Below are 57,671 nucleotides of genomic sequence, written 5' to 3'. Positions count from 1 at the left end.
GTGGAGAAACATTTAATCAGCCCTTATCTGGCTAACAAATCTGGTCATGGTGCCGCCCTTATTTCGGAGAATGAACAGGTATCCATTATGATTAATGAAGAAGATCATTTACGTGCACAGCTCTATTTTCCAGGTTCCCAATTGGAACAGGCTTTAGAACAGGCCTTTCAGCTGGATGATTGGCTGGAGGAAGAGATTGATTATGCCTTTGATGAACATAGAGGTTACTTAACCAGCTGCCCTACCAATGTAGGAACAGGATTAAGGGCATCTGTCATGATGCATTTACCGGCACTGGCCATCACGCGTAAAATCAATCAAATGGTCCCAGCCATCAATCAACTAGGCTTAGTTGTGCGTGGAATTTATGGGGAAGGCAGCGAGGCTCAAGGTAACATCTTTCAAATCTCTAATCAGGTGACACTGGGCCGCGCAGAAAAGGATATCATGGAAGATCTAAAGGGAGTGGTGGAGCAGCTGATTGAGCATGAACGACATGCTCGAGCCATGTTAGTGGAACGATCTCAATTAGAATTAGAAGATCGCCTATTTCGTTCCCTTGGGGCGCTGCAGTATAGTAGGATTATTGAATCAAAAGAGACGGCGACTTGTCTATCAGATGTCCGTTTAGCCATTGATCTGGGCTTTATTAATCATATATCCAAGTCGATTCTGAATGAACTGGTTGTTTTAACACAACCGGCCTTTCTCCAGCAGTATGCCCAGAGAAGGTTAACCCCGGAAGAACGTGATATATTTCGAGCTTCTCTCATTCGAGAACGATTTAATATGGAACAGAAGGAGGAATTGTAAGATGATGTTTGATCGCTTTACAGAACGTGCACAGAAGGTATTAGCACTATCGCAAGAAGAGGCAGTACGTTTAGGGCATAATAATATAGGTACAGAACATATTCTATTAGGCTTGGTAAGTGAAGGAGAAGGCATTGCTGCTAAGGCTCTCCAGGCTATTGGCTTAGGAGCAGATAAAATTCGCAATGAAGTCGAGTCGCTAATTGGTAAAGGCAACCAAGTATCTCAAACGATACATTATACTCCGCGCGCCAAAAAAGTTATTGAGCTTTCCATGGATGAGGCTCGTAAGCTAGGTCATTCTTATGTGGGTACAGAACATATCCTGTTAGGACTGATTCGTGAAGGAGAAGGTGTAGCGGCTCGAGTTCTGAATAATTTAGGTGTCAGCTTAAACAAAGCTCGGCAGCAGGTGTTGCAGCTGTTAGGTAGTACGGAGACAAACTCGCAAAATAGTCGCAGTACACAAAACAACAATGCTACCACTCCAACTCTCGATTCCCTTGCACGTGACTTAACGGCGATTGCAAAGGAAGGGAATATCGACCCGGTTATTGGGCGAAGCAAAGAGATTGAACGAGTCATTCAAGTGTTAAGCCGGAGAACCAAGAATAATCCCGTTCTTATCGGGGAGCCAGGGGTTGGTAAGACAGCTGTAGCGGAAGGATTAGCACAACAAATCGTTTATAACGAGGTGCCAGAGACGTTACGTGATAAGCGTGTGATGACTTTGGATATGGGAACTGTGGTGGCAGGTACCAAATACCGTGGTGAGTTTGAAGATCGTCTCAAGAAAGTGATGGAGGAAATCCGTCAAGCCAATAACGTGATTTTGTTTATTGATGAATTGCATACGTTAATTGGTGCGGGTGGTGCAGAAGGTGCGATTGACGCCTCGAATATCTTGAAGCCATCATTAGCTCGCGGGGAACTGCAATGTATTGGTGCGACGACGTTGGATGAATACCGAAAATATATTGAGAAAGATGCCGCATTAGAGCGTCGTTTCCAGCCTATTCAAGTTGATGAGCCGACGGTTGAGGAGTCTGTGTTAATCTTGAAGGGACTGCGAGATCGATACGAAGCGCATCACCGTGTTACGATTACCGATGATGCCATTGATGCAGCGGCAAGATTTTCTGATCGTTATATTACCGACCGTTTCCTTCCGGATAAGGCGATTGATTTGATTGATGAGGCAGCCTCGAAGGTTCGACTTCGTTCCTATACGACACCACCAAATCTAAAAGGTTTAGAACAGCAGCTGGAAGAGGTGCGTAAAGAAAAAGATGCCGCTGTACAAAGTCAAGAATTCGAAAAAGCTGCTTCATTAAGGGATAATGAACAGAAACTGAAAAAAGAATTAGAGCAGACAGAAACCAAATGGAAAGAAAAGCAAGGCCGAGAGAACTCAGAAGTGACCATAGAAGATATAGCAAGTGTAGTATCGATTTGGACGGGAGTTCCTGTTTCTGCTCTTACCAAAGATGAGAGTGAGCGGTTGTTAAACATGGAAGAGATTCTCCATGATCGTTTGATCGGGCAAGAGGAAGCAGTCAAAGCGGTGTCCAAGGCTATTCGTCGGGCTCGAGCTGGCTTAAAAGATCCAAAACGTCCAATTGGCTCCTTTATCTTCTTAGGCCCAACTGGTGTGGGTAAAACGGAATTGGCTCGTGCCTTGGCGGAGTCTATGTTTGGTGATGAAGATTCGATGATTCGAATTGACATGTCAGAATACATGGAGAAACATGCCACTTCTCGATTAGTTGGTTCCCCTCCGGGTTATGTTGGTTATGAAGAGGGTGGACAATTAACGGAGAAGGTTCGTAGAAAGCCTTATTCGGTTGTGTTATTGGATGAAGTAGAGAAGGCCCATCCAGAGGTATTCAATATTTTGCTGCAGGTGCTAGAGGATGGACGCTTAACTGACTCCAAGGGACGCACGGTAGACTTTCGCAATACCGTTTTGATTATGACATCTAATGTCGGAGCCAATGAATTGAAACAGAATAAATATGTTGGCTTTAACCTAGGGGAAGCGGAGCAGAGTTACAAAGATATGCGTTCCAAGGTGACAGCGGAATTGAAAAAGGCATTCCGACCTGAGTTTTTGAATCGTATTGATGAAACCATTGTCTTCCATTCTCTAGAGCGTAAACATATGAAGTATATTGTAGAGTTGATGGTGAAAGAACTACAGAAACGCTTAGTGGACCAAGAGATTGATTTTGAGTTAACCGATCAGGCACTTGAAAAAATTGCAAATGAAGGTTTCGACCCAGAATATGGCGCAAGACCATTACGTCGCTCGATTCAGAAGAACGTGGAAGACTTACTGTCTGAGGAGCTGTTAAAGGAAAATATTCAAAAGGGTCAGAAGGTATGGATTGATGTCAATGACGCAGATGAATTCAAGGTAATGAAAACCGCAGATACAGTAACAGAATAGCAGTAAAAAAATCGGAGGGAGACACATCCTTCCGATTTTTTAACCAGCACAGATGGTATCATTCAAGCAGACAACAGACACGCATATCTCTATAATCACAACACCGATAAGATGAATTATGTCAACTAGTCTCGCTGTTATTTTGAGAGTTTATGTGTGCTTAATTGCGCTTCGGCCCCATGGAAAGCGCAGCATATTCCCGCAGCGGCTTGCCTAGCACAAAGAAAACAGTCAAACTAACTGCATAAAAAAATAAGCTACTTAACATAATTCACCTTATCGGTAATGATGAAAAAATGTTTTGATCATATTTCATAGAAACGTTGCTGTCTTCACAAAACATAATGTGTATTTTATATCCTTTTTAAGCAATATTTACAATAAAAAACGGTATCAACATCGGAATTATACACTTTTTACATATACTTTAATCAAATTGATAGAACTCTGTAACTTACAGGCCTTGTTTTTCGTATATAATAGAAAGGGGCGATATCATTGGCCAAACGCAAAACCAAATTTGTATGTCAATCCTGTGGGTATGAGACGCCAAAATGGATGGGGAAATGCCCAGGTTGTCAACAATGGAATACACTAGTAGAAGAGGTAGAAGCAACTAAACACGCAAGAGGAAACTGGACAAGGCATCAAACAACGGCACAAAAGCCGCAGAAACTGGCCAATATTCAATTGCAAGAGGAACCACGTGTCAAGACACAAATGCAAGAACTAAATCGCGTGCTCGGTGGCGGTGTCGTGCCTGGATCATTAGTTCTGATTGGCGGTGATCCCGGGATAGGAAAGTCAACCTTGTTACTCCAAGTCTCACAGCAATTAGCGGCAGAAAAGGTCGATGTCTTATATATTTCTGGAGAAGAATCCATTAAACAGACGAAGCTCAGGGCAGATCGTCTGGGAGTTGTCTCTGATAGCTTGTATGTATTATCTGAAACGAATATGCTGGATATTGCCAACCAAATCGATCAGCTTGATCCTGGTTTTGTGGTAATTGACTCGATTCAGACGGTTTTTAAAGAAGAGGTAACCAGTGCACCAGGCAGTGTTTCACAGGTGCGTGAATGTACAAGTGAACTATTGCGCATTGCCAAACAGAAGCATATCCCAATTTTTATCGTCGGGCATGTGACTAAAGAAGGATCGATTGCTGGGCCTAGGTTATTAGAGCACATGGTGGATGCCGTCTTGTACTTTGAAGGGGAGCGGCACCATACCTTCCGAATTGTACGAGGAGTCAAAAACCGCTTTGGCAGTACAAATGAAATGGGCATATTTGAAATGAAGGAAAAAGGTCTGGTTGAAGTATTAAATCCATCAGAAGTCTTTTTGGAAGAACGATCAAGAGGCGTAGCAGGAGCGACAGTGGTTGCCTCCATGGAGGGAACAAGGCCAGTATTGGTAGAGATACAATCTTTGATATCGCCAACTAGTTTTGGTAATCCCCGGAGAATGGCAACAGGTATTGACCATAACCGTGTACCGCTTCTCATGGCTGTATTAGAGAAAAGGGTCGGACTCATGCTTCAGAATCAAGATGCCTATGTTAAGGTGGCTGGCGGCGTCAAATTGGATGAGCCTGCTATTGATTTAGCAGTTGCCATTAGTATTGCCTCCAGCTTTCGCGATAAGCCGCCGCAAATGGATGACGTATTAGTCGGAGAAGTTGGCTTAACCGGTGAAGTGCGGCGTGTCTCTCGTATTGAACAACGAATACAGGAAGCGGCAAAACTAGGCTTTAAACGAGCGATCATTCCTGCCAAGAATATGGAGGGATGGACACCTCCTAATCAAATAGAACTAATTGGTGTACGATCAGTGCAAGAGGCGATCCAAGCGACACTAGGCAATTAAAGATTTGATTTTTGAAAATGAAAGATTAAAAAAGAAAAAAAAGGGAATAACAAGGACAATAAGTCTCTCTTTTTTTACCGTAATAAGGTGATTAGCGGGGGTGTCTCTCTCCGCTAACGGCACACTTTTTAATCATACACTAGAAAGAATGTTTAAAAATAAGCTAGATGGAGAGAATACTATATAGGAGGTGACGATGGTGCTAAAACGATTTGTACAAATTTTCTTTATTATTGCAGGTGGAACAGCAGGATATCTCTATATACCACGCCTGTTGGAACTACTTGGTTTTGCTGAGGGAACATGGATTATGTCTGGATACGTAGCACCTTATGTTGGATTAGTTGTAGGGGCAATTATCTTATTTATTCTATCTTTATGGTTTGCAGACTACTTTATCCGTTTCTTTGGATGGATTGAAGAGACTTTGATGAAGGCTCCAGTAGCTGATTTGTTATTTGGCAGTCTGGGGATTATTATCGGTTTAATTATTGCTTATTTCGTTATTACACCGATTCAGATGATTGAAATAAGAGTAATTTCACAGGTTTTACCTCTGTTTATCAGCTTATTGTTTGCCTACTTTGGTTTTCAAGTCGGATTCAAGCGGCGGGATGAATTCTTGAATTTGTTTACTCTTCCGAAAAAAGAGAAGAAGAAAACAACCGTGTCAGAGGACATCAAACAGGATACACCAAAGCCTAAAATCCTCGATACAAGTGTGATTATCGATGGTCGGATTGCGGATATTTGTCAAACCAGCTTCCTAGAAGGAACGATCATTATCCCACAATTTGTTCTAGAGGAGTTGCAGCACATTGCCGATTCCTCAGATGCTTTAAAGCGCAATCGCGGTCGTAGAGGATTAGATATTCTTAATCGAATCCAAAAAGATTTACCGATCAAGGTCGAGATTTACGAAGGTGATTTCGAGGAAATTAGTGAAGTGGACAGTAAATTGGTAAAACTGGCCAAGGTGATGGATGGTATCGTCGTAACTAATGACTTTAATCTAAATAAGGTCTGTGAATTCCAGAATGTTCCTGTGCTGAATATCAATGATTTGGCTAATGCCGTTAAGCCAATCGTGTTACCTGGCGAGGAATTGATGGTACAGGTTATTAAAGATGGTAAAGAACAGAATCAAGGCGTGGCCTATCTGGATGATGGCACTATGATTGTCGTAGAGGAAGGAAAAGCCTATATTGGTCAGAATATTGGTGTCATTATCACGAGTGTTTTACAGACTTCTGCCGGCAGAATGATCTTTGCAAAACCAAAATTGCTTGAAAAAGCACTGTAAAAAAGGTATAACTTATACAGGATAGACTAAAAAAAGTGATAACATCTGTTATCACTTTTTAGTCTGAATTAGCATTAGATAGGGGTGGCCGCATGGTTGAATATCATGTGATTGTACTAGCGGCAGGACAAGGAAAACGTATGAAGGCAGGCAGAAACAAGCAGTTTATCGAATTATTAAACAAGCCTTTAATCGCACATACATTAGCGAAATTTATTCAAGATGACTGGTGTCAAAAGGTGTATCTAGTGATTAACCCGACCGAACAGCAGATCATGGAGGAACTTATTGCCGATTATCACTGGCAGGACAAGGTGCAATTGGTACACGGCGGCAAGGAACGGCAAGAAAGTGGGTATGCTGGCTTGCTGGCTATCGATGCATCTGCGCATGACCAAGTGGTCATGATCCATGACGGGGCTCGTCCCTTTGTTGTGATAGAACAATTGCATGAACTGGCAATGGCAGCAAAGGAGAAACAGGCTGCATTATTAGCTGTACCGGTAACCGATACCATTAAACAAAAAAATGGAGAGAAGATAGAGACATTGGATCGATCGGTTTTATGGGCGGCGCAAACCCCACAGGCTTTCGATTACCAATTAATTAGACAAGCACATGAACATGCCCTGGCCCAACAATTTTTGGGAACAGATGATGTGTCGTTGGTGGAGGCCTTAGATAAACCCGTTGACATTGTGCAGGGTTCTTATCAAAACGTGAAATTGACAACCCCGGAAGATATCGTACGGGCAGAAATGATCTTAAATCAACAGGAGGACGGATAATGTTTCGGATTGGACAAGGCTTTGATGTACATCAACTAGTAGAAGGAAGACCGTGTATCGTTGGCGGGATAGAGATTCCCTATGATTATGGTTTATTAGGACACTCGGATGCAGATGTGTTGTTACATACGATTGCGGACGCTTGTTTAGGAGCGATTGGAGAAGGGGATATTGGCAAACACTTTCCGGATGACGATGTAGCCTATAAAGATGCAGACTCCCAGCAGTTACTGCAGGAAGTATGGCAGCTGGTAAAAAGGAAAGGCTATACCTTAGGAAACTTGGACTGCACCGTGATTGCCCAAGCGCCCAAAATGGCTCCTTATATGGAGTCAATACGTGCTAATATTGCCAAGCTATTAGAGGGAGATGTTTCGCAAATCAATGTCAAGGCAACAACAACCGAACAGCTAGGGTTTACCGGGAGAAAAGAGGGAATGGCAGCTCAGGCAGTTGTATTATTACAAGCAGCTAAACATGAATTGGACTAACCCGGTAACCGGATTGCTAGGGATCGTCAGACGTTTCGGATCATGAACCAAACGCACTTCTAAGATAAAAAATGATAACAATTTATCAAAGATAGTGATAAAATAGAAAATAACAGACTGTAAAATGATAGATGGAGGGACAATGGATAATGGGAAATGAAGTACGTGTGCGATATGCACCAAGCCCGACCGGACATTTGCATATTGGAAACGCAAGAACAGCACTATTTAATTATTTATATACGAAACACTTAGGTGGTAAATTTATTATTCGTACGGAAGATACTGATGATAAACGAAACGTAGCAGGTGGCGAAGAAAGCCAGTTGTATTACTTAAAATGGCTCGGTTTGGAATGGGACGAAGGTGCGGATATCGGCGGAGACTATGGCCCTTATCGTCAGACAGAACGTTTGGATCTTTATCAGGAGTATGTAGAGGATTTGCTGGAACGTGGTCTTGCCTATAAGTGCTACATGACTGAAGAAGAACTGGAAGCAGAGCGGGAAGAGCAACGGGCAAATGGACAAGTACCAAAGTATTCCGGGGCGCATCGTGATTTGACACAAGCGCAAATCGATCAGTTCGAGGCAGAAGGGAGACAACCCAGTATTCGATTCCGCGTGCCGGAAGGGAAGACATATACCTTCCGTGATATCGTCCGGGGTAATATCACGTTCGAATCCAGTGATTTTGGTGATTGGGTGATGGTAAAGAAGAATGGTATGCCGACATACAATTTTGCCGTGGCAATTGATGACCACTTGATGAAGATTAGCCACGTATTACGCGGAGAAGAGCATATTTCCAATACTCCGAAACAAATGATGGTGTTTGAGGCGTTCGGTTGGAAATCACCAATCTATGGCCATATGACACTGATTTTGAATGAAAATCGTAAGAAACTGAGTAAACGCGATGAACATATTTTGCAGTTTATTGAACAATACAAGAATCTCGGTTATTTACCAGAGGCGTTGTTTAACTTTATTACCTTGTTAGGTTGGTCTCCGGTTGGGGAGGATGAATTATTTACGCAAGAGGAATTTATCCAAATGTTTGACCCAGAACGCCTGTCTACTTCCCCAGCTGTGTTTGATCCGGCGAAGCTCAAATGGATGAACAACCAGTACATCAAACAACTGTCCTTGGACGAGGTAGTGGCGCTAAGCTTGCCTCACCTGGTCGCAGCAGGTAAACTGCCGGAGGATATGACGGAAGCGCAGCGTGATTGGGCGATCGAACTGATTGGTCTGTATCATGAGCAATTATCTTTTGGTGCCGAAATTGTGGAGTTAACGGAACTTTTCTTTAAAACAGAAATAGACTATAATGAAGAAGCAATGACAGTCTTGAAAGAGGAACAAGTACCAGAAGTGTTGACTGGTTTTCTGGAGCAATTTGACGCGATCGAAGAATTATCTCCAGAGGCGATTAAAGCAAGTATCAAAGCAACTCAAAAACAAACCAAGCAAAAAGGAAAAAAATTATTTATGCCTATCCGTGTGGCAACAACCGGCCAAGTTCATGGTCCTGAGTTACCTAATGCCATTGATTTATTAGGGCCAGATACGGTAAAAGCAAGGTTGAAAAACGCCTTGGCATTCATTCAATAATTTAACGTAGACGAGGAAAAGTAGAAGGTATACCTGCTTATGACAGAGAAAACCATCATCGGCTGAAAATGGTTAAGGCAGCTGCCTTTGAAATGCACCTCCGAGTTTTTCTTCTGAATACAGAGTGTAGGAAGAAACGGCTAACCATCGTTATTAGGTGAAAGTGAAGGATGATTCTGTCCTTAAACAGAGTGGAACCGCGCGAAAGGCGTCTCTGAGTGTAACAGCTTAGAGGCGTCTTTTGTGTTTTTAGCCGCACTTGAGCAGCAAGACTTGGCATGCTATACACAAATAAAGCAAGGCCTGTTGATGGATAACGAGACTTATCAGAGTGTTAGCGTCGAGGAAGGAGGCTGACACTCTGATAAAAAGGAGGGGGAGCAGAGATGGGGTTTTTAAAGTTGTTAAAACAAGATATGGATGTAGTATTTGATCAAGACCCAGCGGCACGCACCTATATCGAGGTTTGTTTGACTTATTCTGGGTTGCATGCCATCTGGGCGCATCGAGTAGCGCACGCCTTTTATCGCAAGAAATTCTTTTTTATCGCACGAGTAATTTCTCAAATCAGTCGTTTTTTTACCGGGATTGAAATCCACCCTGGAGCCATCATTGGCCGTCGTTTTTTTATTGATCATGGTATGGGGGTGGTCATTGGTGAAACATGCGAGATTGGAGATAATGTCACGATATTTCAAGGGGTGACCTTAGGCGGAACTGGTAAGGAGAAAGGAAAGCGGCATCCAACGATCCATGACAATGCACTCGTTGCCACTGGTGCAAAGGTGTTAGGGTCGATTACGATTGGTACCAGTTCCAAAATCGGTGCTGGATCGGTAGTGCTGGAGGATGTGCCTGACCATTCCACTGTCGTAGGTATACCAGGAAAGGTAGTCGTCCAGAATGGGGAGAAAGTGCGTAAAGACTTAGATCATCATAAGCTCCCTGATCCGATTAGTGAAGTCATGAAAGAAATGAGACAGGAAATCAGCCAGCTGCAATCAGAGGTAGCAGCATTGAAAAAAGGAGAGAAAAATAATGACGATTAATTTATATAACACACTGACTCGTCAAAAAGAGGTATTTCAGCCGATAGAGCCAAATCGTGTCAAGATGTATGTCTGCGGACCAACCGTATATAATTATATTCATATCGGCAATGCCCGTCCGGCGATTGTATTCGACACCGTTCGGCGATATTTTGAATATAAGGGATATCATGTCGATTACGTGCTTAATTTTACCGATGTGGATGATAAATTAATCCGTGCGGCCAAAGAGTTAGATGAAGAAGTACCGGTTATTGCGGAACGTTTTATTCAGGCTTACAAGGAAGATGTAGGGGCACTTGGAGTAAAGGAGGCAGCTATTCACCCGCGGGTGACCGAATCAATGGCTGATATTATTGAATTTATTGCTGCTTTGGTTGATAAGGGGCATGCTTACGCATCGGATGGAGATGTTTATTTTAAAACCCGTTCATTCGAGGGGTACGGAAAACTATCCCATCAATCAATTGACGAATTGAAGTCTGGGGCACGTATTCAGGTTGGTGAGAAAAAGGAAGATCCGTTAGACTTTGCCTTGTGGAAGCAGGCAAAAGAAGGGGAGATTGCTTGGGATTCTCCTTGGGGAAAAGGTCGTCCCGGTTGGCATATTGAATGCTCGGCAATGGCCAAGAAATATCTCGGCGATACGATTGATATTCATGCAGGCGGGCAGGACTTAACTTTTCCTCACCATGAGAATGAGATTGCTCAATCCGAGGCATGCAATCACGCTACGTTTGCAAATTATTGGATGCACAACGGTTATATCAATATCGATAATGAAAAAATGTCCAAATCTTTGGGGAATTTCGTATTGGCACATGATCTGATTCAGAAGCATGATCCGAAGGTAATACGCTTTTTTATGTTGAGCGTGCACTATCGTAATCCGATCAATTTTAGTGATACCTTGTTAGCCAGTGCCAAGAACAGCTATGAACGAATTGAAAATGCCTTGGCCAATTTACATCATCGTAAACAGACGAGTATGAATTTAACGGACGACACGCAAGTATGGCAGGATAAAATCCAACGCTTCAAACAGCAATTTGAACAAGAGATGGATGATGATTTTAATACCGCTAATGCCATTTCAGTTATCTTTGACCTCGTTAAGGAAGTCAACGTGTACTTACAGTCTTATCAAACAGATGAAGTGGTGCTAGATGGCTTTTCCGAAACCTTAACCAGCTTTTTGGAGGTGCTTGGTATCCCGCAAAAAACAACAGGAGATGAATTATTGGATGAAGAAGTGGAGGCATTGATTGAACAGCGTGTCGAGGCAAGAAAAAATAAAGACTTCCAGCGAGCTGATCAAATTAGAGATGAATTAACTGATCGTTATATTATACTAGAAGATACACCTCAAGGTACAAGGTGGAAACGAGGATAACATGGAAAAACAAAATCCAAGAGAAATGAAAAGTCTGGCCTTGGCGTATATGGGCGACGCCATTTATGAAAAATATATTCGTGAGTATTTACTGAGGAGCGGCGTGGTAAAACTACAGCAACTGCATCAATATGCAACCAGCTTTGTCCGCGCCACCGCTCAGGCAAGTGTCATCCATTTCTGGATGGAGCAGGGCACACTAACCGAGCAAGAGTTAGCGATTGTCAAAAGGGGACGAAATGCCAAATCAGGCTCTGTCCCTAAGAATACTGGGGTGCAGGACTACCGTTACAGTACGGCATTTGAAGCCTTGCTCGGCTTCTTATATCTGGATCATCAAATAGATCGACTAGAGACGTTAGTACAGGAAGCCATCGAGTGGACAGAGAAAGGAGATGAACACCAATGAATGACGATTGGATCATGGGAAGGAATACAGTGATAGAGGCACTTGAATCCAAGCGGCCCATCCAGAAATTATATATCGCAGAACAACTAAATCCATCCTTTGCAAAAAAAGTGCAAGGTCTGGCCAAAGCAAAGAATGTGCCTATTCAGCATGTGCCAAAGAAAAAACTTGATCAGTTGGTCTCTGGCAATCATCAAGGAGTAGCGGCACAAGTGGCGGCATACACCTATGCTAACATTGATGAGTTATTTGCTGCGGCTGAAAAAAGATCAGAAGCTCCCTTTTTTCTGATATTGGATGAGATAGAAGACCCTCATAATCTCGGCTCGATATTACGAAGTGCAGATGCCACAGGTGTGCATGGTGTTATTATTCCAAAAAGACGAGCTGTCGGCTTAACCACAACGGTTGCCAAAACCTCGGTCGGAGCCATCGAGCATATCCCGGTGGCAAGGGTGACGAATATTGTTCAAGCTATCGAAGAGTTGAAATCTCGTCAGGTATGGGTAGTTGGAACGGAAGCGGACGCTTCTGAAGACTACCGCCAATTAGATGGACAGCTCCCGATCGCATTGGTTATCGGTAATGAAGGCAAAGGAATCAGCAGATTAGTGAAAGAAAATTGTGATTGGACGGTAAGCCTGCCAATGATCGGTGCGGTCTCTTCCCTCAATGCTTCTGTTGCTGCGAGTGTGTTGATGTATGAAGTATTACGAAAACGGGACGGGCAGGGTGACGCCTGATGGATGTACTATTAGTGGATGGATACAACATGATTGGAGCTTGGGAAGAATTAAAGGTGTTAAAAGACAAAGATTTGGAGCAAGCAAGACAATTATTAATCGAGAAAATGGCGGAGTATCAAGCTTATCGTCAGCGCAAGGTCATTATTGTTTTTGATGCCTATGAAGTGCGGGGGCTGGAGAATCATCAGGAACAATATAAGGTGGAGGTAATTTTTACGAAAGAAAACGAAACGGCCGACCAATGTATTGAACGTTTGATCAAGGAATTTAAAAACGTGCGGACAAAGGTGTTTGTCGCCACCTCTGATTATACAGAGCAGCGCACGATCTTTGCACAAGGGGCGTTTCGTATGTCAGCGAGGGAGTTGGATATAGAGCTGAATAATATTCAAGGGGAGATTGACGTCGATATTCGAGAGCATCAAGCACAGCAACTAAAAACAAAGATACCAATTGATCAAGAAATGTTGAAACTATTCGAAAATTGGCGACGTGGTAATAAATAACAAATTACCAGTTGACGCAAGGTAAGCGCTTCCTGTATAATATGGCTAATGTAGTCTTCAATACCTAATTTTTCGGCCATAATGCCAGGAGGAGTCCTAGAAACCAACATGCGAGTAGAAAAAAGAGATCTCAACTATCAACTTTTAGAGGATAATGAACTAGTATGGTTAGTGCAGACCGGAGACAAACAAGCGCTCGATTTTCTTATTAATAAGTACAAAATGTTCGTTCATGCCAAAACGAAAACTTATTTTCTTGTTGGTGCCGACCATGAAGATATCACCCAAGAAGGAATGATTGGTTTATACAAGGCAATACGAGATTTTCAGGCGGATAAGCCAGCATCCTTTCGAGCATTTGCGGAATTATGTATTACAAGACAGATTATTACAGCGATTAAAACGGCCACAAGACAAAAGCATATGCCGCTAAATTCTTACATATCATTGGATAAACCGATCTATGATGAGGGGTCGGAGCGAACATTGGTGGATGTTCTTGAGGCCACGATTGCAATGGATCCAGAAGAATTGCTAGTCAGCAGGGAGCGTTTCGGTGACATGGAGAACCGTTTGGCAGAGGTGTTAAGCAGGCTAGAACGTGAAGTCCTTTTGTTGTATTTGGAAGGAAGAACGTATCAAGAGATCTCCCTTGAACTTAAACGGCATATCAAATCAATCGATAACGCATTGCAACGAGTGAAGAAGAAACTGGAAAAATATTTAGCAGAAAGCGGTATTGATATCTCTTAATGGATTCATCATCTGATTGCGTTGACAGCCATCGTTAACCGTGCTAAAGTATAGTAGGTGTGTAAACCCATATAAAAATGGTGCGGAAAGCTTGTGAAACAGCAGCAAGTTGTGGATTGTGTTATAATAGCACTTGTAATCCATCCCTATTTCTTAGTTGGACAAGCGAAATTATATCACCACCCTTTTTACATGCACGATAATGAAGAGGTGTCATTAATGGGGAATAAAGTAGCACTTGCATGCGAGGTTTGTCAAAGCAGAAATTATAGTACAGATAAGAACCTGTCGGATGCAAGTAGAATGGAAATAAGGAAGTTTTGTAAACATTGCAACCGACATACCACCCATCGTGAAACGAAATGATGTGGCGGTAGTATGAGACAGTTTGGAGGTACTATCTGTGAAACCAATTACTTTTTTGAAAAACGTTAGCCGTGAAATGAAGAAGGTTTCATGGCCAAAAGGGCGTGAACTCACTCGTTATACAATAACCGTAGTAGCTACAGTTGCTTTTGTAACGGTGTTTTTCGCCATCGTGGACTTGGGAATCACCCAACTTCTTAATATGTTATTTGAATAATTGGCCATTATATATGTTATACTAATATTAAATACGTTGAATGATGAACCCGTTAGGCGGGTTTTTTCGTTGTAAGCACAGAAAGTAAATAATCCTTGGTATAATAGGACTTTTTTTCTTTTGATGATATAAGTTGAATGAAATCATTTCTCGTTGATATCTGATAGATGCTACCTTTCAGCAGAGTTGAAAGGCGTGTGATTGGCCATTCACACGAATGGATCAAACGAGGTATTATCAGGAAATCATGCGAGCAAAGACTTGCTTGTCACGCGTTTTTGTTATATTTATACGTTCAACTTATATAGTAATAAAGGGACGGATGGGGTTTGCTTGGTTTTTCTTAATAGGTAAAAATCTATTATAATCATCACTTTGATAGGGTTGTAAAGTGATATTAGTGTCCGATAAACTGACATGCAGATCGAACTTTAACACAATCTATTGACGCTATATATCAAACAATAATAAACCGCGTATAAAATATTATTCAGAAAAGGGAGGGAAGGGCGTACGTCGGCCGAATTGAACATGGAAAAAAGATGGTATGTCGTACATACTTATTCAGGTTATGAGAATAAAGTAAAGACGAACTTAGAGAAACGACTGGAATCAATGGGCATGGAGGATAAGATCTTTCGCGTGCTGGTTCCTGAAGATGAAGAAACCGAAATTAAGAACGGTAAAAAGAAGGTAGCCAAAAAGAAGGTGTTTCCAGGCTATGTGTTAGCTGAAATGGTAATGACAGACGATTCATGGTATGTTGTTCGGAACACACCTGGTGTTACAGGTTTCGTTGGTTCTGCTGGGTCGGGATCAAAGCCGACGCCATTACTGGAAGAAGAAGTAGAAACCATTTTAAAACGAATGGGCTATGACGAACAGCCAGCAGCCGAGGTTGATTTCGAATTAAAGGAAACCATCGAAGTAATCGACGGGCCATTTAATGGTTTCTCCGGAAAAATCGAGAAAATTGATATCGATAAACAGAAGGTTAAGGTGTTTGTGGACATGTTTGGCAGGGAAACTCCGGTGGAATTGGATTTTTCTCAAGTTAAAAAATTATCCTAAACAGAACCTTCAAAAAGTCTTTCAAAAAGGACGCAGCAAATTTCTGCGTTGCAACAGGATGTCTCTGGTTTTAGCTTGCGGCCTTATTATCGAACTTATTGTACAGGCGCTAAAAGTGACATTCTGTAAAAATATAAGAAATCCACTTGCATTTTGGGCTAGATAATGCTAAAATTTTTATGTTCTTTATGCCTCGAGTAAAAGATTGATTGATGCATATGAGTGGGAGGGTAAATATGTTGCCCTATTACCACATCACGGACTTAAGGAGGTGTGTCTCGTGGCTAAAAAAGTAGATTCAGTTGTAAAACTTCAGATCCCGGCAGGTAAAGCGAATCCAGCACCGCCAGTTGGTCCTGCTTTAGGTCAAGCAGGTATTAACATCATGGGATTTTGTAAAGAGTTTAATGCACAAACACAAGATCAAGCTGGTATGATTATTCCAGTAGAAATTACGGTATATGAAGACCGTTCATATACATTCATTACTAAAACACCGCCAGCAGCGGTATTGCTTAAGAAAGCAGCAGGTATTGAATCGGGTTCAGGTGAACCGAATCGTAACAAAGTAGCAACACTTAAACAAGATCAGGTGAAAGAAATTGCCGAATTAAAAATGCCTGACTTAAATGCTGCTGATGTAGAAGCTGCCATGCGTATGGTAGAAGGTACTGCTCGCAGTATGGGGATTGTCATCGAAGACTAATCTCGCTGCGTTGTGCCAAAGCGAAAGGTTGCGGTAGTGATGGGGGAGTATAAGCATCACCTGCAACCTTTCATTTTGAGAGAAATGTTCCGCTCGAATGAAGTGGGAGGTATAACCGTTAAAACCACAAAGGAGGAAATGTAATCATGGCAAAGAAAACCAAAAAGCAACAAGAAGCATTGAAGCTTGTTGATCGTACAAAAGCTTATGGTGTTGAAGAAGCACTTGAGTTAGTGCAAAAGGCTTCAACAGCTAATTTTGATGAAACAGTAGAAGCTGCTTTTCGTTTAGGGGTAGATCCTAAGAAAGCAGATCAACAGATTCGCGGGGCGATGGTATTACCGCACGGAACTGGTAAGTCACAAACCGTACTAGTATTTGCAAAAGGCGATAAAGTAAAAGAAGCAGAAGCAGCCGGAGCTGACTATGTTGGAGACCAAGACTTAATCAACAAAATCAATCAAGGTTGGTTTGAATTTGATGTAGTAGTGGCGACTCCTGACATGATGGCAGAAGTAGGTAAACTTGGGCGTGTGCTAGGACCAAAAGGCCTTATGCCAAACCCTAAAACAGGAACCGTAACGTTCGAAGTAGAAAAGGCTGTTCAAGAAATTAAAGCTGGTAAAGTAGAATACCGTGTAGATAAACAGTCCAATATTCACGTGCCAATCGGTAAGGTATCATTTGATCATACGAAGCTTGTAGAGAATTTCAATGCTTTAGCAGATACAATGATCAAAGTAAAACCTCAGGCTTCTAAAGGTACCTATGTCCGTAACACAGTGGTTTCATCTACTATGGGACCTGGAGTGCGTGTAGACTCTTCCGAATTTGTTAAATAATTATCCTTGACTTTCACTTGAAAGTTAGGTATAATTCACAAGGTCAAGTTGACTGAAATTAATATTGAATTGAATACATTATACCGTAGACAGCAGGTGTCAGATATGGCTTAATTTCCTGCCGAGGTGTGTCTGGATATATAGCAGAGACCCTTTTTCTTTAGAAGGTCGATCTGTTTCAATATCAGCCCTCATGTCTTCCTGGATTTGAGGGCTTTTATTTGGATGGATGGGGTATAATGATCGCTTTTTAGGAGGTGGAATCATGTCAAAGATAATCGAACAAAAGCAACAAGTCGTTTCTGAAATTGCAGACAAATTTCGTGCCAGTCAATCGACTATCCTTGTAGATTATCGTGGTCTTGACGTAGCAGAAGTAACCGAATTACGTGCTCAACTACGTGAAGCAGGTGTAGATTACAAGGTGTACAAAAACACGATGACTCGTCGTGCAGTGGAAGAAGTGGAGCTTACGGAATTAAATGATATTCTAGTTGGTCCAACGGCTATCGCATTTAGTACAGATGATGTTGTAGCTCCTGCAAAAGTGTTAAGTAATTTTGCAAAAGAGCACGAGGCATTGGAAATCAAAGGTGGCGTGGTAGAAGGGTCTATCGCAACGCTTGAGCAGATTAATGAACTTGGTAACCTTCCAAACTACGAAGGTATGCTTTCTATGTTGCTCAGCGTATTACAAGCGCCAGTGCGAAACTTTGCTTATGCAACGAAGGCAATTGCGGAGCAAAAAGAAGAACAAGGTGCATAATTTTTATCTGAAAGTAAGATGTTCGTCATAATTATATAATGAAATTAGGAGGAAATGAACATGTCAAAAGATCAAATCATTGAAGCAATTAAAGAAATGTCCGTTCTTGAATTGAATGACTTAGTTAAAGCAATCGAAGAAGAATTTGGAGTAACTGCAGCAGCTCCTGTAGCAGCAGCTGGTGGAGCAGCAGGCGGCGAAGCAGAGGCAGAACAAACAGAATTTGACGTAGTACTTGAAAGTGCTGGCGCGTCTAAAATCAAAGTAGTTAAAGCAGTTCGTGAAATCACTGGTCTTGGCCTTAAAGATGCGAAAGAGCTTGTAGATAACGCACCAGGCGCTATCAAAGAAGGGGCAGACAAAGAAGAAGCAGAAGAATTGAAAGCTAAGCTCGAAGAAGTTGGAGCTACTGTAGAATTAAAATAGGTACATGAAAGCATAAAGCTCGCTATGATACATGGCGGGCTTTTGTTAACTAAAAACAAGGGCTCTGCTCCTTTTTATAATGAGACAAAGTGGGTGATCAGTGGTGGATCAGTATTTTTCCAATAATCCAGCGGTGAAGAGTGATCCAAAATCATGGGCTTACGATTTGAGAGGACATACGTTTACGTTTATGACAGACAATGGTGTTTTTTCCAAACATGAAGTGGATTTCGGTTCCAAAGTACTGATTGAACAATTTCGTATTCCAGGAATCGAGGGCCCGCTCTTAGATTTGGGATGTGGTTATGGCCCGATTGCAATAGCCTTAGGTTTTGCCTATCCAGAGCATACGGTGATAGGTGTTGATGTGAATCGACGTGCGTTGATGTTGGCTGAACAGAATGCAGAGCATAATCACATCGATAACGTTTCTTTTAAAGAAAGTGATATGTTGGAAGGACTTGCAGGTCAATCGTTTGCCGCCATCATAACCAATCCACCTATTCGAGCAGGTAAGGCCGTTGTGCACCAAATGTTTGAACAAGCGGAAACGGCGCTATTGTCTGGCGGAGAATTATGGGTAGTGATTCAAAAGAAACAAGGGGCGCCCTCGGCACAAAAGAAATTGAGTGATTTGTTCGATACAGTTGAACTGATCAAGAAGACGAAGGGGTATTTTATTATACGAGCCCGAAAATAGTCAACCGCCAATCGTTCCACCTATATTTTTAAAAAATGCCATTCATGTGCAAAAAGATTTGACTCTGATTGGCGTTTGTGATAGTATTGAAAAATGCCAATAGAACGGAAGGCATGTCAAGAGAAAAATCGAAATAATGTATAATTTTTCAGGAAATAGGCAATCCTGCTTATGGTGACGATTTTTAACTTGACAGCTTTATTGTTACTATCACAGGCTATTAGCTAATAGAATTTGTCTACGTAACTTTTTTTGAATCCTTTATTAATTTTTCCACAGTACTATTAGTAATTGCATAACATTTGCATTTGCAAATGTCTATATAAAGGCTTGTGTCCTATAAGTTCACAGGTTTGTTCGGTGTGAGTTAACCGAACGAGTATCGAACACTTACTAAATTTATACGATCTATAGCAAATTGTCAATGTCTTATTCTATAGTGGAGTTAGTATAAAGAGTAAGTGTGCTTTCATTTGTGCTATTTTCATAGCAACTATCTTTAATTTTGATTGAGGGGTGAATCAGTTGACAGGTCAACTAGTTCAATACGGACGACACCGCCAACGCAGAAGCTATGCGCGTATCAGTGAGGTATTAGAGTTACCAAATTTAATTGAGATTCAAACCGCATCCTATCAATGGTTCTTAGATGAAGGGTTAAGAGAAATGTTCCAGGATATTTCTCCGATCGAGGATTTCGCTGGCAATTTGTCATTAGAATTTGTCGATTACAGCCTTGGAGAACCAAAATATCCCGTTGATGAATCAAAAGAAAGGGATGTAACATATAACGCTCCTCTTCGTGTCAAGGTTCGTTTATTAAATAACGAAACAGGTGAAGTGAAAGAACAAGAAGTATTTATGGGTGATTTCCCGTTAATGACCGAGACAGGTACATTTATTATTAACGGGGCAGAGCGCGTCATTGTATCACAGCTTGTTCGTTCACCTAGTGTGTATTTTAATGAGAAGATTGACAAAAATGGAAAGCGCGGCTATGGAGCCACTGTTATTCCTAATCGTGGTGCATGGCTGGAGTTTGAGACGGACGCTAAGGACGTCGTACATGTAAGGATAGATCGTACCAGGAAATTGCCAATCACAGTGTTGTTAAGGGCATTAGGCTTCGGTGATGATCAAGAGATTATCGATTTATTAGGGGAAAATGAATACCTAAGAAATACACTGGAGAAAGACAATACGGAAACAAGTGAAAAGGCATTGTTAGAAATTTATGAGCGCCTCCGCCCCGGAGAGCCGCCAACGGTTGAAAATGCTAAGAGTTTATTGGTGTCAAGATTCTTTGATCCAAAGAGATACGATCTTGCCCATGTAGGCCGTTATAAAATCAATAAAAAATTACATTTAAAAAATCGTCTGTTTAATCAGATCCTGGCAGAACCATTAGTAGACCCCGAGACTGGGGAGGTCATTGCCAACCGTGGTGATCAATTAGATAGACGCTTATTGGATAAAATTTTACCAATTCTTGATTCAGATGAAAATCGTTTTGGTGAAAAAGTTTTAGAACCTCATGAAGGTGTGGTAGACGAACCGATCAATGTGCAGTCGATTAAAATTATGGATCCAACCGATCCGGAAGGTGAGCGCACACTCACGGTTTTAGGAAACTGTAACGTAGATAGCGGGATCAAGAATATTACACAAGCAGATATCCTTTCTGCTATTAGTTATTTCTTTAACATCCTGCACCAAGTGGGCGATACAGATGACATTGACCATTTAGGAAACCGTCGTTTACGTTCCGTTGGGGAATTGCTGCAAAATCAATTCCGTATTGGTTTATCTCGTATGGAACGTGTGGTACGCGAAAGAATGTCTATTCAAGATACTTCTTCCATTACACCACAGCAGTTGATCAATATTCGACCAGTGATTGCTTCCATTAAGGAGTTCTTTGGCAGCTCACAGCTATCACAATTTATGGATCAAACCAACCCGTTAGCAGAGCTGACACATAAGAGACGTTTGTCAGCATTAGGTCCAGGTGGTTTGACAAGAGAACGTGCAGGCTTTGAAGTGCGTGATGTTCACTATTCCCACTATGGCCGTATGTGTCCAATTGAAACACCTGAGGGTCCAAACATTGGTTTAATTAACTCGTTATCTTCTTACGCGAAGGTGAACAAGTTTGGTTTTATTGAAACACCATATCGCCGGGTAGACCCTGAAACAGGAAAGGTTACTGCTCAAATGGATTACCTAACGGCAGACGAGGAAGACAATTACGTAGTAGCACAAGCGAACGCCAAATTAGGTGAGGACAGCACGTTTGTCAATGATGAAGTTATTGCCAGATTCCGTGGGGAAAACACCATTGTGAAGCGTGAGAAAATTGATTATATGGACGTTTCGCCGAAGCAGGTTGTTTCCGCTGCGACCGCGTGTATTCCATTCTTAGAGAATGATGACTCTAACCGTGCCTTGATGGGTGCGAACATGCAGCGTCAAGCAGTGCCGTTAATGCGCCCGAAGTCACCGATAGTTGGTACGGGGATGGAGTATGTATCTGGAAAAGACTCTGGTGCTGCCGTGATCTGCAAACATGAAGGTGTAGTAGAACGGGTAGAGGCCAAAGAGGTCCATGTCCGTCGGATTACAGAAATAGATGGAAGAGAAGTAGAAGGCGACTTAGATCGTTATCGCCTGCAGAAATTCATCCGTTCCAACCAGGGAACATGCTATAACCAACGCCCGATCGTTGCAAAAGGCAATCGAGTAGTGAAAGGTGAAATTCTAGCAGATGGACCATCCATGGAACAAGGTGAATTAGCGCTTGGTCAAAATGTATTAGTCGGTTTTATGACCTGGGAAGGTTATAACTACGAAGATGCGATTATCATGAGTGAGCGTTTAGTAAAAGATGACGTATATACCTCCATTCATATTGAAGAATATGAATCAGAGGCTCGTGACACAAAACTCGGTCCGGAAGAAATCACCAGAGATATTCCAAACGTTGGAGAAGACGCCTTGCGCGACCTTGATGAACGTGGAATCATTCGTGTTGGTGCGGAAGTAACAGACGGAGATCTGCTGGTTGGTAAAGTAACACCTAAAGGGATGACGGAATTATCGGCAGAAGAACGTCTATTACATGCCATCTTTGGTGAAAAAGCACGAGAAGTGCGAGACACCTCGCTTCGAGTACCACATGGGGCAGGCGGGATTGTGTTAGACGTAAAAATATTCAATCGCGCAGATGGCGACGAGTTACCACCAGGTGTAAACCAACTCGTTCGTGCCTATATTGTACAAAAACGTAAGATTCATGAAGGGGATAAGATGGCTGGTCGTCACGGTAACAAAGGGGTTATCTCTAAAATTTTACCAGAAGAAGATATGCCATTCTTGCCAGACGGCACTCCAATTGATATTATGCTTAACCCATTAGGGGTACCATCTCGTATGAACATCGGACAAGTGCTGGAGCTTCATCTTGGTATGGCAGCTAGACAACTTGGTATTCATGTCGCTTCACCAGTATTTGATGGCGCCAGTGAAGAAGACGTCTGGGAGACACTTGAAGAGGCTGGGCTTCCAAGAGACGCCAAAACGATTTTGTATGATGGTCGAACAGGAGAACCATTTGATAACCGTGTGTCGGTCGGTGTGATGTATATGATCAAACTTGCCCACATGGTAGATGATAAATTGCATGCCCGTTCAACCGGTCCATATTCCTTAGTAACGCAACAGCCGCTGGGAGGTAAAGCCCAGTTTGGTGGACAGCGTTTTGGTGAGATGGAAGTGTGGGCACTAGAAGCATATGGTGCTGCTTATACCTTGCAAGAAATCTTAACCGTGAAATCAGATGATACGGTTGGCCGTGTCAAAACCTATGAATCGATCGTAAAAGGTGATAATGTACCAGAGCCAGGTATCCCTGAGTCATTCAAGGTATTGATTAAGGAATTACAAAGTCTCGGTATGGATGTAAAAATGCTGTCTGGTGACGAGGAAGAAATTGAACTTCGTGACGATGAGGACGATGATACACAGTCAGCAGATAATTTCAACTTAGAAATAGAAGAAACGCCAAGTTAATCGTAGCTTTGTAACCAGTGAGCAGATGTCATTCACACCCAGTCTACTTTTCAAAAGGACTGGGTGCGAGTGGCTTATTGCATAAATTATAATGAAACGGCTTGTCAAGCTTCTATGAAAATAAAGTAAATAATATCGGATCATTCGAAACATAACCCAAAGACGAAAAGGGAGGTTTACCCTTTGCTAGATGTAAATAATTTTGAATATATGAAAATCGGATTGGCCTCACCAAATAAAATCCGTTCTTGGTCATTTGGTGAAGTGAAAAAGCCTGAGACAATCAATTATCGTACGCTGAAACCAGAAAAAGATGGTTTATTCTGCGAGCGTATTTTTGGTCCACAAAAGGACTGGGAATGTCATTGTGGTAAATACAAACGAGTGAGATATAAAGGTGTCGTTTGTGACCGTTGCGGGGTAGAAGTTACCAAGGCAAAAGTACGCCGTGAACGCATGGGGCATATTGAATTGGCAGCGCCTGTATCACATATTTGGTATTTCAAGGGGATACCAAGCCGAATGGGTCTTGTGCTGGATATGTCACCACGTGCCTTAGAAGAGGTTATCTACTTTGCCGCTTATATCGTCACTGATCCTGGTGATACGGCGCTGGAGAAAAAACAACTGTTGTCTGAGAAAGAATATCGCGCCTATTATGAAAAGTACGGCAACTCGTTTAAAGCACAAATGGGTGCAGAAGCAATCAAGAAAATCTTACAAGATATTGATCTTGAAAAAGAAGTTGGGTTGTTGCGTGAAGAGTTAAAATCTGCTCAAGGACAACGCAGAACAAGAGCGATCAAACGTTTAGAAGTATTAGAAGCATTTCGTAATTCAGGCAACGAACCTAACTGGATGATTATGGATGTGCTCCCGATTATCCCGCCAGAATTAAGACCAATGGTTCAGCTAGACGGTGGACGCTTTGCAACATCTGACTTGAATGACTTATATCGTCGGGTAATCAACCGTAATAACCGTCTGAAACGATTGCTTGATTTAGGTGCTCCAAGCATTATTGTACAGAATGAAAAACGAATGCTCCAGGAAGCAGTCGATGCTCTGATCGATAATGGTCGTCGCGGTCGTCCGGTAACAGGGCCAGGGAACCGTCCATTAAAATCATTATCTCATATGTTAAAAGGGAAACAAGGTCGTTTCCGTCAAAACCTATTAGGTAAACGTGTGGATTATTCCGGTCGTTCGGTTATCGTTGTTGGACCACATTTGAAGATGTATCAATGCGGTCTGCCAAAAGAAATGGCAGTGGAATTATTCAAGCCGTTCATTATGAAAGAATTAGTAGAACGTGGCTTGGCTCACAATATAAAATCAGCAAAACGTAAGATAGAGAGGCTACGTGAAGAAATCTGGGATGTGCTAGAAGATGTTATTAAAGAACATCCCGTTTTACTAAACCGTGCACCAACCTTACACCGTTTAGGTATTCAAGCCTTTGAACCTACCTTGGTAGAAGGGCGTGCCATTCGTCTGCACCCACTTGTATGTACAGCATATAACGCCGACTTTGATGGTGACCAGATGGCGGTTCACGTACCATTGTCAGCCGAAGCACAGGCAGAGGCTCGTATTTTAATGCTTGCTGCGCAAAACATCCTTAATCCAAAAGATGGTAAACCAGTTGTTACACCTTCGCAGGATATGGTATTAGGTAACTATTATCTAACGATGGAACGGGAAGATGCCATTGGAGAAGGAATGATTTTCAAAGATTTAAACGAGGCGATCACCGCCTACAGAAACGGTTATGTACACCTTCATACTCGTGTAGCGATTCAACCGTCTGCACTAAATAAGGAGTCATTTACCGAAGAACAAAACAGCCGTCTAATGATTACAACGGTTGGGAAATTGATTTTTAATGATATGCTGCCAGAGTCATTCCCTTACATGAATGAACCGACACAGCAAAATTTAGAAGTGGCAACACCAGAGAAGTATTTTGTAGAGCCTGGTGCAAACGTGCCGGAAGAAATCGCAAGCCGAGAGTTATTACCACCATTTAAGAAGGGTATTCTTGGTGATATCATTGCAGAAGTATTTAAGAAGTTTAAAATCAGCGAAACTTCTAAAATGCTAGACCGCATGAAGGACTTAGGCTTTGCGTATTCGACGAAGGCAGGTATCACAGTAGGTGTATCTGACATCGTGGTACTATCTGAAAAAGAAACTATTTTGACGGAGGCACAAGAGAAAGTAGATAAGGTATTACAGCAATTCCGTCGTGGTTTGATTACAGATGAAGAACGTTATGATCGTGTTATTTCGATTTGGTCACAATCGAAAGATACGATTCAGGATAAACTAATGCAATCCTTGAATCCACGTAACCCAATCTTTATGATGAGTGATTCTGGTGCTCGTGGTAATGCGTCTAACTTTACGCAACTAGCAGGTATGCGTGGTTTAATGGCCAACCCGGCAGGTCGAATTATCGAATTACCGATCAAATCCAGCTTCCGTGAAGGTCTAACGGTACTAGAGTACTTTATTTCAACGCACGGTGCTCGTAAGGGTCTTGCCGATACCGCATTGAAAACAGCCGACTCTGGTTATCTAACACGTCGTCTGGTAGATGTGGCACAAGATGTTATTATTCGCGAGGATGACTGTGGTACGGATCGAGGTTTAACTGTATCTGCTATTACAGAAGGTACAGAAATGATTGAACCATTAGTGGATCGTTTAATTGGAAGAACAGCATTCCAAAACGTGACACATCCAGAAACAGGTGACATTATTGTCCATAAAAATGAAGTTATTTCAGAAGATGCAGCCAAAGCCATTGATGACGCTGGTATTCAAGAAGTAACCATTCGCTCTGTGTTTACTTGTAACACGAAACACGGCGCATGTAAGAAGTGCTATGGCCGTAACTTGGCAACTGGTGAAGAAGTTGAAGTTGGTGAGGCAGTTGGTATTATTGCCGCCCAGTCTATTGGTGAGCCAGGTACACAGTTAACCATGCGTACGTTCCACACTGGTGGGGTTGCAGGAAGTGATATCACTCAAGGTTTACCGCGTATCCAGGAGATTTTCGAGGCGCGTAATCCAAAAGGTCAAGCCGTCATAACAGAAATAGAAGGTGTCGTAAAAGACATTACCGAAGTGAAGGACAAACAAGAAGTCATGGTTCAAGGTCCGGTAGAAACAAAAACGTATACGGCGCCATATGGGGCAAGGCTGAAGGTTGCTATTGGTGATGAAGTAGTGGCAGGTGAACCACTAACAGAAGGTTCCATTGATCCAAAAGAGCTGTTAAAGGTTCAGGGTATCGATGGTGTTCAAATTTACTTGTTGAAAGAAGTGCAGAAGGTATACCGTATGCAAGGGGTGGAAATTGGCGACAAGCACGTCGAGGTAATGGTAAGACAAATGCTTCGTAAAGTGCGGATTGCTGATTCTGGAGATACAGAGGTATTACCTGGTTCCTTGCTTGAAATCCATCAGTTCAACGAGGCGAATAAACAGTCGCTTCTAACTGGCGGACAGCCAGCAGTTGGACGTCCGGTATTACTTGGTATTACCAAAGCCTCCCTTGAGACTGATTCGTTCTTGTCGGCTGCTTCCTTCCAAGAAACTACAAGGGTGTTAACCGACGCAGCAATAAAAGGAAAACGTGATGAACTATTGGGTCTTAAGGAAAACGTGATTATTGGTAAGTTGGTTCCGGCTGGTACTGGAATGCAACGCTATCGACGTATTCAAGAAAAATTGGCTGTCGACCCTGCTGCAGCAGAAGAAACAGACGCTGAAGAAGAAATCACCCAGTCTTAATGATTAGGAAGATTGCCTTTACAGGTAATCTTCCTCTACCATGGTTTGTTAGAAATACAAGGCATAAAGAAACACTTTAAATATTCTTTAATTTCACAAATAAAAGTTGACATTCATTTTTTGTGATGGTAGTATATTTAAGGTGCTTCTGTTATCCTTGTTACTTTGGAGGATATGAGAATGTCTTATGAAAAAGTGGCACAAGCAGATAATGGAACGATCATTGGAACCAAACAAGTGCTTAAAGCCATTAAAAATGGTCATGCAAGAGAAGTGATTATTGCTAGTGATGCAGATCTGCATATCACCAGCAAAGTATCACAGGCTGCAGCTGAACATCAAGTTCCGTGTAACTATGTCGATTCGATGACCCAGCTTGGTAAATCATGTGGAATTGATGTAGGAGCAGCGACAGTAGCGATCAAACAATAAAGTTTTGGCAATTTCTTTTGCGAAGACTTTGTTTTTTGCTCTATTATGAACCACCTGGATGTGTGGTATTACATTTTTGCTAGAGAAAGGAGGAAAACACATGCCAACTATTAATCAGTTAGTACGTAAAGGACGAGTATCCAGATCAAAAAAATCTGACTCCCCTGCATTAAACAGAGGATATAACAGTCATCGAAAAATTGCTACGGATCAAAATGCACCGCACAAACGTGGTGTTTGTACTCGTGTAGGTACACTAACTCCAAAGAAACCAAACTCTGCATTACGTAAATATGCACGTGTTCGTTTGTCCAACCAAATCGAGGTAACAGCTTATATTCCTGGAATTGGTCACAACTTACAGGAACACAGTGTTGTATTAATCCGCGGTGGTCGTGTGAAAGACTTACCAGGTGTACGTTATCATATTGTTCGTGGAGCGCTCGATACTTCTGGTGTAGAAGGACGTATGCAAGGCCGCTCTAAATATGGTGCGAAAAAACCTAAAAAATAATTTTTTCTTATAATAATATAACAGGAAGGAGGGGGAGATATGCCACGTAAAGGACCAGTACCAAAGCGTGATGTCTTACCAGATCCGTTACACAATTCAAAACTTGTTACACGTTTAATCAATCAGATTATGGTTGATGGAAAAAGAGGTAAGGCACAAAAAATTCTTTATAGTGCATTTGAACTTGTGCAAGAACGCAGTGGGCAAAATGCAATGGAAGTATTTGAGCAAGCGATGAAAAACGTCATGCCAGTACTAGAAGTTCGTGCTCGCCGTGTAGGTGGTTCTAACTACCAAGTACCAGTTGAGGTGCGCCCGGAACGTCGTCAAGCATTAGGTCTTCGTTACATTGTTAACTATTCTCGTCTACGCGGTGAGAAAACAATGGAAGAACGCCTTGCTAATGAAATATTAGACGCTTCGAATAACACAGGAGCTTCTGTGAAACGTCGCGAAGATATGCACAAAATGGCGGAAGCGAACAAAGCTTTTGCACACTATCGTTGGTAAGAAAACAAACAATATTCGTCATAGGAAGGAGAAAGATTCATGCCTAGAGAGTTCTCCTTGGAGAATACACGTAACATCGGTGTTATGGCTCACATTGACGCCGGTAAAACAACTTGTACAGAACGTATTTTGTTTTACACAGGACGCATCCACAAAATTGGAGAAACACATGAAGGTGCCTCCCAAATGGACTGGATGGAGCAAGAACAAGAACGTGGGATTACCATCACATCTGCTGCAACAACTGCACAATGGAAAGGTCATCGCATTAACATCATTGATACACCAGGACACGTAGACTTCACAGTAGAAGTAGAACGTTCCTTGCGTGTGCTTGATGGGGCAGTCGCTGTTCTTGATGCACAGTCTGGTGTAGAACCTCAAACAGAAACAGTATGGCGTCAGGCTACAACATATGGCGTACCACGTATTGTTTTTGTGAACAAAATGGATAAAGTAGGAGCAGATTTCCTATATTCCGTAGGTACATTAGGTGACCGTTTAGGCGCAAACGCCCATCCGGTACAACTTCCAATTGGTGCGGAAGATGAGTTTGAAGGTATCATTGATCTGATCACCATGGAAGCACATTTCTATCTTGATGATTTAGGTACTCGTTCAGAAGCAAAACCTATTCCGGATGAGTATAAAGAGCAAGCAGAAGAATATCACACAAGCCTAATTGAAGCTATTGCAGAATTCGACGAAGATCTTATGGAACGTTACCTAGAAGGTGAAGAGATTTCTACAGAAGAACTGAAGGCAGCAGTTCGCCAGGCAACTTTAAGTGTAGAATTCTATCCTGTATTCTGTGGTTCAGCCTTCAAAAACAAAGGGGTTCAATTATTAATTGACGGTGTAGTTGATTACCTACCATCACCATTAGATATCCCTCCAATCGAAGGTATCTTGCCAGGATCAGAAGAAAAAGTAACTCGTAAAGCAGATGACAACGGTCCTTTCTCTGCATTAGCATTTAAAGTGGCTACCGATCCATTTGTTGGTAAACTTACTTTCTTCCGTGTGTATTCCGGTACCTTAAAGTCTGGTTCATACGTGAAGAACTCTACGAAAGATAATCGTGAACGGGTAGGACGTATCCTGCAAATGCACGCCAACTCTCGTGAAGAAATCAGTGAAGTTTACGCTGGTGATATTGCTGGTGCGGTTGGCTTGAAAGATACAGGTACTGGTGATACATTATGTGGAGAAAAAGACTTGGTTATCTTAGAGTCAATGGAATTCCCTGAACCAGTTATTTCTGTTGCTATTGAGCCCAAGTCGAAAGCTGATCAAGATAAAATGGCTATTGCACTTGGTAAGCTTGCGGAAGAGGATCCAACATTCCGAACAGAAACAAACCCAGAAACAGGTCAGACGATCATTTCTGGTATGGGTGAATTACACCTTGATATCATTGTTGACCGCTTGAAGCGTGAATTCAAAGTGGAAGCAAATGTAGGTGCACCACAAGTATCCTACCGTGAAACGTTCCGCGCAAGTGCGGAAGTAGAAGGTAAATTCGTTCGCCAATCTGGTGGTCGTGGTCAATATGGTCACGTTTGGGTGAAATTTGAACCTAACGAAGAAGGTGCTGGCTTTGAATTCGTCAATAAGATTGTTGGTGGTGTAGTACCGCGTGAATATATCCCATCTGTTGAGGCCGGTATTAAGGAATCAATGGAAAATGGTATCGTTGCTGGTTATCCATTAATTGATGTTAAAGCTACATTATATGATGGAAGCTATCATGACGTGGATTCCAACGAAATGGCTTTTAAAGTAGCTGCATCCATGGCACTTAAAGCCGCGAAAAATAAGTGTAATCCTGTTCTTCTTGAACCAATGATGAGAGTAGAAGTTATTATTCCAGAAGAATACATGGGTGATATCATGGGGGATGTAACATCTCGCCGTGGACGTGTAGAAGGAATGGAAGCAAGAGGGACTGCTCAAGTAGTGAAGGCATTTGTTCCACTTGCAGAAATGTTTGGTTATGCCACATCTCTACGTTCTAATACACAAGGTCGTGGTGTGTATACTATGCACTTTGATCACTATGAGGAAGTACCGAAGAGCATTTCTGAAGAAATTATTAAGAAAAATGCTGGTGAATAATTGATTTTTTTCACAATCTAACGTATAACTTGTATTATAGGTGTAGGTTATGTAACCAAGCCGATAATACATGAAAATAAATAACTATTTTACTTAATTAAAAGGAGGAAATACACATGGGTAAAGAAAAATTTGACCGTTCCAAAGACCACGTTAATATTGGTACAATTGGACACGTTGACCATGGTAAAACAACTTTAACAGCAGCAATCACTAACGTTCTTTTCAACAAATTTGGTAGCGGGGAAGCTCGCGCATACGATCAAATCGACGGTGCTCCAGAGGAAAAAGAACGTGGAATCACAATCTCAACTGCACACGTTGAGTACGAAACAGATAGCCGTCACTATGCACACGTTGACTGTCCAGGTCACGCTGACTATGTGAAAAACATGATCACTGGTGCTGCACAAATGGACGGAGCTATTCTTGTAGTATCTGCTGCAGATGGCCCAATGCCACAAACTCGTGAGCACATCTTGCTTTCTAGAAACGTAGGTGTACCTGCGATTGTTGTTTTCTTAAACAAATGTGACATGGTAGATGACGAAGAACTTCTTGAACTAGTAGAAATGGAAGTACGTGATCTATTAAGTGAATATGATTTCCCTGGTGATGATGTACCAGTAATCAAAGGTTCTGCTCTTAAAGCACTTGAAGGCGATGAAGAGTATGTAAATGCTATTCTTGAGCTTATGGATGCTGTTGATGAGTACGTACCTCGTCCAGACCGTGACACAGAAAAACCATTCATGATGCCAGTTGAGGACGTATTCTCTATCACTGGTCGTGGTACTGTTGCAACAGGACGTGTAGAGCGTGGTGTTGTAAAAGTAGGTGACGAAGTAGAAGTTGTCGGTCTTGCTGAAGACAAAGCAAAAACAACAGTTACTGGTGTAGAAATGTTCCGTAAGCTTCTTGACTATGCAGAAGCTGGTGACAACATTGGTGCCTTACTTCGTGGGGTTGCTCGTGAAGACATCAACCGTGGTCAAGTATTAGCGAAACCAGGTTCCATTACACCACATACTAACTTCAAAGCAGAAGTATATGTATTGTCTAAAGACGAAGGTGGACGTCACACTCCATTCTTTTCTAACTACCGCCCGCAATTCTATTTCCGTACAACGGACGTAACTGGAGTTATCGAACTTCCAGAAGGTACTGAAATGGTTATGCCTGGTGATAACACAGAAATGACAGTTGAACTTATTTCTCCAATCGCGATTGAAGACGGAACTCGTTTCTCAATCCGTGAAGGTGGACGTACAGTAGGTTCTGGTGTTGTATCTGAAATTATCAAGTAATGATGAAGCAAAATAAAATGGAGTGGCTTTTGCGCCACTCCATTTTTTTGACCACAACTATCATCACAATAGGATAAGGGATGGAGCTTGTTAAGTTTGAAAATAAACACATACGCATCTTCCCAACAAAGCTGCACCAATAGTGTATATATGAGAAGTGAAGGTCAGTATGTTTCTAAGTTTTGATAAATACTTATGACAAGCATCTGTTATGTGCGACAAACCCTGTTTATATCAATCGATGCAGCACATAAAAAAATCAAAAAAAATTTCACATAAATGTTGCATTGGCCTGCAAAGTTCTATATAATAAAGAATGTTGGTCATAAAACAGGCGATGATGCGGAAGGTTGTTGGAACACCCGGCCCCTTTGCCATGGCTAGTGTACCAAGATATTTTCGCGGAGAATGTCTATTATTTAAATGGGCGAAAAGGAGGGAAAATAATGGCAAAAGAAAAAATTAGAATTCGTTTAAAGGCGTATGATCACCGTATTTTAGATCAATCTGCAGATAAAATTGTGGATACTGCAAAAAGATCTGGTGCAGGCGTGTCTGGTCCGATTCCACTTCCAACAGAGAAATCGGTATACACGGTCTTGCGTGCGACACACAAGTACAAAGATGCTCGTGAGCAATTTGAAATGCGTACTCACAAACGACTAATCGACATTGTAAGTCCGACACCAAAAACAGTAGACTCATTGATGCGTCTTGATTTACCATCTGGTGTGGATATTGAAATCAAATTATAATATAGAAATTAGAATATAGGAGGTGTGACGGATGACGAAAGGAATCTTAGGTCGTAAAATCGGCATGACTCAGCTTTTCTCAGAACAAGGAGAATTGATCCCTGTAACAGTAATTGAAGCTGAACCAAATGTTGTATTACAAAAACGTACGAACGAAAATGATGGATATGAAGCAGTTCAGCTTGGATTTGCGAATCAAAAGGAAAACAATGCAAACAAACCTGCGAAAGGACATGCTGAAAAAGCTAACACAGCCCCTAAGCGCTACATTCGTGAATTCCGTGACGTAAATCTTGATGAATATGATTTAGGTCAAGAGATTAACGTAGAGGTTTTTGAAGCAGGAGATATGATTGATGTAACAGGTACTTCTAAAGGGAAAGGTTTCCAGGGTGCGATCAAGCGCCATAACCAATCACGTGGTCCAATGACTCATGGTTCCCATTATCATAGAGGTCCTGGTGCGATGGGTGTCATTGATCCTATGCGCGTATTCAAAGGTAAAAAGTTACCTGGACAAATGGGCGGAGAACAAATCACTATTCAAAACCTTGAAGTTGTGAAAGTGGATGCAGAACGTAATCTTCTTCTAATCAAAGGTAACGTTCCAGGTGCAAAAAAATCATTCGTAAAGGTTACGAGTGCAGTAAAGGCTAACTAATTAATCATCGAAGGGAGGATATGTCATGCCTAAAGTAGCACTATTTAATCAAAGTGGATCACAAGTTGGTGATGTTGAAATCAACGATGCTGTATTTGGGATTGAACCAAATGAACATGTACTACACGATGCGATATTAATGCAGCGCGCTTCATTACGTCAAGGAACGCACGCTGTTAAAAACCGTTCTGAAGTACGTGGTGGAGGCCGTAAGCCATGGCGTCAAAAAGGTACAGGTCGTGCTCGTCAAGGTTCTATTCGTTCCCCACAATGGGTTGGTGGTGGAACAGTATTTGGTCCAACACCAAGAAGCTATAGCTACAAGCTACCTAAGAAAGTAAGGAGATTAGCAATCAAATCTGCTCTTTCTTCTAAAGTACAAGAGGAGAGCTTAGTAGTTCTAGAAGGGATTTCTATTGAAACTCCGAAAACAAAAGAAGTAGTTTCCATACTTTCTTCATTAAATGCAGATAAAAAAGCATTATTCGTAACAGCAGAAACGGATGAAGTATTAGCAAAATCAGCTAACAATCTTCAAAACGTAAAAGTTTTAACAGTAAGTGAAGTAAATGTTTTAGACTTGCTTACGCATGACAAGCTGATCTTAACAAAAGAAGCAGCTGAAAAAGCAGGGGAGGTGCTTGCATAATGGCAGATGCACGCGATATTATTAAGCGCCCGATAATTACAGAACACTCTGCTGACTTAATGGCAGAAAAGAAATATACGTTTGAAGTAGAAAAGAAAGCTACCAAAACACAAATCAAAGCAGCAGTAGAAGAGATCTTTGGAGTGAAGGTAGTCAATGTCAATACCATGAACAAAAAAGGTAAATTCAAGCGTATGGGTCGTTATGGCGGTTATCGTCCAGACCGTAAGAAAGCAATTGTTCAATTGTCAGAAGACAGTGATGAATTAGATTTCTTTGAAACAGTATAAGTTGATATATAAAGGAGGGAAAACAGATGGCGATTAAAAAGTATAGACCAACTACTAATGGCCGCAGAGGAATGTCAGTGTCTGATTTCGCTGAGATTACAACGAATCAGCCAGAGAAATCCTTGTTAGCACCATTGAGTAAACGTGGTGGACGTAATAATCAAGGTAGATTAACTGTTCGTCATCAAGGCGGTGGACACAAACGTAAATATCGTATTATCGATTTTAAACGCGACAAAGATGGAATACCAGGCAAAGTTGCTACAATTGAATACGATCCGAACCGCTCAGCAAACATCGCATTAGTAAACTATGCAGATGGAGAGAAACGTTATATTTTAGCACCTAAAGGAGTAAAAGTAGGTCAAGAGATTGAATCTGGACCAAATGCAGATATTAAACCAGGCAATGCATTGGCATTAGCTGATATTCCGGTAGGTACGATTATCCATAATGTGGAACTCAAACCAGGCCGAGGAGGCCAACTAGTAAGGTCCGCTGGTGCACAAGCACAGATCCTTGGACGTGAAGGTAAATATGCATTAGTTCGTTTATCTTCTGGTGAGGTACGCTTAGTTTTAGCAACTTGCCGTGCAACAGTTGGTCAAGTAGGTAACTTGGAACATGAATTAATCAGCATTGGTAAAGCTGGACGTTCTCGTTGGTTAGGCAAGCGCCCAACAGTTCGTGGTTCTGTTATGAACCCTAACGATCACCCACACGGTGGTGGTGAAGGACGCGCACCAATTGGACGTAAATCACCAATGTCACCTTGGGGTCAACCGACACTTGGTTACAAAACGCGTAAACGCAACAAACCAACCGATAAATTTATTGTACGTAAACGTAAAAAATAACGGGATTGTACGACGGGGATTATCACCCGTCTCACAATCGCGAAGGGAGGCTTATCCATGGGTCGTAGCTTAAAAAAAGGACCTTTCGCAGATGATCATTTATTGAAAAAAATTGACAAACTAAATGAAGATGATAAGAAAACAGTAGTGAGAACTTGGTCTCGTCGTTCTACTATTTTCCCAAGCTTCGTTGGTCATACCATTGCGGTATATGATGGTCGCAAACATGTCCCAGTATATGTAACAGAAGATATGGTTGGACACAAATTAGGCGAATTTGCTCCTTCACGTACGTATAGAGGGCATGCCGGAGATGACAGAAAAACAAAACGCTAATTGAGAGGAGGTACTCCTAATGCAAGCAAAAGCTGTTGCAAAATCAGTTCGTATTGCTCCTCGTAAGGTTCGCTTAGTGATCGATTTAATTCGCGGTAAAGCGGTAGGAGAAGCAATTGCAATATTAAAACATACACAACGTGGTGCTTCACCAGTTGTTGAAAAATTATTGAACTCTGCGATCGCAAATGCAGAGCACAACTATGAAATGAACCCTGATGAACTAGTCGTGTCAGAAGCGTTTGTAAACGAAGGTGCTACACTGAAACGTTTTCGCCCACGTGCACAAGGTCGCGCAACACAAATCAACAAACGTACTAGCCACATTACAGTGGTTTTATCTGAGAAAAAGGAGGGATAATCTGTGGGTCAAAAAGTAAATCCAACGGGTCTTCGTGTCGGTATTATCCGCGATTGGGAATCTAAGTGGTATGCAGGCAAAGATTATGCAGACCTATTACATGAAGATATTAAAATTCGTGAATATATTGAAGAACGATTAAAAGATGGTGCGGTATCGAAAGTAGAAATTGAAAGAGCAGCAAATCGCGTGAATATTTCTATTTCAACAGCCAAACCTGGTATGGTCATCGGTAAAGGTGGTTCAGAAGTAGAAGCACTTCGTAAATCATTAAATAAACTTACTGGTAAAAGAGTCCATATCAACATCGTAGAAGTGAAAAGAGCAGATTTAGATGCGAAATTAGTAGCTGAAAACATCGCTCGTCAACTAGAAAACCGTGTATCTTTCCGTCGTGCACAGAAGCAAACGATCCAACGTGCTATGCGTGCTGGAGCGAAAGGTATTCGTACCCAAGTATCTGGTCGTCTTGGCGGTGCAGATATGGCAAGAGCTGAAAGTTACAGTGAAGGAACTGTTCCACTTCATACTTTACGTGCAGATATTGACTATGGAACTGCAGAAGCAGATACAACATACGGTAAACTTGGTGTTAAAGTATGGATCTATCGTGGAGAAGTCCTTCCAACGAAAAATAACAACTAAGGAAGGGGGCAACGTATTATGTTAATGCCTAAACGTGTAAAACATCGTAAGCAACATCGTACAAGTTTGAAAGGTAAAGCAAAAGGCGGTACACAAGTAGCTTTTGGTGAGTATGGTCTTCAAGCAACAGAATCAGCATGGATCACTAGCCGTCAAATCGAAGCTGCCCGTATTGCAATGACTCGTTATATGAAACGTGGCGGTAAAGTCTGGATTAAAATTTTCCCAGATAAACCATATACAGCGAAGCCTCTAGAGGTTCGTATGGGTTCTGGTAAAGGTGCGCCTGAAGGATGGGTAGCTGTTGTAAAACCAGGTAAGATTATGTTTGAAATCGCTGGTGTATCAGAGGAAGTAGCTCGCGAAGCACTTCGTCTTGCAGCACATAAATTACCAATCAAATCGAAGTTCGTAAAACGTGAAGAAATTGGTGGTGAAATCAATGAAGGCTAATGAAATTAGAGAATTAACCACTGCCGAAATTGAACAACAGGTCAAATCATTAAAAGAAGAGCTTTTCAATTTGCGTTTCCAATTAGCTACAGGTCAATTGGAAAACACAGCGCGTTTGCGTGAAGTGCGTAAATCGATCGCACGCATGAAGACAGTTGTGCGTGAAAGAGAGCTAAGCGTAAATAACGGATAATAAAGGAGGTTAGCCTCGATATGAGTGAACGTAATAATCGTAAAGTTTACACTGGACGTGTCGTATCCGATAAAATGGATAAAACCATCACAGTTGTTGTAGAAACCTATAAATTCCATAGTTTATATGGCAAGCGTGTCAAATACTCAAAGAAATTCAAAACGCATGATGAAAACAACACAGCAAAAATCGGTGATGTTGTGCGAATCATGGAAACTAAACCACAGTCGAAAACAAAACGTTTCCGTCTATTAGAAGTGGTAGAAGAAGCAGTAATTATTTAATAAAGTTCGCTCGGAGTAATTCCGAAGGGAGGGTACACAAAGATGATCCAACAGGAATCTCGTTTGAAAGTTGCAGATAACTCTGGAGCACGTGAAGTATTGGCAATCAAAGTACTTGGTGGCTCTGGTCGCAAGACAGCGAACATTGGTGATGTCATTGTTTGTTCGGTGAAACAAGCAACACCAGGGGGCGTTGTTAAAAAAGGTGAAGTAGTAAAAGCAGTAATTGTACGTTCAAAAAGTGGAGTAAGACGTAAAGACGGTTCTTATATTCGATTTGATGAGAACGCAGCGGTTATCATTCGTGATGACCAAGGTCCAAGAGGTACTCGTATTTTTGGACCAGTTGCACGTGAATTGCGTGATGCGAAATTCATGAAAATCGTATCTCTAGCTCCAGAAGTATTATAAGCACGTTACGGAAAAACCGTGTAAGGAGGTGCGGATAGCATGCATGTAAAAAAAGGTGATAAAGTACAAGTTATTTCCGGTAAAGATAAAGGCAAGCAAGGTGAAATATTAGCTGCTTTTCCTAAGAAGGATCGTGTACTTGTCGAAGGCGTTAATATCGTGAAGAAACACGCTAAACCTTCACAAGAAAATCCACAGGGTGGTATTTTAAGCCAAGAAGCAGCCATTCATGTATCAAATGTAATGCCATTAGATCCAAAATCAGGCGAACCAACTCGTGTTGGGCATGAAGTTCGGGATGGAAAGAAAGTTCGTATCGCTAAAAAATCTGGTGAAGTATTAGATAAATAGTCTTAGCGGTGAAAGGAGGTTTACGTGATGAACACTTTAAAAGAAAAATACAATAGTGAAATTGTTTCTTCATTAGTATCGAAATTTAATTATGCTTCTGTGATGGAAGTACCAAAAGTCGAAAAAATTGTGATCAACATGGGTGTTGGTGATGCTGTACAGAACTCAAAAGCACTCGATTCAGCTGTTGAGGAATTAACGCAAATCACGGGACAAAAACCAGTTGTAACAAAAGCAAAAAAATCAATCGCAGGCTTTCGTTTGCGTGAAGGAATGCCAATCGGTGCGAAAGTAACCTTGCGCGGTGAGCGTATGTATGACTTTCTTCAAAAGCTAATCGATGTATCACTTCCACGTGTACGTGATTTCCGTGGTATCTCTAATAAAGCCTTTGATGGCCGTGGTAATTACACATTAGGTGTTAAAGAACAATTAATTTTCCCAGAAATTAATTACGACCAAGTAGGTAAAGTAAGAGGTATGGATGTTGTTATTGTAACAACTGCCGATTCGGACGAAGAAGCTTCTGAACTATTAACACAGCTTGGCATGCCTTTCCAAAAATAAGTGTAAAGCTATTATAAGGAGGTAAAAGAGTGGCTAAAAAATCAATGATTGCAAAGCAACAAAGACCAGCAAAATTCAAAGTGCAAGAATATACTCGCTGTGAACGTTGTGGACGCCCGCATTCTGTTTTACGTAAGTTTAAATTATGCCGTATATGTTTCCGTGAACTTGCCTATAAAGGTCAAATTCCTGGTGTCAAAAAAGCAAGCTGGTAAATCCCCGAGCAGGGAAGGAGGTAAAAATAATGGTTATGACAGATCCAATTGCAGATATGCTTACTCGTATTCGTAACGCAAACATGGTTCGCCATGAAAAATTGGAGTTCCCAGCGTCGAATCTAAAAAAAGAATTGGCAGATATTTTAAAGCGTGAAGGATTTATCCGTGACTATGAATTAGTAGAGGATAACAAACAAGGAATCCTTCGTATCTTTTTGAAGTATGGACAAAACGATGAGCGTGTAATCTCTGGTTTGAAACGTATTAGCAAACCTGGCTTACGTGTTTATGCAAAAGCAGACGAACTTCCTAAGGTGTTAAACGGCCTTGGAATTGCGATCGTTTCTACTTCAAAAGGTGTATTATCAGATAAAGAAGCACGTTCACAAGCTATCGGTGGCGAAGTGCTAGCATACATTTGGTAAGATGATTTTCTAAATGACAGGAGGTGCCAGAGCATGTCTCGTATAGGTTTAAAACTATTAGAAATTCCACAAGACGTGGAAGTAAACGTGGATGGTAACGATGTTGCTGTTAAAGGACCAAAAGGCGAATTAAGCTGTACCATCAGCAGTGACATGAAAGTGAACATTGACAATAATGTACTATCTGTAGAACGTCCATCAGATAGTAAAGAACATAAAGCATTACACGGTACTACCCGAAGCCTTATTGCCAACATGGTAGAAGGTGTGCACAAAGGATTCGAAAAAGCACTTGAGATCCAAGGTGTAGGTTATCGTGCGCAGAAACAAGGCGACAAACTAGTTGTGAATGCCGGTTATTCTCATCCAGTAGAGATCGAAGCTGTAGATGGGATTGAAGTGGAAGTGCCTTCTAATACCAGAGTGGTAGTTAAGGGTATTGATAAAGAACTAGTCGGAGCTATTGCTGCGAATATTCGTGCCATCCGCCCGCCTGAGCCGTATAAAGGCAAAGGAATTCGTTATGCAGATGAATATGTACGTCGTAAAGAAGGTAAAACAGCTAAGTAAGGTTAGGTAGGGAACAGAAAGGAGTGACCTAGATGATCACAAAGCCTGATAAAAACAGTGTACGGAAGAAAAGACATCAACGTGTCCGTAAAAACCTATTCGGCACACAGGAGCGTCCGCGTCTAAACGTATTTCGTTCCAACAAGCACATTTACGCACAAATTATTGATGATGTGAACAACGTTACATTAGTAAGTGCATCTACAGTAGATACAGAATTAAGCTTAGAGGCTACTGGAAACGTAGAAGCTGCTAAGCAAGTTGGTGAACTAATCGCAAAACGAGCGATCGACAAAGGCTTAACCAATGTTATTTTTGATCGTGGTGGATATTTATATCATGGACGTGTTAAATCTTTAGCAGATGCTGCTCGTGAAGCAGGTCTTGAATTTTAATAAAAAAAGGAGGGACATATGTTGCGTACTAACATCGACCCAAATAAATTAGATATAGAAGAACGCGTTGTAACAATTAATCGTGTAGCGAAGGTTGTAAAAGGTGGACGTCGTTTTCGCTTTGCTGCATTAGTGGTAGTCGGAGATAAGAATGGTCACGTTGGCTTTGGTACTGGAAAAGCACAAGAAGTTCCAGAGGCCATTAGAAAAGCAATTGATGATGCTAAGAAAAACTTAATAGAAGTACCGATCGTTGGTACTACCATTCCGCATGAAATTCACGGACAATTTGGAGCTGGTAATATCTTATTGAAACCAGCTGTAGAAGGTACCGGGGTTATTGCAGGTGGACCTGTACGTGCAGTATTAGAACTTGCTGGTGTAGGAGATATTCTTTCTAAATCATTAGGCTCTAATACGCCAATTAACATGGTTCATGCAACCATCAATGGTTTAAATGAATTAAAACGTGCTGAAGAAGTAGCATCACTTCGCGGCAAATCTGTAGAAGAATTGTTAGGATAGGGAGGGATATCGAATGTCTAATCAATTAGAAATAACCCTCAAACGCAGTGTCATCGGTAGATCAGAAGGACAAAAAGCTACTGTACAAACACTAGGTCTTAGAAAGATTCAACAATCAGTAGTCCGTGAAGATACTCCTGTCGTGCGAGGCATGATTAACAAGGTATCACATTTAGTAGACGTAAAAGAAGTATAATGAAATAAGTCAGAAGAGGAGGTGCTCGAATGAAACTTCATGAACTAAAACCAGCACAAGCGAAAAAACAACGTAATCGCGTTGGTCGCGGTATGTCTTCAGGTAACGGTAAAACATCTGGACGTGGTCATGGCGGTCAAAACTCCCGTTCAGGCGGCGGTGTACGTTTAGGGTTTGAAGGTGGGCAAATGCCACTTTTCCAACGTTTACCGAAACGTGGTTTTACTAATATTAATCGCAAAGAGTTTGCGATTGTAAACCTGGAAACATTAAATAACTTTGATGAAGGTGCGGAAGTGACACCTGAGCTTTTACTTGAAACAGGCACCATCAGCAAGGTGAAGTCTGGCGTTAAGATTCTTGGTAATGGTAAATTAGAAAAGAAATTAACTGTAAAAGCTCATAAGTTTTCTGCTTCAGCGAAAGAAGCAATCGAAGCAGCGGGCGGTCAAACAGAGGTGATGTAATGTTTCGTACAATTTCCAATTTTGTGCGCGTAGCTGATATAAGACAGAAAATCGTTTTTACACTTCTTATGTTAATCGTATTCCGTATTGGGACCTTTATTACGGTTCCTTTCACCGACCGAAACGCTATTGATTTTATGAATGAGCAGAGTGTATTTGGTTTACTGAATACATTCGGCGGTGGGGCATTACAGAACTTCTCCATTTTAGCAATGGGGATCATGCCTTATATCACTGCCTCCATCATTATGCAATTATTACAGATGGATGTCGTTCAGAAATTCTCGGAGTGGAAGAAGCAAGGTGAAATGGGGCGTAAGAAGCTTGCACAAGTAACACGATATGCAACGATCGTATTGGCTTTTATACAGGCATGTGCCATGTCTGTTGGGTTTAACGCGATGTCTGGCGGAATGCTGATTACCGATCCTGGCGTAGGAAAGTTTATGGTTATTGCGATTGTTTTAACAGCAGGTACGGCTTTCTTAATGTGGCTAGGGGAACAAATCACAGCACACGGTGTAGGTAATGGTATTTCTATCATTATTTTTGCTGGTATTGCTGCAGGTATTCCAAATGGTATTAACCAAATTTACGCACAATATTTTGGATCTGGTAGTGGAGATGATCTATTCATCAATATTATTATTGTCTCGTTGATTGTGTTATTGGTACTTGCAGTTATTGTAGGTGTCATATTCATTCAACAAGCATTACGTAAAATCCCAGTACAATATGCCAAACGAATAGTGAATCGCTCACCAGTTGGTGGACACACCACCCATTTACCACTCAAAGTAAATGCAGCTGGGGTAATTCCAGTCATTTTTGCAATTTCTTTTATCATTGCACCTCGTACAATTGCACAATTCTTTGAGGGCAATCAAATTGCAAACACGATTGCAAGTATCTTTGATTATACGAACGCCACTGGTATGATAATCTACGTTGCGTTAATTATCGCATTTACGTATTTCTATACATTTGTTCAGGTAAATCCAGAACAAATGGCAGATAATTTAAAGAAACAAGGCGGTTATATCCCAGGTATTCGCCCGGGTAAAACAACGGAGACTTATTTAACACGTGTTATGTATCGACTAACATTTGTTGGAGCACTTTTCTTAGCTGCGATAGCTGTGTTACCTCTAGTATTGGGACCTGTCGCTAATTTGCCACAAACCGTTCAAATCGGTGGTACAGGGCTTCTAATTGTGGTTGGTGTCGCACTACAAACCATGAAGCAGTTAGAAGGACAGCTAGTCAAACGTAACTATAAAGGTTTCATTCAATAAAACGTTATGTGTCTGACAAGACAGAGAGCGAGGGGAAAATCCTTGAATTTAATCCTTATGGGACTGCCCGGTGCAGGAAAAGGTACTCAGGCAGAGAAGATTGTAGAGAAATATGATATACCTCATATCTCAACTGGGGATATGTTCCGGTTAGCGATTAAGGAAGGAACGGAGCTTGGACAGAAGGCAAAAAGCTATATGGATGAAGGTGCTCTAGTTCCTGATGAAGTCACAATCGGAATCGTAGAAGAAAGACTTAATAAAAAAGATTGCGAGAAAGGCTTTCTGTTAGATGGCTTCCCACGTACCTTGGCACAAGCCGAGGCGCTTGATCAGTTACTATCTGATATGGATCGTAGTATTGATTATGTGTTGCATGTTGATGTCGACAAAGAGGCATTAGTCGAACGTCTAACAGGTCGTCGTATTTGTCCAGAATGTGGTACCACCTACCATGTGATATTTAATCCTCCGAAAGTAGAGGGGAAATGTGACAAAGATGGTGCGGCATTGATCCAGCGCGAAGATGATCAGCCAGACACTGTAAAAAATCGTTTAGAAGTAAACCTAGAGCAAACACAACCGATGTTAGACTTCTATTCCGCTAAAGGTGACTTAGTAACGATTGATGGTGGTCAGGATATTGACCAAGTATTCGATGCGATCGATGAGAAATTAAAAGCAATTTCTTCATGAAGCAGGAGAAACTTGGTATAATATGACCGAGGTTGAACATGATGAATAAGGTATAACGTAAAACCTAAATGAAGGTGATGATGATTGAGCGAATCAGATAGTTATCCGGAGTTAGGTCAGGTTGTTCAGATCCTACAAGGACGCGAAGCAGGTCAGTTTGCAGTTGTAATTAAGAAAGTAGACAGCCGTTTTGTGTTGTTGGCTGATGGAGATAAACGTAAATATGATCGTCCCAAGAAGAAGAATATGCAGCATATAGCATATACACCGTTCATATCTCCTGAAGTGAAAAGAAGCCTTCTCGAAACAGGGCGCGTAACCAATGGTAAGTTGCGTTATGCTATAAAGAAATTTGTCGAAGAATACGAGACAGATTTGAAGAAGGGAGATCAACTCGATGGCGAAAGACGATGCAATTGAAGTCGAAGGTACAGTAGTAGATACTTTGCCTAATGCAATGTTTAAAGTAGAACTAGAGAATGGTCATACCGTTTTGGCTCATGTTTCTGGTAAGATAAGAATGCACTTTATCCGAATCCTGCCAGGAGACAAAGTAACGGTTGAACTTTCTCCATATGATTTAACTAGAGGTCGAATTACGTACCGTTATAAATAAAATGCTCCGATACAAGAGGAGGTATGGAAGATGAAGGTAAGACCATCTGTAAAACCAATCTGTGAAAAATGCAAGGTTATTCGTCGTAAAGGAAAAGTAATGGTAATTTGCGAAAATCCTAAGCATAAACAAAAACAAGGATAAGAGGAGGTGTAAGTAATCTATGGCACGTATTGCTGGTGTAGATGTTCCGCGTGAAAAACGTGTAGTAATTGCTCTAACTTACATTTATGGTGTTGGAAAAACAACCGCCAAAAAAGTAGTAGAAGAAGCTGGTGTTAACGAAAACACTCGCGTTCGTGATTTAACGGAAGAAGAATTAGCACAAATTCGTCAGAAAATCGATAACGTTACTGTCGAAGGTGATCTTCGTCGTGAGGTATCGTTGAATATTAAACGTCTGATTGAAATTGGCTCTTATCGTGGTGTACGACATCGCCGTGGTTTACCAGTTCGAGGACAAAAAACGAAAAACAATTCACGTACTCGTAAAGGTCCTAGAAAGACAATGGCTAACAAAAAGAAATAATATAAAAGGAGGTTTGCTTGTTTATGGCACGTAAAACAAATACGCGTAAACGCCGTGTGAAAAAGAATATAGATACGGGTGTGGCACACATTCGTTCTACCTTTAATAACACTATCGTAACGATTACTGATGTGCAAGGTAACGCAATCAGCTGGAGCAGTGCTGGTGCACTTGGCTTTAAAGGTTCAAAGAAATCTACTCCTTTCGCAGCACAAATGGCTGCTGAGTCTGCCGCAAAAGCAGCTCAGGATCATGGTTTGAAAACCTTAGAAGTAACAGTGAAAGGACCTGGTGCTGGACGTGAAGCAGCTATTCGTTCACTTCAAGCAGCAGGTTTAGAAGTAACTGCCATTGTTGACGTAACACCAGTTCCTCACAATGGTTGCCGCCCGCCAAAACGTCGTCGAGTTTAATTAGTATATTATTTGTTAATCTGTCCATAATGGTTTATGATAGCTTAATAAAGTTTTTTACTACATCCGTTCGTTTTGAAGGATAAGTGTGGCTTAAAGTAGGGAGTGCAGCTATTTTAAGATACCTATTCCCTTTCAAACATAGAATGGAAGGAGTAATAGATACACCATTGCATCGACAGAAACAAGGTCACAATTGCATAGTGCAGAAACGGGAACTGCCTACCTGGGGAATTTCGGTTAGACCTGGCTCTAACCGGGGTTTCGACGTTTTAAAGGAGGGTTTAATGAATGATCGAAATTGAAAAACCAAAAATTGAAACAGTAGAAATCAGCGATGATGCTACTTATGGTAAATTCGTTGTAGAACCACTTGAACGTGGATATGGTACTACACTTGGGAACTCCTTGCGTCGTATTCTATTATCTTCGCTCCCTGGCGCTGCTGTCACATCTGTTCAAATAGATGGTGCTTTACATGAATTTTCAACAGTTGAAGGTGTTGTAGAGGATGTAACTACGATAGTTTTAAACTTGAAGAAACTTGCATTAAAGATCTATTCAGATGAAGAGAAGACATTAGAAGTAGATGTTCAAGGTGAGGGTAAGGTTACGGCTGCGGATATTATTTTTGACAGTGATGTCGAAATTTTAAATCCGGATCTTCATATTGCTACCGTTGGGAGTAATGGCCATCTGAAAATGAGAATTTCAGCACAAAGTGGTCGAGGATATCGCCCAGATGATTCTAATAACCATGAAGATCGACCAATTGGTGTTATTCCAGTTGACTCTATCTTCACTCCAGTATCTAAAATAACCTATCAAGTTGAGAATACGCGTGTCGGGCAAGACGCAAATTACGATAAACTAACTTTTGATGTATCGACTGATGGAAGTATCCGTCCAGAAGAAGCTGTCTCATTAGGGGCAAAAATCTTTACGGAACACATGGATATTTTTGTAAGTTTAACAGATGAAGCAAAAAATGCTGAAATTATGATTGAAAAAGAAGAAGACCAAAAAGAGAAAGTGCTCGAGATGACAATTGAAGAACTCGACCTATCGGTAAGGTCTTATAATTGTCTAAAGCGTGCGGGTATTAATACGGTACAAGAATTGGCTCATAAATCGGAAGAAGACATGATGAAAGTTCGAAACTTAGGTCGTAAGTCACTAGAAGAAGTGAAACACAAGCTAGAAGATCTAGGTCTAGGCTTACGAAAAGAAGATTAATGAGGCCACTAGCGATATCGAATGAAGGAGGGATATTCCATGGCTAGAAAATTAGGTCGTACAACAGATCAACGCTTAGCTTTACTTCGTGGATTAGCTACAGATTTAATCATCCATGAATGTATTGAAACAACAGAAGCGAAGGCAAAAGAACTACGCTCAGTAGTAGATAAAATGGTTACACTTGGTAAACGTGGTGACCTTCATGCACGTCGTCAAGCAGCATCGTTTCTATACAATGCGGAGGCGAGTGAAGAGGAAGATGCCGTTCAAAAGCTTTTCAATGATATTGCAGGGCGCTATGAAGATCGTCAAGGCGGATATACGAGAGTGCTAAAATTAGGACCTCGTCGCGGAGACGGAGCAGATATGGCAATCATTGAATTGGTATAAAATTCCATAACCACAATGTTAAGGGGCAGGACACAATCTCGTTCAGAGGTGAATCCAGGCCCTTTTTTGCTTTTTTTACGGATACACAGAATGATACTAAGTCGGTTTATTCATCTGGTAAGTAGGCCCGTTTTTCATTTGTAAATGAACGTCGCCTCTAGCGAAGATGCCGATAATGTGGATTTTGTAGAGTAGTGCATTTTCCTAAGTGGTGAGTTTGCCCGTTTTTTGTGCTGGGTAGACCGCTGCGGGAATAGGTTCCGCTTTCCATGGGGCCGGCTTCAGCTAACTAAAAAGAAGAGCACTTTTTAGTGGATCTTCAGCTCGTCCTGGTCCCATAGGAGTCTCCACCTATTCCCTCCGCTAGATAACAGTACCACAATGTTCATCACTGCAAGGATCCAGCGCTCTAGTACATGAACTTCTATTAATCAAGAAGCCTGTAGCAGTAAGGTGAAGTGTTTCATTAGTCTTCTTTTATATATTACTAAATATTAGGACTACATTCGAGCATGCGAGAAAAACATACTAAGGAATGAATCTCTCTTCATAGAGTTCATAGCAACATGAGTGATCACTAAAAGCGTAACTGACTGCGTTTACGCAAGATAAATAGGGATATTCTTACGTTTAAAACTGCTTAGATAAACTGTGCTCGTAACATGAACAAGAATCCATATACATCAGGAAGAATAAGCAGGTATGTAGATTATTCTTGGCGTGCATGCTCCTTCTTATTAGAAATGCTGAACGATTCTTTAGCGTAGGCCAACCACGTAGACTCCTATGGGAACAGCACGAGCCGCAGATCCACTTGTAAAAGCGCTCTTCTTTTACAAGTTAGCTAAGGCCGTGCCCATGGAAAGCGGAGTGGTTGGCCGGAGCGTTGATCTTGCACACATATTCTCTCAAAATAATCGCAAGCTTACTTTACATAATCCACATTATTGGTAGTGTTAGGCTTAAGGATCATTATATGTTTCTATCTGCCTCAGCGTAGCGATAATGAACCAAATGATTTCTGAGTGTTCTGTAAGCACTTCGGACAGTATAGTGGTTGACTGGAGTGACACAGACTCTCAAAATAGCCATAAAACTATGTTGCATCACGCGCATTATCAACAAGTACTCATAAAAGACAGTATAACTTTCTTATCCTTTTTAAAAAGAAAATTGCTGTATCTATGAATCCACTGGTCAATCCACTATAAAAGCTGATAGAATATAATTATTGCCTGGGAAATAATAAGGGGAGGCGTTTGGAAAAATGGCTGCAATTGAATTCCGTGATGTATATTTTCGTTATCACGAAGAAGCCCCATGGGTGTTAAAACACTTTAATTTAAAGATGGACAGTAATCAAACGGTTGCCATACTTGGACATAATGGTTCGGGTAAATCCACCATTGCTAAGCTTGCCAATGGACTATTACAGCCCCAAGCTGGTGAAATATATATAGACGATCGAAAAATGACCCCAGCGAATATATGGGAAATGAGACAGAAAATTGGCATGGTGTTCCAAAATCCCGAGAATCAATTTGTTGGTACCACCGTTCGAGATGATGTTGCATTTGGATTAGAGAACCGAGGCATTTCACGAGATGAAATGTTGGTTCGTATTCAAGAGACACTGCAGCAGGTTGGCATGGAAAGCTATGAAGACCATGAGCCGTATCACTTATCAGGGGGGCAGAAGCAACGAGTTGCTATTGCCAGTGTTTTAGCCATACATCCGCAAATTCTCTTATTAGATGAGGCAACCTCCATGTTAGATCCCCGTGGTAAAAAAGAAATGCTTTCCACGATTTTATCGTTAAAGAAACAACTGTCTATCACGATCGTGATGATTACCCACGATTTAAACGAGATTACCATGGCTGATCGGGTGATAGTGATGAAAGATGGACAGATTTTTAAAGATAGTACGACGGATCGGTTATATGATAACCAATTTGATTTACAGTCAATTGGACTCAGATTGCCGTTAACGGTAGCATTGGCTACAGAATTAGAACAGCAAGGCTATTCCTTTACTAATTATCCACTAGATCAAGAGGAGCTTATAGATGCATTATGGAAATCACATTCAAAGATGTAAGTTATATCTATCAGCCGAATACCCCTTTTCGCTACCAAGCATTGCAGGACATCAACCTCTGTATACATGACAAAGAGTTTGTTGCAGTAGTTGGTCATACTGGTTCGGGGAAATCAACTTTGCTGCAGCACATGAATGGCTTATTAATCCCAAGCACTGGTCAAGTGCAAATTGGTGACTATCTTCTGGCAAAAGACCAAAAAAAACAGGATCTTAAAAAGCTGCGTGAGAAGGTAGGAATTGTTTTTCAATACCCCGAGCATCAATTATTTGAGGAAACGGTTGAAAAGGATATCCGTTTTGCTATGGATAATTTTGGTGTGGCAAAAGAGGAGATTCCACTTAGGATCGAGGATGCATTGGAAAAGGTAAATGTAGGAAAAGAGGTACTAACACAATCACCATTTGAATTAAGCGGCGGCCAGATGCGAAGAATCGCTATTGCAGGAGTATTGGCCATGAAACCAGAACTGCTTATTTTAGATGAGCCCACTGCAGGATTGGATCCTCAAGGGCAGCAGGAAATAATGGATGTATTCTATCAATTACATAAAGAACGAGGAACAACGACCGTTTTGGTTACCCATCAGATGGACCAAGCTTTAGCTTATGCGGATAGAATTGTCGTTTTAGCCAATGGCAGTGTGCTGACGCAAGGAACACCGAAGGAAGTTTTTTCACAACCAGCATTACTAAGAGAGGCGAATCTTGATATGCCGGAAGTATTAGCATTACTTCATTCCTTAGAGGAGAAGTTTTCGATAAAGCTTCCCTACCATTATCAACCTGTAGCAACGTTAGCCAGAGAAATCGCAGAAAAATTGAGGGAGAACAGCAAATGAAGTCCTTTATGATTATTGGTCAATATGTACCTGGACATTCCTATATTCATCGATTGGATCCAAGAACCAAGTTGATGATTATCTTTACCTTTGTGTTTATTGTTTTTTTTGCTAATAATTTGGTTAGCTATGGCTGGCTTACCTTATTTGCTATCACGGCCTGTATCTTAACACAACAGCGTATTGGTTATATTGTCAAAGGGATCACCCCAGTATGGTTCTTGATTGTGTTTACCATGATTTTACACTTAATTGTAACCAAAGAAGGGCCTGTTTTATGGGAAATATGGAACTTTCGTATTCATCTAGGCGGCATCGAAACCGGATTGATGATTTCCTGGCGTTTTCTCTTGTTGGTACTGGTGACCTCTTTGCTAACATTAACGACTTCGCCAATGGAGATTACCGATGCCCTGGAGGCATTATTGAGTCCGCTGAAGAGGATACGAGTACCAGTACATGAGTTGGCCTTAATGATGTCGATTTCTTTGCGCTTTATCCCAACATTATTAGATGAAACAGAAAAGATATCGAAGGCACAAGCCTCCAGAGGGGTGGATTTTCGTACGGGATCAATAAAAAGTCGAATGTATGCCGTTGTTCCCTTACTAGTGCCATTATTTATCAGTGCCTTTAAGCGTGCTGAGGATTTAGCGATGGCGATGGAGGCACGGGGTTATAGAGGCAGTGATGGTAGAACTAAACTACGGCAGTTACAGTTTCAATCGAGAGATTATGTAGCAGCCATAAGTTATCTGATGATCCTGGTTATTTTTTTCTATTTGCGACAATAAGGAGTTTGAGATATGAGATTGAAAGCAACGATTCGTTATGATGGGACAGCCTTCTCCGGGTATCAGATACAACCGAAGAAACGTACCGTACAAGGAAAAATAGAGACGGTCTTAAGCAAAATGCATAAAGGAAAGCCAATTCGTGTGACAGCCTCTGGGAGGACGGACCAGGGGGTACATGCTGTTGGACAGGTCATTCACTTTGATACAAGCTTAGACATTCCTTATACAAATTGGCTACGTGCGCTCAACACTATGCTCCCTGATGATATCGAGATTAGTGATATCATAGCGGCCCCTGAGAGCTTTCATGCTCGCTTTGATGTGATGGAGAAGGAATATCGCTATTTTATTCATACTGGCGCCTATGACCTCTTTAAACGCCATTACTGCCACTTTGTTAAGGAACCGCTAGATATAGCTGCGATGCAAACAGCAAGCCAGCAGCTATTAGGTACACACGATTTTAGCTCGTTTTGCTCGGCCAACCATACGTTAAAAGGGGATAAAGTCCGTACAATAACAGATTTGGAAGTGGAGCAGGAGAAGTCCACAGACCAATTGATTATTCGGGTGCGTGGGACCGGCTTTTTATACAATATGGTACGCATTATTACAGGCACACTGTTGGAAGTAGGTACAGGCAAACGTCAACCAACCGAAGTACCATCGATTATCCAGGCAAGGGACCGCTCGACAGCTGGTAAAACGGCACCGGCTCAAGGCTTATATTTATGGGATGTACAATATGAAAAGAAATGAAAACAATCTATTGACTTTTGGGACGACTTGTTATATTATGGTCTATGGCATTTTATTTTCTAAACCACGAATAGCCCCGGAAAACTACTCGTGTTAGAATATAAATCGGATAATAATGAATCAATTGGATCATTGAAATAGGAGGTAAGATCATGCGCACAACTTTCATGGCAAATGAAAATAATATTGAACGCAAATGGTTGGTTGTCGATGCAGAAGGTCAAACGTTAGGACGTTTAGCAAGTGAAATTGCAGCAATCCTTCGCGGCAAGCATAAACCAACATATACACCGCATGCAGACACTGGTGATAATGTGATCATCATCAATGCGGAAAAAATCGAACTTACAGGTAAGAAATTAAGTGATAAGCTGTACTATCGTCATTCTAACCACCCAGGTGGACTAAAATCACGTACGGCTGGTGAAATGCGTGAGAAATATCCAGAACAAATGCTAGAGCTTACGATTAAAGGTATGCTACCAAAAGGTAAACTAGGTCGTAAAATGGGTAAGAAATTACATGTTTATCGCGGAGCTGAACATAAGCATGAAGCACAAAAACCAGAAGTCTACGAACTTCGCGGATAATTAAAAGGAGGTTAACATAGTGGCACAAGTACAATATTACGGTACCGGACGCCGTAAAAAATCAACTGCTCGTGTACGTTTAGTTCCAGGTACTGGACGTATTCTTGTCAATAAACGTGATGCGGAGAACTACTTCCCTTACGAAACGCTTCGTACTATTATCAAACAACCATTGGTATCAACGGAAACAGAAGGTAGCTATGATGTATTGGTAAACGTAGAAGGTGGAGGTTTCACTGGCCAAGCCGGTGCCATCCGTCATGGCGTTGCTCGTGCATTATTAGAAGCAGATCCAGAATACCGCGCAACGCTTAAACGCGCTGGATTCTTGACACGTGACGCACGTGCGAAAGAACGGAAGAAATACGGTCTTAAGAAAGCGCGTCGTGCACCACAATTCTCAAAACGTTAATAAATCAACACTTGCAAATCCCCCAACCACCTAAGGTTGGGGGATTTTACTGTATACGCGGTGCTTTAAAAACAGGGGAAAATTCACACGTAGCATACACGTAACATACGAGTAGCAGACAAATAATTTAAAGAAAAAGTGTAGATTTGAAATATATTTTGATTATTTATAATAAAGTTCGATCATTTAAAATAAACTTCGATATTTATATAAAAGTTTGATACTATTGCATTGATAAGCTGAATTGTGATAATGCAACAAAAAGGCCATTTGAAAGCAGATGCTTCTGATTTAAGACACTCTTATTTTTCAAAGCGCTAATTTTATACTTACTTCTTATAATCTTTTTCTCACTTCGGGGTAAGAGGAAATTTTGTTTATAAGGGAAGAGTAAATAATATGTTATAATAAATTAATTTATACGGAACCAGTCTAGTTTTTAAAAACTAATCTGTTGAGGCGGTGAACGTTAAAATGAATGATTTTGAAATATTAATACCTAACGATGCGTCCATGTCTATTGATGTAACAGATAAAAGCTTATATAGTTATGACTTTAATTCCTACTCACTGTCATCATTGCAAAAAGTAGCAGGAGCTACAGTATCCAATCAAATAAAAGAAGGATTATTTTCACAAGTTTCAAAAGCAAAACTGATTCAAAAATTAGCAAACAAAAATAACACAGAGTATGTTGCTAATATTTCGGATTATGCCAAAAAGAAGCTGGATAACGGGGAGTGGTCTCTTGGTATAAGAAAAAAAACAGGAGAGACATATGCGGTCATTAAAGATACAGCAAGCGGTAAATCTAAAAGCTTTATTACGTTAGACGCCCGAACAGTTAATGAGTTGGGTAACCTCCCAGAACTTTCAGCAATTCAAGGTCAATTGGCAGCTATCTCAGAACAGATTCAGGATTTGAACAAATTAGTAAAGCGCGTTGAACAAGGTCAATATAATGATAGGTATGCGGGCTTTTTTAGTGCAAGGCAATTAGTGATTGAAGGCTTAGTTGCACAAGATAAAAAACTTAAAAATGAATTGTTGTTAGCTGCAATTAAGATGAGTAATCAAACAATTGCTAAATTAATGTTGGCTATTAATCAAGATGCGAATAATTTTATGGATACAAAAATTAAAATTAAAGAAGCTGAAAGAATTGAAAACTTACTTCAAAATTCAATAGGATATCTCAATACTACAATTCATTTGAATTTAGTTATCTATAGCGTCTTAGGGGAGAAGGAAGCCTTAATTTCAACCTTAACTAATTATCAATCCTTCATTGAGCAAACGTTGCTAAAGGAAAGTGAATTTGGTAAATCAGTTGCTTGGAAAATAGATAATATACTTAAAGGTGAAGAGCAATGGTTTAATGAACTCTCAGAAGGTATTATAAAAAACATCTCAAATTTAATTGAAGATATGCCTCTGAAGGAACAGAGTCAGAAATAAGGAAACCACAATCCCACTTGAATTGAAGGTCACGCTTTGAACGTTTAATTAGACGTAATTTCAGGAATTCTCTCTATTATTCTGATGACAAGTGCTCAGTGCTCGGATTATGGCAGGGTAGTTTAAGTTTACATGACGTCCATAACTTGATTTTTTAGCGAAACTCTTCAACAAAAATACCCCCAAAAAGAAAAAAGAAGAATAAAAAGTCGCCATTAACAGTTGTGTAATTAATACAAATATTATTGGAGGTTATATCATTGAACAGTGAAATAGAGTTAATTAATTTTAAGCCTGGGTGCCCGATTAAAGTTAAAGGTAATGAAACTAATAGACAACAACTTCATCAACATGGAGGGATCGAAATAATCTGGGTGGTAAAAGGAGAAGTAAGGGTTTTCTCAGGTGAAAATTCTCATTTCTTAGAGGAAAATGATCTAATTTTAATTAACCATTTTGAGGAACATAAAATAATTCCTCAAAATAATGATTTTATTTTTATACAGTTTTATATCGATAGCCTATATATAAGGAAATATTTTGAGATCTCCCCTAATAATGTTTATTTTGATATGAAATCACTTAAAAATAGTAAAAATAATCAAAAAATGTATGATGTCATCAGGATACTACTTAGTAAATTTTTAACAAAAAGTAATATTGTATCAAATTATAAGGATTACTTATTAAAATTAATTACCTACATTTATAGTAATTTTGGCAGACTCATAGATTCAAGTGAAGAATCTCCGGTTGTAAGAAGTAATGATATAGTTTCACGCGTTTTAGATACTATAGAGACTGAATTGAAAGATAGACTTACATTGAATGGAATAGCAGAAAAATTCCACTATAATCCTTCATACCTTTCTAATAAGATTAAAAAGAAATTAGGTGTATCATTCAAAACGTATTTAGATGAAATAAGATTAAGGTATTCACTAATTTTAATATTTAAAGGGGAAAAAACAATCACGGAAATTATTTCAGATTCTGGATTTAATGATGATAAAAGCTACTATAACACGTTTAAAAAACGTTTCAACTTAACACCTCTTAAGTTTAAACAATTATATATGGATAATGCTTGGGATTATGGTTACCCAATGATGAATAGTGATTCTGTTTATCGGTTAATAAATCACTATTCAGTCTTATCTTATGATGAAATGGTTAGCTCAAAAATAAATATAGAGGCAGATGTTAATGATGCAAAATATTATATGACTAATATATGGTATAAAATAATAAACGTTGGATCTGCTAGTTCTTTACTAACTCAGAATGTTCAAAAGCAAATTGAGGCTATGCAGAATGATATTGAATTTCAATATTTACGATTTGAAGGAATATTTAATGAAGAAATGGAAGTCCTTCATTCTAATGAAGCAGGACATACAACATATAATTGGAAGTTTGTTAATGATGTATTAGACTTTTTACTTGACATTAATACAAAGCCATTTATTAGTTTAAGTTATATGCCTGAACAATTTGCCAGCAATAACCAAAGTATATTTAATTACAAAAGTAATATATCACCTCCAAAAAAAATTAATCAATGGCTATTACTAGTTCAATCATTTTTATTAAATTGTATTAATCGTTATGGTCAAGAAGAAGTTTCTAAGTGGTATATACAAGTTTGGACTGAATTCCCAGTGAATGGGGTTCATTGGTCGGGAACTATAGAAGAGTATTTAGAGTTTTATAAACAAACAGCTCTATTAATTAAGGGGATAGATCCCGATATAAAAATCGGTCCTGCATCCGAAAATTTCCATACAGGTGAAAGTATTTCAGAACAACTTTTACTATATTGTAAAAAAAACAACCTACCTATTGATTTTTATGGGTGCAATATTTATCATAACAAAATTATCGATTTAGATACTTTAAAAGGGAATTTTGAGGATTACGATTCAGTTCAATTTTTATATGAGGGGAAAGATCATACTAAACAAAAAATTGAAAGAACATATAAGTTACTTAGGACATATTATTCTGACGTAGATCTGATTGTTACCAGATGGAATTTTAGTTGGGACGTTTCAAATATGTTACATGATACACCATTTATGTCTACATTTATAATCGATAATCTTCTTCATGATTCTATATTAAAAACAAAAGGAATTGGTTATTTATCGGCATCAGATATATTATATGAATGGTCAATTAATAGCTCCCCTTTTTATGGAGGCACAGGCTTGGTTAATACTGAAGGAATAAAAAAATCAGCTTATTACGCTTTTACACTAATGAGAAAGTTAGGAAAAGTAGTTATATCCAAGGGAACAAACTACATTATCACTAAACAAGGAAGCAATATTCAGATTCTCGTATACAACCATACATACCCAGATCAGTATTATTGTCAAGGGAAAATAGCAAGGGAAGATGAGGTAAAAAGTTATGATTTTTTCGAAGGAAAAGATGACATACAAGTAGATATAAATTTAAATGAGATATATGGTTCTTTTAAATGTAAGCGGTATATACTCAACTGCGACAATGGTTCTTCATTTGACAAATGGTTGAAATGGGGTGGAAATATTTATGACCTAGATAACGAAGAGATTGATTATTTAAAAAGAAGTTCGCCTCCGAAATTAATTCTGAAGAAAGTTACATGCGAGGGAAATTTCAATTTGTCAATTAAAGTTCCTGTGCATGGCGTTGAATGTATAATTCTTGAAAAAAAACTCTAATGATAAAAAATCACCGTATAAAATACCCTTTATTTATTACCATATATGCCGTATTTTCAATAAAGTTCAAATAATTTTCACAATAAACAAAATACTAATAAAAGAATATGGAAGGTTTTTAGTGGATGAAAGACTTATAATTTAAATGTAAACGCTTATCTAATATTTCTTGGAGGGGGAACTACAGTGGAAAAAGTAGAAGTTACAAAAGAGTATCGAGAATCTCTTACATCAAGGGCAAAATCTATTGTTAATCGATTGAAACTTGAAGAGAAAGTATATTTAATGAGTGGAAGAGTTTCAATGGAAGAGCTTCTGGGACACTTTAAGGGCGATAATCACTATAATTGGTACCCATACCCGGCTGGAGGTAATGAACGACTAGGTGTTCCTGAAATGAAGTTTGTAGATGGTCCACGTGGTGCTGTGTCAGGTAGTAGTACGTGTTTTCCGGTATCGATGTCTAGAGGAGCAACCTTCGATAAAAATCTTGAACAAAGGATTGGGGAAGCTATAGGAAAAGAAATACGGGCCCACGGTGGTAATTTATTTGGGGGAGTATGTATTAATTTACCGTATAATCCAGGTTGGGGAAGAAGCCAAGAAACATACGGTGAGGAATCATTTCATCTAGGAGCAATGGGTTCGGCATTGGTAAAAGGAGTGCAAGAAGAAAATGTCATCGCTTGTGTAAAACACTTTGCATTTAATAGTATGGAAAATTCAAGATTCAAAGTAAATGTTACTGCTGATAAACGTACAGAACGTGAAGTATACCTTCCTCACTTTAAAGATTGTATTGATGCAGGTGCAGCAAGTGTAATGAGTGCATATAATTTATATTTAGGTACTCATTGTGGACATCACAATTATCTCTTGAACCAGGTATTAAAAGGTGAGTGGGGATTTGATGGGTTTGTTATTAGTGATTTTGCATGGGGAGTTAAAGATACTGTAGAGGCAGCTAATGGTGGTATGGACATTGAAATGTGCCATACAAAATACTTTGGGGAAGAACTTGTAAATGCAGTTAAATCTGGTGAAGTAAGTGAAAGTAAAATTGACGAAGCAGCGCTACGCATTGTAAGAACATTAATAGCCTTTACAGAGGCTGATGATAATGAATACAGTGAAGATTTAATTGTTTCTCAAGAACATGTTGAATTAGCCCTAGAGGCAGCGGAG

The 57,671-nt window shown here is 40.5% G+C and carries 67 protein-coding genes and 2 other annotated features (2 of these 69 cut by a window edge); all 67 genes read left to right on the top strand.

Features of this window, described 5'->3' with window-relative positions; genetic code table 11:
• A protein-coding gene (gene mcsB / locus E0E32_RS21875; RefSeq protein ID WP_130860886.1) for a protein-arginine kinase McsB crosses the window boundary here: on the top strand, nt 1-813 show its 3' portion. 264 nt of this gene lie to the left of the window's left edge; the window shows 813 of its 1,077 coding nt (coding positions 265-1,077); the start codon falls outside the window, past its left edge; its stop codon occupies nt 811-813.
• 1 nt (nt 814) lies between these two features.
• Nucleotides 815-3,262 carry an ATP-dependent protease ATP-binding subunit ClpC gene (gene clpC, locus E0E32_RS21870; protein ID WP_066189124.1) on the top strand — a complete coding sequence of 816 codons (2,448 nt, stop codon included), beginning with the start codon at nt 815-817 and terminating at the stop codon, nt 3,260-3,262.
• Between the two features lie 498 nt (nt 3,263-3,760).
• Nucleotides 3,761-5,131, top strand: coding sequence for a DNA repair protein RadA (gene radA, locus E0E32_RS21865; protein ID WP_130860885.1), 1,371 nt, complete (start codon nt 3,761-3,763; stop codon nt 5,129-5,131).
• 199 nt (nt 5,132-5,330) lie between these two features.
• Nucleotides 5,331-6,434 (top strand): PIN/TRAM domain-containing protein, encoded by a 1,104-nt coding sequence (locus E0E32_RS21860; RefSeq protein WP_066191187.1) that lies wholly within the window; start codon nt 5,331-5,333, stop codon nt 6,432-6,434.
• 92 nt (nt 6,435-6,526) lie between these two features.
• Nucleotides 6,527-7,222: a 2-C-methyl-D-erythritol 4-phosphate cytidylyltransferase gene (gene ispD / locus E0E32_RS21855; RefSeq protein ID WP_066189131.1), complete on the top strand. Its 696-nt coding sequence runs from the start codon at nt 6,527-6,529 to the stop codon at nt 7,220-7,222.
• Nucleotides 7,222-7,713 carry a 2-C-methyl-D-erythritol 2,4-cyclodiphosphate synthase gene (ispF, locus tag E0E32_RS21850; protein ID WP_066189134.1) on the top strand — a complete coding sequence of 164 codons (492 nt, stop codon included), beginning with the start codon at nt 7,222-7,224 and terminating at the stop codon, nt 7,711-7,713. The genes ispD and ispF overlap by 1 nt, the downstream gene beginning before the upstream one ends.
• Nucleotides 7,714-7,862: 149 nt before the next feature.
• Nucleotides 7,863-9,329, top strand: a complete 1,467-nt coding sequence (gene gltX / locus E0E32_RS21845; RefSeq protein ID WP_130860884.1) for a glutamate--tRNA ligase — start codon at nt 7,863-7,865, stop codon at nt 9,327-9,329.
• Nucleotides 9,328-9,548, top strand: a binding site (T-box leader). (Overlaps the previous gene by 2 nt.)
• 167 nt (nt 9,549-9,715) lie before the next feature.
• Nucleotides 9,716-10,378 (top strand): serine O-acetyltransferase EpsC, encoded by a 663-nt coding sequence (epsC, locus tag E0E32_RS21840; protein ID WP_066189139.1) that lies wholly within the window; start codon nt 9,716-9,718, stop codon nt 10,376-10,378.
• Complete coding sequence (gene cysS / locus E0E32_RS21835) at nt 10,368-11,771, top strand: cysteine--tRNA ligase (RefSeq protein ID WP_130860883.1); 1,404 nt, start codon at nt 10,368-10,370, stop codon at nt 11,769-11,771. The genes epsC and cysS overlap by 11 nt, the downstream gene beginning before the upstream one ends.
• Nucleotide 11,772: 1 nt before the next feature.
• A complete protein-coding gene (locus tag E0E32_RS21830; protein WP_066189145.1) occupies nt 11,773-12,180 on the top strand; it encodes a Mini-ribonuclease 3 in 408 nt (135 codons plus the stop codon).
• Nucleotides 12,177-12,923 (top strand): 23S rRNA (guanosine(2251)-2'-O)-methyltransferase RlmB, encoded by a 747-nt coding sequence (rlmB, locus tag E0E32_RS21825; protein WP_066189152.1) that lies wholly within the window; start codon nt 12,177-12,179, stop codon nt 12,921-12,923. Before E0E32_RS21830 ends, rlmB begins: the two co-directional genes overlap by 4 nt.
• Complete coding sequence (locus E0E32_RS21820; RefSeq protein ID WP_066189160.1) at nt 12,923-13,432, top strand: NYN domain-containing protein; 510 nt, start codon at nt 12,923-12,925, stop codon at nt 13,430-13,432. Before rlmB ends, E0E32_RS21820 begins: the two co-directional genes overlap by 1 nt.
• Before the next feature lie 108 nt (nt 13,433-13,540).
• Nucleotides 13,541-14,185: an RNA polymerase sporulation sigma factor SigH gene (sigH, locus tag E0E32_RS21815; protein WP_066189162.1), complete on the top strand. Its 645-nt coding sequence runs from the start codon at nt 13,541-13,543 to the stop codon at nt 14,183-14,185.
• Nucleotides 14,186-14,404: 219 nt separating this feature from the next.
• On the top strand, nt 14,405-14,551 hold the full coding sequence (rpmG, locus tag E0E32_RS21810; protein WP_130860932.1) for a 50S ribosomal protein L33: 147 nt from the start codon (nt 14,405-14,407) through the stop codon (nt 14,549-14,551).
• A gap of 37 nt (nt 14,552-14,588) precedes the next feature.
• Complete coding sequence (gene secE / locus E0E32_RS21805) at nt 14,589-14,768, top strand: preprotein translocase subunit SecE (protein ID WP_078059978.1); 180 nt, start codon at nt 14,589-14,591, stop codon at nt 14,766-14,768.
• 531 nt (nt 14,769-15,299) lie between these two features.
• Nucleotides 15,300-15,839 (top strand): transcription termination/antitermination protein NusG, encoded by a 540-nt coding sequence (gene nusG, locus E0E32_RS21800; RefSeq protein ID WP_066189165.1) that lies wholly within the window; start codon nt 15,300-15,302, stop codon nt 15,837-15,839.
• A gap of 280 nt (nt 15,840-16,119) precedes the next feature.
• Nucleotides 16,120-16,545, top strand: a complete 426-nt coding sequence (gene rplK, locus E0E32_RS21795; RefSeq protein WP_066189169.1) for a 50S ribosomal protein L11 — start codon at nt 16,120-16,122, stop codon at nt 16,543-16,545.
• A gap of 146 nt (nt 16,546-16,691) precedes the next feature.
• Nucleotides 16,692-17,387 (top strand): 50S ribosomal protein L1, encoded by a 696-nt coding sequence (gene rplA, locus E0E32_RS21790; protein WP_066189171.1) that lies wholly within the window; start codon nt 16,692-16,694, stop codon nt 17,385-17,387.
• A gap of 65 nt (nt 17,388-17,452) precedes the next feature.
• Nucleotides 17,453-17,616 (top strand) — a sequence feature (ribosomal protein L10 leader region).
• A 36-nt stretch (nt 17,617-17,652) separates the two neighbouring features.
• The gene (gene rplJ / locus E0E32_RS21785; protein WP_066189172.1) at nt 17,653-18,153 is read left to right on the top strand and encodes a 50S ribosomal protein L10; all 501 of its coding nucleotides are present in this window, start codon (nt 17,653-17,655) and stop codon (nt 18,151-18,153) included.
• A gap of 60 nt (nt 18,154-18,213) precedes the next feature.
• Nucleotides 18,214-18,579, top strand: coding sequence for a 50S ribosomal protein L7/L12 (gene rplL, locus E0E32_RS21780; protein ID WP_066189174.1), 366 nt, complete (start codon nt 18,214-18,216; stop codon nt 18,577-18,579).
• 100 nt (nt 18,580-18,679) lie between these two features.
• Nucleotides 18,680-19,279, top strand: coding sequence for a class I SAM-dependent methyltransferase (locus E0E32_RS21775; protein WP_066189177.1), 600 nt, complete (start codon nt 18,680-18,682; stop codon nt 19,277-19,279).
• 525 nt (nt 19,280-19,804) lie between these two features.
• A complete protein-coding gene (gene rpoB, locus E0E32_RS21770; RefSeq protein ID WP_066189180.1) occupies nt 19,805-23,347 on the top strand; it encodes a DNA-directed RNA polymerase subunit beta in 3,543 nt (1,180 codons plus the stop codon).
• A gap of 183 nt (nt 23,348-23,530) precedes the next feature.
• Entirely contained in the window at nt 23,531-27,148 is a 3,618-nt protein-coding gene (rpoC, locus tag E0E32_RS21765) for a DNA-directed RNA polymerase subunit beta' (protein ID WP_130860882.1), read from the top strand.
• A 180-nt stretch (nt 27,149-27,328) separates the two neighbouring features.
• On the top strand, nt 27,329-27,580 hold the full coding sequence (locus E0E32_RS21760; RefSeq protein WP_066189186.1) for a 50S ribosomal protein L7ae-like protein: 252 nt from the start codon (nt 27,329-27,331) through the stop codon (nt 27,578-27,580).
• A gap of 100 nt (nt 27,581-27,680) precedes the next feature.
• Nucleotides 27,681-28,094, top strand: coding sequence for a 30S ribosomal protein S12 (rpsL, locus tag E0E32_RS21755; protein WP_066189189.1), 414 nt, complete (start codon nt 27,681-27,683; stop codon nt 28,092-28,094).
• Between the two features lie 39 nt (nt 28,095-28,133).
• A complete protein-coding gene (gene rpsG / locus E0E32_RS21750) occupies nt 28,134-28,604 on the top strand; it encodes a 30S ribosomal protein S7 (protein WP_066189192.1) in 471 nt (156 codons plus the stop codon).
• Nucleotides 28,605-28,643: 39 nt separating this feature from the next.
• Nucleotides 28,644-30,722 carry an elongation factor G gene (fusA, locus tag E0E32_RS21745; protein ID WP_066189195.1) on the top strand — a complete coding sequence of 693 codons (2,079 nt, stop codon included), beginning with the start codon at nt 28,644-28,646 and terminating at the stop codon, nt 30,720-30,722.
• Nucleotides 30,723-30,838: 116 nt separating this feature from the next.
• Complete coding sequence (gene tuf / locus E0E32_RS21740) at nt 30,839-32,029, top strand: elongation factor Tu (RefSeq protein WP_066189198.1); 1,191 nt, start codon at nt 30,839-30,841, stop codon at nt 32,027-32,029.
• A 446-nt stretch (nt 32,030-32,475) separates the two neighbouring features.
• Complete coding sequence (gene rpsJ / locus E0E32_RS21735; RefSeq protein ID WP_018934210.1) at nt 32,476-32,784, top strand: 30S ribosomal protein S10; 309 nt, start codon at nt 32,476-32,478, stop codon at nt 32,782-32,784.
• Between the two features lie 31 nt (nt 32,785-32,815).
• A complete protein-coding gene (rplC, locus tag E0E32_RS21730; protein ID WP_066189202.1) occupies nt 32,816-33,445 on the top strand; it encodes a 50S ribosomal protein L3 in 630 nt (209 codons plus the stop codon).
• 25 nt (nt 33,446-33,470) lie between these two features.
• A complete protein-coding gene (rplD, locus tag E0E32_RS21725) occupies nt 33,471-34,094 on the top strand; it encodes a 50S ribosomal protein L4 (protein ID WP_066189205.1) in 624 nt (207 codons plus the stop codon).
• Nucleotides 34,094-34,384 (top strand): 50S ribosomal protein L23, encoded by a 291-nt coding sequence (gene rplW / locus E0E32_RS21720; protein ID WP_066189208.1) that lies wholly within the window; start codon nt 34,094-34,096, stop codon nt 34,382-34,384. The genes rplD and rplW overlap by 1 nt, the downstream gene beginning before the upstream one ends.
• A 26-nt stretch (nt 34,385-34,410) precedes the next feature.
• Nucleotides 34,411-35,241 carry a 50S ribosomal protein L2 gene (gene rplB, locus E0E32_RS21715; RefSeq protein WP_130860881.1) on the top strand — a complete coding sequence of 277 codons (831 nt, stop codon included), beginning with the start codon at nt 34,411-34,413 and terminating at the stop codon, nt 35,239-35,241.
• A 57-nt stretch (nt 35,242-35,298) separates the two neighbouring features.
• Nucleotides 35,299-35,577: a 30S ribosomal protein S19 gene (rpsS, locus tag E0E32_RS21710; RefSeq protein ID WP_066189215.1), complete on the top strand. Its 279-nt coding sequence runs from the start codon at nt 35,299-35,301 to the stop codon at nt 35,575-35,577.
• A 19-nt stretch (nt 35,578-35,596) separates the two neighbouring features.
• Entirely contained in the window at nt 35,597-35,938 is a 342-nt protein-coding gene (gene rplV, locus E0E32_RS21705; RefSeq protein WP_066189218.1) for a 50S ribosomal protein L22, read from the top strand.
• 3 nt (nt 35,939-35,941) lie between these two features.
• The gene (gene rpsC, locus E0E32_RS21700; RefSeq protein WP_066189222.1) at nt 35,942-36,583 is read left to right on the top strand and encodes a 30S ribosomal protein S3; all 642 of its coding nucleotides are present in this window, start codon (nt 35,942-35,944) and stop codon (nt 36,581-36,583) included.
• Nucleotides 36,584-36,601: 18 nt separating this feature from the next.
• Nucleotides 36,602-37,036, top strand: a complete 435-nt coding sequence (gene rplP, locus E0E32_RS21695) for a 50S ribosomal protein L16 (protein ID WP_066189225.1) — start codon at nt 36,602-36,604, stop codon at nt 37,034-37,036.
• Nucleotides 37,026-37,229, top strand: coding sequence for a 50S ribosomal protein L29 (gene rpmC, locus E0E32_RS21690; protein ID WP_066189228.1), 204 nt, complete (start codon nt 37,026-37,028; stop codon nt 37,227-37,229). Before rplP ends, rpmC begins: the two co-directional genes overlap by 11 nt.
• Before the next feature lie 20 nt (nt 37,230-37,249).
• A complete protein-coding gene (gene rpsQ, locus E0E32_RS21685) occupies nt 37,250-37,513 on the top strand; it encodes a 30S ribosomal protein S17 (protein ID WP_066189231.1) in 264 nt (87 codons plus the stop codon).
• A 42-nt stretch (nt 37,514-37,555) separates the two neighbouring features.
• Complete coding sequence (rplN, locus tag E0E32_RS21680; protein WP_066189234.1) at nt 37,556-37,924, top strand: 50S ribosomal protein L14; 369 nt, start codon at nt 37,556-37,558, stop codon at nt 37,922-37,924.
• A 39-nt stretch (nt 37,925-37,963) separates the two neighbouring features.
• Complete coding sequence (rplX, locus tag E0E32_RS21675) at nt 37,964-38,275, top strand: 50S ribosomal protein L24 (protein ID WP_066189237.1); 312 nt, start codon at nt 37,964-37,966, stop codon at nt 38,273-38,275.
• Nucleotides 38,276-38,302: 27 nt separating this feature from the next.
• Complete coding sequence (gene rplE, locus E0E32_RS21670; RefSeq protein ID WP_066189240.1) at nt 38,303-38,842, top strand: 50S ribosomal protein L5; 540 nt, start codon at nt 38,303-38,305, stop codon at nt 38,840-38,842.
• A 29-nt stretch (nt 38,843-38,871) separates the two neighbouring features.
• The gene (gene rpsN / locus E0E32_RS21665; RefSeq protein WP_066189242.1) at nt 38,872-39,057 is read left to right on the top strand and encodes a 30S ribosomal protein S14; all 186 of its coding nucleotides are present in this window, start codon (nt 38,872-38,874) and stop codon (nt 39,055-39,057) included.
• Between the two features lie 29 nt (nt 39,058-39,086).
• Entirely contained in the window at nt 39,087-39,485 is a 399-nt protein-coding gene (gene rpsH, locus E0E32_RS21660) for a 30S ribosomal protein S8 (RefSeq protein WP_066189245.1), read from the top strand.
• Between the two features lie 33 nt (nt 39,486-39,518).
• Nucleotides 39,519-40,055 carry a 50S ribosomal protein L6 gene (gene rplF, locus E0E32_RS21655; protein WP_066189248.1) on the top strand — a complete coding sequence of 179 codons (537 nt, stop codon included), beginning with the start codon at nt 39,519-39,521 and terminating at the stop codon, nt 40,053-40,055.
• A gap of 32 nt (nt 40,056-40,087) precedes the next feature.
• Entirely contained in the window at nt 40,088-40,450 is a 363-nt protein-coding gene (rplR, locus tag E0E32_RS21650) for a 50S ribosomal protein L18 (RefSeq protein ID WP_066189251.1), read from the top strand.
• 18 nt (nt 40,451-40,468) lie between these two features.
• A complete protein-coding gene (gene rpsE, locus E0E32_RS21645; protein ID WP_066189254.1) occupies nt 40,469-40,975 on the top strand; it encodes a 30S ribosomal protein S5 in 507 nt (168 codons plus the stop codon).
• Between the two features lie 13 nt (nt 40,976-40,988).
• Nucleotides 40,989-41,171, top strand: coding sequence for a 50S ribosomal protein L30 (gene rpmD, locus E0E32_RS21640; protein WP_066189257.1), 183 nt, complete (start codon nt 40,989-40,991; stop codon nt 41,169-41,171).
• Nucleotides 41,172-41,200: 29 nt separating this feature from the next.
• The gene (rplO, locus tag E0E32_RS21635) at nt 41,201-41,638 is read left to right on the top strand and encodes a 50S ribosomal protein L15 (protein WP_066189259.1); all 438 of its coding nucleotides are present in this window, start codon (nt 41,201-41,203) and stop codon (nt 41,636-41,638) included.
• Nucleotides 41,638-42,933 (top strand): preprotein translocase subunit SecY, encoded by a 1,296-nt coding sequence (secY, locus tag E0E32_RS21630; RefSeq protein WP_066189262.1) that lies wholly within the window; start codon nt 41,638-41,640, stop codon nt 42,931-42,933. The genes rplO and secY overlap by 1 nt, the downstream gene beginning before the upstream one ends.
• Nucleotides 42,934-42,975: 42 nt before the next feature.
• The gene (locus tag E0E32_RS21625) at nt 42,976-43,629 is read left to right on the top strand and encodes an adenylate kinase (protein ID WP_066189264.1); all 654 of its coding nucleotides are present in this window, start codon (nt 42,976-42,978) and stop codon (nt 43,627-43,629) included.
• 84 nt (nt 43,630-43,713) lie between these two features.
• Entirely contained in the window at nt 43,714-44,049 is a 336-nt protein-coding gene (locus E0E32_RS21620; RefSeq protein ID WP_066189266.1) for a KOW domain-containing RNA-binding protein, read from the top strand.
• Nucleotides 44,027-44,245: a translation initiation factor IF-1 gene (infA, locus tag E0E32_RS21615; RefSeq protein ID WP_062321807.1), complete on the top strand. Its 219-nt coding sequence runs from the start codon at nt 44,027-44,029 to the stop codon at nt 44,243-44,245. Before E0E32_RS21620 ends, infA begins: the two co-directional genes overlap by 23 nt.
• A gap of 30 nt (nt 44,246-44,275) precedes the next feature.
• On the top strand, nt 44,276-44,389 hold the full coding sequence (rpmJ, locus tag E0E32_RS21610; protein WP_003156543.1) for a 50S ribosomal protein L36: 114 nt from the start codon (nt 44,276-44,278) through the stop codon (nt 44,387-44,389).
• A gap of 19 nt (nt 44,390-44,408) precedes the next feature.
• The gene (gene rpsM / locus E0E32_RS21605) at nt 44,409-44,774 is read left to right on the top strand and encodes a 30S ribosomal protein S13 (RefSeq protein WP_066189269.1); all 366 of its coding nucleotides are present in this window, start codon (nt 44,409-44,411) and stop codon (nt 44,772-44,774) included.
• Between the two features lie 23 nt (nt 44,775-44,797).
• On the top strand, nt 44,798-45,187 hold the full coding sequence (gene rpsK, locus E0E32_RS21600) for a 30S ribosomal protein S11 (RefSeq protein WP_066189270.1): 390 nt from the start codon (nt 44,798-44,800) through the stop codon (nt 45,185-45,187).
• A 291-nt stretch (nt 45,188-45,478) separates the two neighbouring features.
• Entirely contained in the window at nt 45,479-46,423 is a 945-nt protein-coding gene (locus E0E32_RS21595) for a DNA-directed RNA polymerase subunit alpha (protein WP_066189273.1), read from the top strand.
• 39 nt (nt 46,424-46,462) lie between these two features.
• The gene (gene rplQ, locus E0E32_RS21590; RefSeq protein WP_130860880.1) at nt 46,463-46,816 is read left to right on the top strand and encodes a 50S ribosomal protein L17; all 354 of its coding nucleotides are present in this window, start codon (nt 46,463-46,465) and stop codon (nt 46,814-46,816) included.
• 1,267 nt (nt 46,817-48,083) lie between these two features.
• Nucleotides 48,084-48,917 (top strand): energy-coupling factor transporter ATPase, encoded by an 834-nt coding sequence (locus tag E0E32_RS21585; RefSeq protein ID WP_066189278.1) that lies wholly within the window; start codon nt 48,084-48,086, stop codon nt 48,915-48,917.
• A complete protein-coding gene (locus tag E0E32_RS21580; protein ID WP_130860879.1) occupies nt 48,893-49,759 on the top strand; it encodes an energy-coupling factor transporter ATPase in 867 nt (288 codons plus the stop codon). Before E0E32_RS21585 ends, E0E32_RS21580 begins: the two co-directional genes overlap by 25 nt.
• Entirely contained in the window at nt 49,756-50,553 is a 798-nt protein-coding gene (locus E0E32_RS21575; protein WP_066189285.1) for an energy-coupling factor transporter transmembrane component T family protein, read from the top strand. Before E0E32_RS21580 ends, E0E32_RS21575 begins: the two co-directional genes overlap by 4 nt.
• A gap of 12 nt (nt 50,554-50,565) precedes the next feature.
• Nucleotides 50,566-51,315, top strand: a complete 750-nt coding sequence (gene truA, locus E0E32_RS21570; protein ID WP_066189288.1) for a tRNA pseudouridine(38-40) synthase TruA — start codon at nt 50,566-50,568, stop codon at nt 51,313-51,315.
• Between the two features lie 152 nt (nt 51,316-51,467).
• The gene (gene rplM / locus E0E32_RS21565; RefSeq protein WP_066189291.1) at nt 51,468-51,905 is read left to right on the top strand and encodes a 50S ribosomal protein L13; all 438 of its coding nucleotides are present in this window, start codon (nt 51,468-51,470) and stop codon (nt 51,903-51,905) included.
• Between the two features lie 19 nt (nt 51,906-51,924).
• Nucleotides 51,925-52,317, top strand: a complete 393-nt coding sequence (rpsI, locus tag E0E32_RS21560; protein WP_130860878.1) for a 30S ribosomal protein S9 — start codon at nt 51,925-51,927, stop codon at nt 52,315-52,317.
• A gap of 474 nt (nt 52,318-52,791) precedes the next feature.
• Nucleotides 52,792-53,775: a hypothetical protein gene (locus E0E32_RS21555; protein ID WP_130860876.1), complete on the top strand. Its 984-nt coding sequence runs from the start codon at nt 52,792-52,794 to the stop codon at nt 53,773-53,775.
• Nucleotides 53,776-54,035: 260 nt separating this feature from the next.
• On the top strand, nt 54,036-56,486 hold the full coding sequence (locus E0E32_RS21550) for a GH39 family glycosyl hydrolase (protein WP_130860874.1): 2,451 nt from the start codon (nt 54,036-54,038) through the stop codon (nt 56,484-56,486).
• A 186-nt stretch (nt 56,487-56,672) separates the two neighbouring features.
• Nucleotides 56,673-57,671, top strand: partial view of a beta-glucosidase gene (locus tag E0E32_RS21545; RefSeq protein WP_286172025.1) — the start only. The gene runs 1,056 nt beyond the window's last position; only the first 999 of its 2,055 coding nucleotides appear in the window; the start codon lies at nt 56,673-56,675; the stop codon falls past the right edge of the window.

Origin of the sequence: Gracilibacillus phocaeensis (assembly GCF_900626275.1) — a bacterium.
Lineage (GTDB): Bacteria > Bacillota > Bacilli > Bacillales > Amphibacillaceae > Gracilibacillus > Gracilibacillus timonensis.
This window is presented reverse-complemented; position numbering and strand designations above follow the sequence as displayed.

Coding starts and splice junctions, on each gene's coding strand:
- clpC (WP_066189124.1), top strand. CDS start 815: ATGATGTTTGATCGCTTTACAGAACGTGCACAGAAGGTATTAGCACTA.
- rplX (WP_066189237.1), top strand. CDS start 37,964: ATGCATGTAAAAAAAGGTGATAAAGTACAAGTTATTTCCGGTAAAGAT.
- rlmB (WP_066189152.1), top strand. CDS start 12,177: ATGAATGACGATTGGATCATGGGAAGGAATACAGTGATAGAGGCACTT.
- rplO (WP_066189259.1), top strand. CDS start 41,201: ATGAAACTTCATGAACTAAAACCAGCACAAGCGAAAAAACAACGTAAT.
- nusG (WP_066189165.1), top strand. CDS start 15,300: ATGGAAAAAAGATGGTATGTCGTACATACTTATTCAGGTTATGAGAAT.
- rplD (WP_066189205.1), top strand. CDS start 33,471: ATGCCTAAAGTAGCACTATTTAATCAAAGTGGATCACAAGTTGGTGAT.
- rplA (WP_066189171.1), top strand. CDS start 16,692: ATGGCAAAGAAAACCAAAAAGCAACAAGAAGCATTGAAGCTTGTTGAT.
- sigH (WP_066189162.1), top strand. CDS start 13,541: ATGCGAGTAGAAAAAAGAGATCTCAACTATCAACTTTTAGAGGATAAT.
- rplP (WP_066189225.1), top strand. CDS start 36,602: ATGTTAATGCCTAAACGTGTAAAACATCGTAAGCAACATCGTACAAGT.
- E0E32_RS21580 (WP_130860879.1), top strand. CDS start 48,893: ATGGAAATCACATTCAAAGATGTAAGTTATATCTATCAGCCGAATACC.
- cysS (WP_130860883.1), top strand. CDS start 10,368: ATGACGATTAATTTATATAACACACTGACTCGTCAAAAAGAGGTATTT.
- rpsE (WP_066189254.1), top strand. CDS start 40,469: ATGTTGCGTACTAACATCGACCCAAATAAATTAGATATAGAAGAACGC.
- rpsL (WP_066189189.1), top strand. CDS start 27,681: ATGCCAACTATTAATCAGTTAGTACGTAAAGGACGAGTATCCAGATCA.
- tuf (WP_066189198.1), top strand. CDS start 30,839: ATGGGTAAAGAAAAATTTGACCGTTCCAAAGACCACGTTAATATTGGT.
- E0E32_RS21595 (WP_066189273.1), top strand. CDS start 45,479: ATGATCGAAATTGAAAAACCAAAAATTGAAACAGTAGAAATCAGCGAT.
- rplM (WP_066189291.1), top strand. CDS start 51,468: ATGCGCACAACTTTCATGGCAAATGAAAATAATATTGAACGCAAATGG.
- rpmJ (WP_003156543.1), top strand. CDS start 44,276: ATGAAGGTAAGACCATCTGTAAAACCAATCTGTGAAAAATGCAAGGTT.
- E0E32_RS21585 (WP_066189278.1), top strand. CDS start 48,084: ATGGCTGCAATTGAATTCCGTGATGTATATTTTCGTTATCACGAAGAA.
- infA (WP_062321807.1), top strand. CDS start 44,027: ATGGCGAAAGACGATGCAATTGAAGTCGAAGGTACAGTAGTAGATACT.
- epsC (WP_066189139.1), top strand. CDS start 9,716: ATGGGGTTTTTAAAGTTGTTAAAACAAGATATGGATGTAGTATTTGAT.
- rplC (WP_066189202.1), top strand. CDS start 32,816: ATGACGAAAGGAATCTTAGGTCGTAAAATCGGCATGACTCAGCTTTTC.
- rpsS (WP_066189215.1), top strand. CDS start 35,299: ATGGGTCGTAGCTTAAAAAAAGGACCTTTCGCAGATGATCATTTATTG.
- rplQ (WP_130860880.1), top strand. CDS start 46,463: ATGGCTAGAAAATTAGGTCGTACAACAGATCAACGCTTAGCTTTACTT.
- rplJ (WP_066189172.1), top strand. CDS start 17,653: ATGTCAAAGATAATCGAACAAAAGCAACAAGTCGTTTCTGAAATTGCA.
- ispF (WP_066189134.1), top strand. CDS start 7,222: ATGTTTCGGATTGGACAAGGCTTTGATGTACATCAACTAGTAGAAGGA.
- rpmC (WP_066189228.1), top strand. CDS start 37,026: ATGAAGGCTAATGAAATTAGAGAATTAACCACTGCCGAAATTGAACAA.
- rplV (WP_066189218.1), top strand. CDS start 35,597: ATGCAAGCAAAAGCTGTTGCAAAATCAGTTCGTATTGCTCCTCGTAAG.
- rplE (WP_066189240.1), top strand. CDS start 38,303: ATGAACACTTTAAAAGAAAAATACAATAGTGAAATTGTTTCTTCATTA.
- rplN (WP_066189234.1), top strand. CDS start 37,556: ATGATCCAACAGGAATCTCGTTTGAAAGTTGCAGATAACTCTGGAGCA.
- rplB (WP_130860881.1), top strand. CDS start 34,411: ATGGCGATTAAAAAGTATAGACCAACTACTAATGGCCGCAGAGGAATG.
- rplW (WP_066189208.1), top strand. CDS start 34,094: ATGGCAGATGCACGCGATATTATTAAGCGCCCGATAATTACAGAACAC.
- E0E32_RS21575 (WP_066189285.1), top strand. CDS start 49,756: ATGAAGTCCTTTATGATTATTGGTCAATATGTACCTGGACATTCCTAT.
- rplR (WP_066189251.1), top strand. CDS start 40,088: ATGATCACAAAGCCTGATAAAAACAGTGTACGGAAGAAAAGACATCAA.
- ispD (WP_066189131.1), top strand. CDS start 6,527: ATGGTTGAATATCATGTGATTGTACTAGCGGCAGGACAAGGAAAACGT.
- fusA (WP_066189195.1), top strand. CDS start 28,644: ATGCCTAGAGAGTTCTCCTTGGAGAATACACGTAACATCGGTGTTATG.
- secY (WP_066189262.1), top strand. CDS start 41,638: ATGTTTCGTACAATTTCCAATTTTGTGCGCGTAGCTGATATAAGACAG.
- E0E32_RS21830 (WP_066189145.1), top strand. CDS start 11,773: ATGGAAAAACAAAATCCAAGAGAAATGAAAAGTCTGGCCTTGGCGTAT.
- rpsQ (WP_066189231.1), top strand. CDS start 37,250: ATGAGTGAACGTAATAATCGTAAAGTTTACACTGGACGTGTCGTATCC.
- rpsH (WP_066189245.1), top strand. CDS start 39,087: ATGGTTATGACAGATCCAATTGCAGATATGCTTACTCGTATTCGTAAC.
- E0E32_RS21555 (WP_130860876.1), top strand. CDS start 52,792: ATGAATGATTTTGAAATATTAATACCTAACGATGCGTCCATGTCTATT.
- gltX (WP_130860884.1), top strand. CDS start 7,863: ATGGGAAATGAAGTACGTGTGCGATATGCACCAAGCCCGACCGGACAT.
- rpsG (WP_066189192.1), top strand. CDS start 28,134: ATGCCACGTAAAGGACCAGTACCAAAGCGTGATGTCTTACCAGATCCG.
- rpsK (WP_066189270.1), top strand. CDS start 44,798: ATGGCACGTAAAACAAATACGCGTAAACGCCGTGTGAAAAAGAATATA.
- rpmD (WP_066189257.1), top strand. CDS start 40,989: ATGTCTAATCAATTAGAAATAACCCTCAAACGCAGTGTCATCGGTAGA.
- rplF (WP_066189248.1), top strand. CDS start 39,519: ATGTCTCGTATAGGTTTAAAACTATTAGAAATTCCACAAGACGTGGAA.
- rpsJ (WP_018934210.1), top strand. CDS start 32,476: ATGGCAAAAGAAAAAATTAGAATTCGTTTAAAGGCGTATGATCACCGT.
- truA (WP_066189288.1), top strand. CDS start 50,566: ATGAGATTGAAAGCAACGATTCGTTATGATGGGACAGCCTTCTCCGGG.
- rpmG (WP_130860932.1), top strand. CDS start 14,405: ATGGGGAATAAAGTAGCACTTGCATGCGAGGTTTGTCAAAGCAGAAAT.
- E0E32_RS21820 (WP_066189160.1), top strand. CDS start 12,923: ATGGATGTACTATTAGTGGATGGATACAACATGATTGGAGCTTGGGAA.
- E0E32_RS21760 (WP_066189186.1), top strand. CDS start 27,329: ATGTCTTATGAAAAAGTGGCACAAGCAGATAATGGAACGATCATTGGA.
- rplL (WP_066189174.1), top strand. CDS start 18,214: ATGTCAAAAGATCAAATCATTGAAGCAATTAAAGAAATGTCCGTTCTT.
- rpsM (WP_066189269.1), top strand. CDS start 44,409: ATGGCACGTATTGCTGGTGTAGATGTTCCGCGTGAAAAACGTGTAGTA.